General features: G+C 60.4%; 58 protein-coding genes (2 of these 58 only partly in view). 23 read left to right on the top strand and 35 right to left on the bottom strand.

Translation table 11 applies throughout. The features are described from left to right. From E0D86_RS13265 to edd, 7 genes are all read right to left on the bottom strand, one after another. Positions 1–164, bottom strand: the 5' end (the start) of a protein-coding gene (locus E0D86_RS13265) for a carbohydrate ABC transporter permease (protein WP_131650494.1). 682 nt of this gene lie to the left of the window's left edge; 164 of the gene's 846 nt are visible here — the first part of the coding sequence; it begins with the start codon at positions 162–164; its stop codon lies beyond the left edge, outside the window. Further along, positions 157–1,065 carry a carbohydrate ABC transporter permease gene (locus tag E0D86_RS13260; protein ID WP_131650493.1) on the bottom strand — a complete coding sequence of 303 codons (909 nt, stop codon included), beginning with the start codon at positions 1,063–1,065 and terminating at the stop codon, positions 157–159. Before E0D86_RS13260 ends, E0D86_RS13265 begins: the two co-directional genes overlap by 8 nt. Before the next feature lie 140 nt (positions 1,066–1,205). Next, a complete protein-coding gene (locus E0D86_RS13255) occupies positions 1,206–2,456 on the bottom strand; it encodes an ABC transporter substrate-binding protein (protein ID WP_131650492.1) in 1,251 nt (416 codons plus the stop codon). A 168-nt stretch (positions 2,457–2,624) separates the two neighbouring features. Further along, entirely contained in the window at positions 2,625–4,085 is a 1,461-nt protein-coding gene (locus E0D86_RS13250) for an ATP-binding protein (RefSeq protein ID WP_131650491.1), read from the bottom strand. Further along, positions 4,069–4,803 (bottom strand): response regulator, encoded by a 735-nt coding sequence (locus E0D86_RS13245; RefSeq protein ID WP_131650490.1) that lies wholly within the window; start codon positions 4,801–4,803, stop codon positions 4,069–4,071. Before E0D86_RS13245 ends, E0D86_RS13250 begins: the two co-directional genes overlap by 17 nt. Before the next feature lie 36 nt (positions 4,804–4,839). Next, positions 4,840–5,811: a glucokinase gene (locus E0D86_RS13240; protein ID WP_131650489.1), complete on the bottom strand. Its 972-nt coding sequence runs from the start codon at positions 5,809–5,811 to the stop codon at positions 4,840–4,842. Continuing rightward, positions 5,808–7,637, bottom strand: a complete 1,830-nt coding sequence (edd, locus tag E0D86_RS13235; protein WP_131650488.1) for a phosphogluconate dehydratase — start codon at positions 7,635–7,637, stop codon at positions 5,808–5,810. Before edd ends, E0D86_RS13240 begins: the two co-directional genes overlap by 4 nt. 123 nt (positions 7,638–7,760) lie before the next feature. Here edd and gap point away from each other — a divergent pair, with 123 nt between their 5' ends. Then, entirely contained in the window at positions 7,761–8,762 is a 1,002-nt protein-coding gene (gene gap, locus E0D86_RS13230; RefSeq protein WP_131650487.1) for a type I glyceraldehyde-3-phosphate dehydrogenase, read from the top strand. 45 nt (positions 8,763–8,807) lie between these two features. Beyond that, positions 8,808–9,275: a methylglyoxal synthase gene (locus E0D86_RS13225; protein ID WP_131650486.1), complete on the top strand. Its 468-nt coding sequence runs from the start codon at positions 8,808–8,810 to the stop codon at positions 9,273–9,275. A gap of 11 nt (positions 9,276–9,286) precedes the next feature. Here E0D86_RS13225 and scpB read toward each other — a convergent pair whose 3' ends face one another. From scpB to E0D86_RS13195, 6 genes are all read right to left on the bottom strand, one after another. Further along, a complete protein-coding gene (gene scpB, locus E0D86_RS13220) occupies positions 9,287–10,048 on the bottom strand; it encodes an SMC-Scp complex subunit ScpB (RefSeq protein WP_131650485.1) in 762 nt (253 codons plus the stop codon). A gap of 32 nt (positions 10,049–10,080) precedes the next feature. Beyond that, positions 10,081–10,779, bottom strand: coding sequence for a ScpA family protein (locus E0D86_RS13215; protein ID WP_165914245.1), 699 nt, complete (start codon positions 10,777–10,779; stop codon positions 10,081–10,083). A gap of 185 nt (positions 10,780–10,964) precedes the next feature. Continuing rightward, entirely contained in the window at positions 10,965–12,170 is a 1,206-nt protein-coding gene (locus E0D86_RS13210; protein ID WP_131650534.1) for a tryptophan--tRNA ligase, read from the bottom strand. Between the two features lie 43 nt (positions 12,171–12,213). After that, a complete protein-coding gene (locus E0D86_RS13205; protein ID WP_131650483.1) occupies positions 12,214–12,837 on the bottom strand; it encodes an L-threonylcarbamoyladenylate synthase in 624 nt (207 codons plus the stop codon). A gap of 13 nt (positions 12,838–12,850) precedes the next feature. Next, on the bottom strand, positions 12,851–13,717 hold the full coding sequence (locus E0D86_RS13200) for a PHP domain-containing protein (RefSeq protein WP_131650482.1): 867 nt from the start codon (positions 13,715–13,717) through the stop codon (positions 12,851–12,853). A gap of 15 nt (positions 13,718–13,732) precedes the next feature. Next, positions 13,733–13,996: a hypothetical protein gene (locus E0D86_RS13195; RefSeq protein WP_131650481.1), complete on the bottom strand. Its 264-nt coding sequence runs from the start codon at positions 13,994–13,996 to the stop codon at positions 13,733–13,735. Here E0D86_RS13195 and E0D86_RS13190 point away from each other — a divergent pair. The 5 genes from E0D86_RS13190 to E0D86_RS13170 all read left to right on the top strand — a co-directional run bounded on the left by E0D86_RS13190 (position 13,995) and on the right by E0D86_RS13170 (position 17,395). Beyond that, complete coding sequence (locus E0D86_RS13190) at positions 13,995–14,294, top strand: YciI family protein (RefSeq protein WP_131650480.1); 300 nt, start codon at positions 13,995–13,997, stop codon at positions 14,292–14,294. The genes E0D86_RS13195 and E0D86_RS13190 overlap by 2 nt on opposite strands. 65 nt (positions 14,295–14,359) lie before the next feature. Continuing rightward, positions 14,360–14,734, top strand: a complete 375-nt coding sequence (locus E0D86_RS13185) for a hypothetical protein (RefSeq protein ID WP_131650479.1) — start codon at positions 14,360–14,362, stop codon at positions 14,732–14,734. Positions 14,735–14,752: 18 nt separating this feature from the next. Then, complete coding sequence (locus E0D86_RS13180) at positions 14,753–15,430, top strand: response regulator transcription factor (RefSeq protein WP_131650478.1); 678 nt, start codon at positions 14,753–14,755, stop codon at positions 15,428–15,430. Between the two features lie 136 nt (positions 15,431–15,566). Then, entirely contained in the window at positions 15,567–15,971 is a 405-nt protein-coding gene (locus tag E0D86_RS13175) for a Spy/CpxP family protein refolding chaperone (protein ID WP_131650533.1), read from the top strand. Positions 15,972–16,045: 74 nt separating this feature from the next. Then, a complete protein-coding gene (locus E0D86_RS13170) occupies positions 16,046–17,395 on the top strand; it encodes a HAMP domain-containing sensor histidine kinase (RefSeq protein ID WP_131650477.1) in 1,350 nt (449 codons plus the stop codon). A gap of 2 nt (positions 17,396–17,397) precedes the next feature. Here E0D86_RS13170 and E0D86_RS13165 read toward each other — a convergent pair whose 3' ends face one another. Then, positions 17,398–17,964 carry an NAD(P)H nitroreductase gene (locus tag E0D86_RS13165; protein ID WP_131650476.1) on the bottom strand — a complete coding sequence of 189 codons (567 nt, stop codon included), beginning with the start codon at positions 17,962–17,964 and terminating at the stop codon, positions 17,398–17,400. A gap of 130 nt (positions 17,965–18,094) precedes the next feature. Next, entirely contained in the window at positions 18,095–18,466 is a 372-nt protein-coding gene (locus tag E0D86_RS13160; protein ID WP_131650475.1) for a YkgJ family cysteine cluster protein, read from the bottom strand. Positions 18,467–18,654: 188 nt separating this feature from the next. On the opposite strand from E0D86_RS13160, the gene E0D86_RS13155 reads away from it, so the two are divergent. Next, positions 18,655–20,109 (top strand): TrkH family potassium uptake protein, encoded by a 1,455-nt coding sequence (locus E0D86_RS13155; protein ID WP_131650474.1) that lies wholly within the window; start codon positions 18,655–18,657, stop codon positions 20,107–20,109. Positions 20,110–20,115: 6 nt separating this feature from the next. Here E0D86_RS13155 and E0D86_RS13150 read toward each other — a convergent pair whose 3' ends face one another. The 3 genes from E0D86_RS13150 to E0D86_RS13140 all read right to left on the bottom strand — a co-directional run bounded on the left by E0D86_RS13150 (position 20,116) and on the right by E0D86_RS13140 (position 22,638). Then, a complete protein-coding gene (locus E0D86_RS13150) occupies positions 20,116–20,556 on the bottom strand; it encodes a nucleoside deaminase (RefSeq protein ID WP_131650473.1) in 441 nt (146 codons plus the stop codon). 65 nt (positions 20,557–20,621) lie between these two features. Then, complete coding sequence (locus E0D86_RS13145) at positions 20,622–21,548, bottom strand: DUF808 domain-containing protein (RefSeq protein ID WP_131650472.1); 927 nt, start codon at positions 21,546–21,548, stop codon at positions 20,622–20,624. 88 nt (positions 21,549–21,636) lie between these two features. Then, positions 21,637–22,638 carry an AraC family transcriptional regulator gene (locus E0D86_RS13140; protein WP_131650532.1) on the bottom strand — a complete coding sequence of 334 codons (1,002 nt, stop codon included), beginning with the start codon at positions 22,636–22,638 and terminating at the stop codon, positions 21,637–21,639. A gap of 170 nt (positions 22,639–22,808) precedes the next feature. Between E0D86_RS13140 and E0D86_RS13135 the strand changes: the two genes are divergently transcribed. From E0D86_RS13135 to E0D86_RS13120, 4 genes are all read left to right on the top strand, one after another. Further along, positions 22,809–23,126 carry an Mpo1-like protein gene (locus tag E0D86_RS13135; protein WP_131650471.1) on the top strand — a complete coding sequence of 106 codons (318 nt, stop codon included), beginning with the start codon at positions 22,809–22,811 and terminating at the stop codon, positions 23,124–23,126. A gap of 168 nt (positions 23,127–23,294) precedes the next feature. After that, the gene (locus E0D86_RS13130) at positions 23,295–24,680 is read left to right on the top strand and encodes an adenylate/guanylate cyclase domain-containing protein (protein ID WP_131650470.1); all 1,386 of its coding nucleotides are present in this window, start codon (positions 23,295–23,297) and stop codon (positions 24,678–24,680) included. 70 nt (positions 24,681–24,750) lie between these two features. Then, on the top strand, positions 24,751–25,512 hold the full coding sequence (locus E0D86_RS13125) for an AraC family transcriptional regulator (RefSeq protein WP_131650469.1): 762 nt from the start codon (positions 24,751–24,753) through the stop codon (positions 25,510–25,512). Between the two features lie 138 nt (positions 25,513–25,650). Next, positions 25,651–26,544 (top strand): DMT family transporter, encoded by an 894-nt coding sequence (locus E0D86_RS13120; protein ID WP_131650468.1) that lies wholly within the window; start codon positions 25,651–25,653, stop codon positions 26,542–26,544. Positions 26,545–26,562: 18 nt separating this feature from the next. Here the strand turns inward: E0D86_RS13120 and E0D86_RS13115 are convergent, their stop codons facing one another. Then, positions 26,563–26,847 (bottom strand): SelT/SelW/SelH family protein, encoded by a 285-nt coding sequence (locus E0D86_RS13115; protein ID WP_131650467.1) that lies wholly within the window; start codon positions 26,845–26,847, stop codon positions 26,563–26,565. Positions 26,848–26,920: 73 nt separating this feature from the next. Here E0D86_RS13115 and E0D86_RS13110 point away from each other — a divergent pair, with 73 nt between their 5' ends. Beyond that, entirely contained in the window at positions 26,921–29,101 is a 2,181-nt protein-coding gene (locus tag E0D86_RS13110) for a patatin-like phospholipase family protein (protein ID WP_131650466.1), read from the top strand. Positions 29,102–29,123: 22 nt separating this feature from the next. Here E0D86_RS13110 and E0D86_RS13105 read toward each other — a convergent pair whose 3' ends face one another. The 3 genes from E0D86_RS13105 to recQ all read right to left on the bottom strand — a co-directional run bounded on the left by E0D86_RS13105 (position 29,124) and on the right by recQ (position 34,070). Further along, a complete protein-coding gene (locus E0D86_RS13105; RefSeq protein WP_131650465.1) occupies positions 29,124–31,058 on the bottom strand; it encodes a FimV/HubP family polar landmark protein in 1,935 nt (644 codons plus the stop codon). A gap of 297 nt (positions 31,059–31,355) precedes the next feature. After that, complete coding sequence (locus E0D86_RS13100; protein ID WP_131650464.1) at positions 31,356–31,793, bottom strand: MarR family transcriptional regulator; 438 nt, start codon at positions 31,791–31,793, stop codon at positions 31,356–31,358. Positions 31,794–31,946: 153 nt separating this feature from the next. Beyond that, positions 31,947–34,070, bottom strand: coding sequence for a DNA helicase RecQ (recQ, locus tag E0D86_RS13095; RefSeq protein WP_131650531.1), 2,124 nt, complete (start codon positions 34,068–34,070; stop codon positions 31,947–31,949). Positions 34,071–34,307: 237 nt separating this feature from the next. On the opposite strand from recQ, the gene E0D86_RS13090 reads away from it, so the two are divergent. Beyond that, positions 34,308–34,895, top strand: coding sequence for a YecA family protein (locus E0D86_RS13090; RefSeq protein ID WP_131650463.1), 588 nt, complete (start codon positions 34,308–34,310; stop codon positions 34,893–34,895). A 15-nt stretch (positions 34,896–34,910) separates the two neighbouring features. Further along, a complete protein-coding gene (locus E0D86_RS13085) occupies positions 34,911–35,312 on the top strand; it encodes a YbaN family protein (RefSeq protein WP_131650462.1) in 402 nt (133 codons plus the stop codon). Positions 35,313–35,336: 24 nt separating this feature from the next. On the opposite strand, the gene E0D86_RS13080 is transcribed toward E0D86_RS13085, so the two are convergent. Further along, positions 35,337–35,927: a tRNA-uridine aminocarboxypropyltransferase gene (locus tag E0D86_RS13080; protein ID WP_131650461.1), complete on the bottom strand. Its 591-nt coding sequence runs from the start codon at positions 35,925–35,927 to the stop codon at positions 35,337–35,339. 97 nt (positions 35,928–36,024) lie between these two features. On the opposite strand from E0D86_RS13080, the gene E0D86_RS13075 reads away from it, so the two are divergent. Continuing rightward, a complete protein-coding gene (locus E0D86_RS13075; protein WP_131650460.1) occupies positions 36,025–36,699 on the top strand; it encodes a glutathione S-transferase in 675 nt (224 codons plus the stop codon). A gap of 23 nt (positions 36,700–36,722) precedes the next feature. Here E0D86_RS13075 and E0D86_RS21765 read toward each other — a convergent pair whose 3' ends face one another. Together E0D86_RS21765 and aceK are read right to left on the bottom strand one after the other, a co-directional pair. Next, entirely contained in the window at positions 36,723–36,848 is a 126-nt protein-coding gene (locus E0D86_RS21765; protein WP_305955868.1) for a PA1414 family protein, read from the bottom strand. A gap of 177 nt (positions 36,849–37,025) precedes the next feature. Then, positions 37,026–38,750: a bifunctional isocitrate dehydrogenase kinase/phosphatase gene (gene aceK, locus E0D86_RS13070; protein ID WP_131650459.1), complete on the bottom strand. Its 1,725-nt coding sequence runs from the start codon at positions 38,748–38,750 to the stop codon at positions 37,026–37,028. A gap of 158 nt (positions 38,751–38,908) precedes the next feature. Between aceK and E0D86_RS13065 the strand changes: the two genes are divergently transcribed. Next, positions 38,909–39,826 carry a DMT family transporter gene (locus E0D86_RS13065; RefSeq protein ID WP_131650458.1) on the top strand — a complete coding sequence of 306 codons (918 nt, stop codon included), beginning with the start codon at positions 38,909–38,911 and terminating at the stop codon, positions 39,824–39,826. Here E0D86_RS13065 and E0D86_RS13060 read toward each other — a convergent pair. Continuing rightward, the gene (locus tag E0D86_RS13060) at positions 39,823–40,698 is read right to left on the bottom strand and encodes a DMT family transporter (protein ID WP_131650457.1); all 876 of its coding nucleotides are present in this window, start codon (positions 40,696–40,698) and stop codon (positions 39,823–39,825) included. The two genes, E0D86_RS13065 and E0D86_RS13060, sit on opposite strands and share 4 nt — an antisense overlap. 325 nt (positions 40,699–41,023) lie before the next feature. Beyond that, positions 41,024–41,998, bottom strand: a complete 975-nt coding sequence (cysK, locus tag E0D86_RS13055) for a cysteine synthase A (protein ID WP_131650456.1) — start codon at positions 41,996–41,998, stop codon at positions 41,024–41,026. A 459-nt stretch (positions 41,999–42,457) separates the two neighbouring features. Here cysK and E0D86_RS13045 point away from each other — a divergent pair, with 459 nt between their 5' ends. The 4 genes from E0D86_RS13045 to E0D86_RS13030 all read left to right on the top strand — a co-directional run bounded on the left by E0D86_RS13045 (position 42,458) and on the right by E0D86_RS13030 (position 46,200). After that, positions 42,458–43,534: a DUF748 domain-containing protein gene (locus E0D86_RS13045; protein ID WP_131650454.1), complete on the top strand. Its 1,077-nt coding sequence runs from the start codon at positions 42,458–42,460 to the stop codon at positions 43,532–43,534. 141 nt (positions 43,535–43,675) lie between these two features. Next, positions 43,676–44,521, top strand: coding sequence for a MoxR family ATPase (locus E0D86_RS13040; RefSeq protein WP_131650453.1), 846 nt, complete (start codon positions 43,676–43,678; stop codon positions 44,519–44,521). Between the two features lie 51 nt (positions 44,522–44,572). Then, the gene (locus E0D86_RS13035) at positions 44,573–44,971 is read left to right on the top strand and encodes a GFA family protein (protein ID WP_131650452.1); all 399 of its coding nucleotides are present in this window, start codon (positions 44,573–44,575) and stop codon (positions 44,969–44,971) included. A 50-nt stretch (positions 44,972–45,021) separates the two neighbouring features. After that, complete coding sequence (locus E0D86_RS13030; protein ID WP_131650451.1) at positions 45,022–46,200, top strand: VWA domain-containing protein; 1,179 nt, start codon at positions 45,022–45,024, stop codon at positions 46,198–46,200. Between the two features lie 33 nt (positions 46,201–46,233). On the opposite strand, the gene E0D86_RS13025 is transcribed toward E0D86_RS13030, so the two are convergent. Genes E0D86_RS13025 through E0D86_RS13015 form a run of 3 tightly spaced genes read right to left on the bottom strand, consistent with a single transcriptional unit; the run spans position 46,234 to position 48,074 of the window. Next, positions 46,234–46,782, bottom strand: a complete 549-nt coding sequence (locus tag E0D86_RS13025) for a DUF2937 family protein (RefSeq protein WP_131650450.1) — start codon at positions 46,780–46,782, stop codon at positions 46,234–46,236. Next, positions 46,776–47,558 carry a class II glutamine amidotransferase gene (locus E0D86_RS13020; RefSeq protein WP_131650449.1) on the bottom strand — a complete coding sequence of 261 codons (783 nt, stop codon included), beginning with the start codon at positions 47,556–47,558 and terminating at the stop codon, positions 46,776–46,778. The genes E0D86_RS13025 and E0D86_RS13020 overlap by 7 nt, the downstream gene beginning before the upstream one ends. A 51-nt stretch (positions 47,559–47,609) precedes the next feature. Next, on the bottom strand, positions 47,610–48,074 hold the full coding sequence (locus tag E0D86_RS13015; RefSeq protein WP_131650448.1) for an MFS transporter: 465 nt from the start codon (positions 48,072–48,074) through the stop codon (positions 47,610–47,612). Between the two features lie 216 nt (positions 48,075–48,290). Here E0D86_RS13015 and E0D86_RS13010 point away from each other — a divergent pair, with 216 nt between their 5' ends. Then, positions 48,291–48,731 carry a universal stress protein gene (locus E0D86_RS13010; RefSeq protein WP_131650447.1) on the top strand — a complete coding sequence of 147 codons (441 nt, stop codon included), beginning with the start codon at positions 48,291–48,293 and terminating at the stop codon, positions 48,729–48,731. A 34-nt stretch (positions 48,732–48,765) separates the two neighbouring features. Here E0D86_RS13010 and E0D86_RS13005 read toward each other — a convergent pair whose 3' ends face one another. Both E0D86_RS13005 and E0D86_RS13000 read right to left on the bottom strand, forming a co-directional pair. Continuing rightward, positions 48,766–49,458, bottom strand: a complete 693-nt coding sequence (locus E0D86_RS13005) for a hypothetical protein (protein WP_131650446.1) — start codon at positions 49,456–49,458, stop codon at positions 48,766–48,768. An 86-nt stretch (positions 49,459–49,544) separates the two neighbouring features. After that, positions 49,545–51,449 carry an ATP-binding cassette domain-containing protein gene (locus tag E0D86_RS13000; RefSeq protein ID WP_131650445.1) on the bottom strand — a complete coding sequence of 635 codons (1,905 nt, stop codon included), beginning with the start codon at positions 51,447–51,449 and terminating at the stop codon, positions 49,545–49,547. A gap of 283 nt (positions 51,450–51,732) precedes the next feature. On the opposite strand from E0D86_RS13000, the gene E0D86_RS12995 reads away from it, so the two are divergent. Beyond that, positions 51,733–53,661 (top strand): transglycosylase SLT domain-containing protein, encoded by a 1,929-nt coding sequence (locus E0D86_RS12995; protein WP_131650444.1) that lies wholly within the window; start codon positions 51,733–51,735, stop codon positions 53,659–53,661. Positions 53,662–53,741: 80 nt separating this feature from the next. On the opposite strand, the gene E0D86_RS12990 is transcribed toward E0D86_RS12995, so the two are convergent. From E0D86_RS12990 to yegS, 3 genes are all read right to left on the bottom strand, one after another. Next, positions 53,742–54,545: an MOSC domain-containing protein gene (locus E0D86_RS12990; RefSeq protein ID WP_131650443.1), complete on the bottom strand. Its 804-nt coding sequence runs from the start codon at positions 54,543–54,545 to the stop codon at positions 53,742–53,744. Between the two features lie 26 nt (positions 54,546–54,571). Further along, positions 54,572–55,504 carry a chemotaxis protein CheV gene (locus tag E0D86_RS12985; RefSeq protein ID WP_131650442.1) on the bottom strand — a complete coding sequence of 311 codons (933 nt, stop codon included), beginning with the start codon at positions 55,502–55,504 and terminating at the stop codon, positions 54,572–54,574. A 113-nt stretch (positions 55,505–55,617) separates the two neighbouring features. Further along, positions 55,618–56,126, bottom strand: partial view of a lipid kinase YegS gene (yegS, locus tag E0D86_RS12980; protein WP_131650441.1) — the 3' portion only. Its footprint extends 421 nt past the window's final position; only the last 509 of its 930 coding nucleotides appear in the window; its start codon lies off the right edge, out of view; its stop codon occupies positions 55,618–55,620.

Genomic DNA, 56,126 nt, shown 5'->3' with positions numbered 1-56,126 from the left:
GGCCACGACAACAGGTTGCCGGTACGGATGTCATCGGGCGTCTTGAAGCTGGTCAGCAGCATGACCACCAGCGGCACCAGATACATCGCCACAGCCACCAACAGCGTCGCGTAAATCGCCACCCGGCTGAATGTCAGGCGCTTTCGCCCTACGAGGCTAGTCATGGCGCTTGTTCCTCAGTTCCGAATAGAGATAGGGCACGACGATCGCCATCACCGCACCGAGCATGAGAATCGCACTGGCCGCGCCTAGCCCCATCTGCCCGCGGGTGAAGGTATGGGCGTACATGAACATGGCCGGCAGATCCGAGGCGTATCCCGGCCCGCCCGCCGTCATTGCGGCCACCAGATCAAATGCCTTGATCGCAATATGCGCGAGGATCATCAGGGCGCTGAAGAACACCGGCCTCAGACTCGGCAGAATGATTCGCAGATAGATACTCGGCAGGCTCGCCCCGTCGATCTGCGCCGCCCGAACGATGGATTGATCGACACCACGCAAACCGGCAAGAAAGAGCGCCATGACAAAGCCGGAAGCTTGCCAGACTGCGGCGATTACCAGGCAATAGACGACGCGGTCAGGATCTACCAGCCAGTCGAAGCGAAACCCTTCCCAGCCCCAATCGCGCAGCATCTTGTCGATCCCGAGCCCCGGATTGAGCAGCCACTTCCAGGCCGTACCGGTGACGATCATCGACAAGGCCATGGGGTATAGGTAGACGGTGCGAATGAAGCCTTCGCGGCGAATGCGCTGATCCAGCAGCACCGCCAGCAGTACGCCGATGACTAGGCTAATAGTGATGAACAACCCGCCGAACACCAGCAGGTTTTTACTGGCCACCCACCAGCGGTCGTTGTTCCAGAGACGTTCGTATTGCGCCAGCCCAACCCATTTGTAGCTGGGCATGAAACGCGAGTTGGTAAACGAGAGCAGGAACGTCCAGAAGATGTAACCGTAGAACCCGACCAGCACGATCAGCATGCTCGGCGCCAACACCAGTTTGGGCAGCCAGTTTTGCAAGGCATCTAGCGGTGAGGCTTTGGTGAAGACAGCAGTTGAGCTCATGTCTGGCTCCGTGGGGGTACAGGATCCATAAAGCGGCTCCAATCGTTGTTCATGGGCACGACTTGCCCGTCACGACCAGTCGAGGGGCTGGCCGTGAGGTTCGATGCGTCAGGAAAAAAGCCGCCGAAGCGGCCAATACGCTATTGAACTGCCTGAATCGCCGCGGCCAGTTGCTGCGCCGCTTTCTTCGGATCGGCAGACGGATCGTTGAAGAAGTTGGTGACCACGTCGAACACCGCACCCTGCACATAGCTGGAGGCCGCCATGCCGTGCGCCAGACTCGGTACCAGACCCGGACCTTGCGCAGAGTCCTTGAAGTCTTTCATCGACTGCTGGGCGCAGACGTCGAATTCGCTCATGTCCTGGTCCAGACGCACGGGGATTGAGCCCTTGTTCTGGTTGAAGAACTGCTGGAACTCAGGCTCCAGAACCGTCCGTGCCAAATCCTTCTGCGCCTGGCGATCCTCGTCCTTGCTGAGCTTGAACATCGCCAACGAGTCGATGTTGTAGGTAAAGCTGCCCTCGGTACCGGGGAACGGTAGACACTGGTAATCGTCACCAGCGATCTTGTTCGCCGCGCTCCACTCGCTCTTGGCCCAGTCACCCATGATTTGCATGCCGGCCTTGCCGTTCATGACCATCGCGGTGGCGCTGTTCCAGTCGCGGCCCGCGGCGTTGTTGTCGACGTAGCTGCGCAGCTTTTTCAGCGCGGCGAACGCCTCGACCATTTTGTCGCCGGTTAGCACATCACGGTCCAGATCGACGAACGCCTTGCGGAAGTCCTCCGGACCGAGGACCGCCAATGCCAGATCTTCGAAAACGGTGCCGTCCTGCCAAGGCTGGCCGCCATGAGCCAGGGGCATGAAGCCGGCGGCTTTGAGCTTGTCCGCAGCAGCGAAAAACTCATCGAGGCTGTGCGGCGGCTTCGCACCGGCTTTCTCGAAGACGTCGGGGTTGATCCACAGCCAGTTGACCCGGTGTACGTTGACCGGCACCGCCACGTAGTCACCGTCGTACTTCATTGCAGTCGAGACCTGCTTGGGGAGCAGCTCATCCCATTTGGCCTGCTCGGCCACATCGTTCAGATCGGTCAGCAGCCCCAGTTCGCCCCACTCCTGAATATCGGGCCCTTTGATCTGAGCGGCAGCCGGTGCGTTACCGGAGACGGCGCGCGTCTTGAGCACCGTCATGGCGGCCTCACCACCGCCACCGGCGACAGCGAAATCCTTCCAGGTATGGCCTTGCTCTTCGACAAGTCGCTGCAGCGTATCGGCGGCGCGCTTCTCACCTCCAGAAGTCCACCAATGCAAGACTTCGACCTCACCGGCGTGAGCGAAGGGAACGAGAGAAGCGAGGGAAACAGCGGTAACCAGACGATGGATCGTGTTCATTTGTCTTCCTTTTTCTTTTTGTTTTCGGTGCAAGTCTCTGCTTGCGCTGCACCGATTCTAGGCGCGCCAGAGAGAGCGGCAGGTAACGAAGGGATAGCGAATGGTCACCGCTTGGTTACAAAGCGGTTGCCTGTGTAACGACCGCAACAAGCGTTGATTGAAGGCGGCTCACTCAGCATGTCGCGGCAGGCTCAAGGTCACGCGAAGCCCACCCTCGGGGAGATTGCGCAGGCCGATTTCCCCGCCATGGGCGTGTGCGATGTTGCGGGCGATGCCGAGACCGAGGCCATACCCAGGCTGCTTGGCCGCTAGACGAAAATTCGGCTCGAAGACCTGCTGCAACCATGCCTGCGGAACGCCGGGCCCCTCATCGTCGACATGCAGCACAAAGGTCTCGCCGTCATCGTCGATACGCAGGTGCGCTCGCTCGCCATATTTCAGCGCGTTATCCAGCAAGTTGCCGATACAGCGCTTGAGCGCCAGCGGCTTGCCGGCATAGGGCGAGACCGCCTGGCCGTGCACCGTGACTTGGCCGTTGCCAGCGGGTGCGAGGTAGGGTTCGGTGACGCAATCGAGTAGTAGGTTCAGATCCAGCGGCTCGATGTTTTCATGGATGTCGGTGTCCTTGACGCATTGCAATGCGCCCTTGACCAGCAATTCGAGTTCATCGAGATCACGGCTGAACTTGTCTTGCAGAGTTTGGCTCTCCAACAACTCCACTCGCAAACGCAACCGGGTGATCGGCGTGCGCAGGTCATGGGAGATAGCGCTGAACAGCTGGGCGCGCTCGGTCAGGTAACGCCCGATGCGCTCGCGCATACTGTTGAATGCCCGGCTGACCTCTACCACCTCGCTGCCGCCCGCCTCGGGCAGCAGCTCCACTTCGCTGCCCAGCGACATCTCCCGCGCCGCCTGCGCCAGTCGCTTGAGCGGGCGGCTCTGCCAGTGCACAAGAATGCCGATGAACAACAACAGAAAGCTGGTAGTGAGAAAGATGAACCAGAGCTGCTGGTTCGGGATGCCCTCGTCTTCCAGGCTGACGTAGGGCGCCGGCATCAGCGACGCGAGATACAGCCACTCGCCAGGCGCGATTTGAATTTGCGTCACCAGCACGGGTGGATTCAGGGGTTCCAGACTCAGCGCGTAATGCGCCCAGGATCGCGGCAACTCGTCGAGCTTCAGCCCGCCGTTGAAAATCCGCAGATCATTGGGACTGACGAAGTTGACCGACATGTCCGCGTCGTTGCCGAGGCGCTCGCGAAGCACGGCGTCCACCTCCGCCAGCACCGCCTGCTTGCGCTCGGTCGGCGGCAGAATCCGCATGTCCAAAGGTTTGTCATTCAGCGATACGAAGAAGCGCGTACCGCCCATGCTGCGCAACTGATCGAGCACCAGCGGTCGATAGCCCAGCGGCAGCGAGCGGAAATAGCTGACGCTGGCGGACATGGAATGCGCCAGGCTTCGAGCACTGGTCAGCAAGCCTTCCATCTGGCTTGCACGCAGCTGCGACACCCAGATGAAACTCGACAACGCCTGCGCCACCAGCACGACCAGCAGTGTCAGAAAGAGCATCCGGCCGAGCAGCGAGCGCGGCAAGGGCAACCATCGGCGCTTAGCCAAGCGAGTCATGATGCGGCGCAACCTGGGCGGCGAGCAGGTAACCACTACCGCGAACGGTACGGATCAATCGAGGGCACTTGCCGGTGTCGCGCAGCCGTTGGCGCAGGCGACTGACCGCCATGTCGACGATGCGCTCGAGCGGCAGCACTTCACGACCGCGCGTGGCATTGGCAATGGTGTCGCGGTCGAGAATCTGTTGCGGATGATCGAGAAAGAGTTTCAACAATGCGAAATCAGCGCCGGACAGCAACACCTCTTCCCCGTCCTGATGAAACAACCGGTGGCTGACCATATCCAGCCGCCACTCGTCGAATGCGAGCACGTCGCCAGTGCGCTCCTGGCCGAAGTTGACGCGGCGAAGCAGCGCCTTGATTCGTGCCAGCAACTCACGAGGACTGAAAGGCTTGCCCAGGTAATCGTCGGCGCCCAGCTCCAGCCCGATGACCCGATCGGTCTCATCGGAACTGGCGGTCAGCATGATGATCGGCATCTGGGCCAGACGTTGGTGACCCCGAACCCAGCGGCAAAGACTGAAGCCATCTTCATCCGGCAGCATCACGTCGAGAATGACCAGATCGGCCGGATCGTCGGCCATCGCCTCGCGAAACTGCGCGCCATCGGCCACGGTGCGCACATGAAAGCCAGATCGGCTGAGGTAGGTGTCCAACAGTTCGCGAATTTCCTGGTCGTCATCGACCAGCAAAATGGATCGTCCGGCCTGGTTCACTCTGCGTCCCTTCTCTTGTTCTCGTTTCGATGCGGCTCAGCGCTCGCCCGGTGTGTCCCCCAACAATTGCTGCAAGGCAACGCCTGCGCCTTCCAGTCCCGGGTATTCGGCTGTCACCACCCAGACCGGAACGTCGTCAAAGTACCGGCTCATGCAGCCCTTGTCGCGAAAACTTTGGCTAAAGCCGCTGCGCGCGAAGAACTCGACGAAGCGCGGCACGATGCCCCCGGCAATGTAGACACCGCCGCGTGCGCCAGTCGTCAGCACGTTGTCACCGGCGATCCGACCCAGCCAGGCACAAAATTGTTCCAGCACCGCCTCGGCGTATGCATCGCCCGCCAGCGCAGCGGCGGTAACCTCGGCGGGTGTAGTCAGACGAGGCGCCTCACCATCGAGCGCGCAACTGGCTCGATAGAGCTCCAACAACCCGCCCCCGCTGAGGATCGCCTCGGCATTCACATGACCGAGCTTTTCATGCAGGTGCGCCCACAATGCGGCCTCACGGGTCGTGCCGATCGGCAGGCAGACGTGCCCGCCTTCCCCCGGCAGCGCTCGCCAGTCTCCATCTGCCAATGGCAACAATGTGGCGACTCCGAGCCCGGTGCCGGGTCCGATGACCAGGCGTGCACGGCCCGCCTCGGACTGCCCGGGGCACACCTCGATCAGTTCGCCATCGCGCAGGCGGGTCATGCCCAGCGCCATGGCCGTGAAATCGTTAATTAGCAGCAGATCGCTCAGCCCAAGATCTTCGCAAAAAGCCTTGCGGCTCAGACGCCAGTGATTGTTCGTGAATGCGAACTCATCGCCAGAAACCGGCCCGGCACAGGCCAAGCAAACCGCCTGAAGCGCCTCGACACTCTGACCGACACCGTGCAGGTAAGCACGAATGGCGTCTTCCGGACGCGGATACTCAACGGTCGGCAGCACCCGCACCGACTCGACTCGCTGGTCGCGCCAGAGTGCGAAGCGGGCATTGGTGCCGCCAATATCGCCTACCAGTGCCGTCACTTGAGCACCTCCAGCCCTTCGGTAAACGCACTCGCGCCTTTCTCAGCCGGACTGAAGGCCGCCCGCATGAAACCGAACAGTTCGCGACCACAGCCGATCCCCAGATCACTGGGCGCCGTCACAGGCTCACGGCTATCGAACTCAACCTGATCAACCAGTACGCGCAACTCGCCCGTCTCGCCGTCGACCCGGATGACATCACCGTCACGCAAGCGGCACAGCGGTCCGCCATCGAGCGCCTCGGGGCTGACGTGAATGGCTGCCGGCACCTTGCCCGACGCGCCAGACATGCGACCGTCGGTAACCAACGCCACCTTGTGGCCGCGATCCTGCAAGACACCGAGGAACGGCGTCAGCTTGTGCAGCTCCGGCATGCCGTTGGCCTTGGGTCCTTGGAAGCGCACCACGGCAACGAAATCTTTTTCTAGCTCGCCGTTCATGAACGCCTGGGCCAGTTCGCTCTGGTCGCTGAACACTCGAGCCGGCGCCTCAACCACGCGGTGCTCCGGTGCGACCGCCGATATCTTGGTCACGCTACGGCCGAGGTTGCCCTCCAGCACACGCAGGCCGCCTTCGGGAGAGAAGGCACGTTCAACCGGGCGCAAGATCGCTTCGTCGAGGCTGTTAGCCGGACCTTCCTTCCAAACCAGCGCATCGCCTTCAAGGAAAGGTTCCTGGGTGTAGCGCTTCAACCCCTGACCCACGACCGTGTAAACGTCCTCATGCAGCAAGCCGGCGTCGAGTAACGTGCGAACCATGAACGGCACGCCGCCGCATGCATGGAAATGGTTCACATCGGCCTGCCCATTGGGATAGACCTTCGCCAAGGTCGGCGTCACCGCTGAAATGTCAGCCATGTCTTGCCAGGTCAGCTGAATGCCGGCGGCTTGGGCAAATGCGGGAATATGCAGCGTGTGGTTGGTTGAACCACCGGTGGCATTGAGTGCCACCACCGAATTGATGATCGCCTTCTCGTCGACGATCTTGCACAGCGGCAGGTAGTTGCCGGACTGCGGCGTCAGGCGAGTCACCTGGCGCGCCGCCTCGCGGGTGAGCTCGTCACGCAGCGGCGTGTAGGGATTGACGAAGGACGAGCCCGGCAAGTGCAGGCCCATGATTTCCATCACCACCTGATTGGTGTTCGCCGTGCCGTAGAAGGTGCAGGTGCCGGGGCTGTGATAGGAAAGCATTTCCGACTCTAGCAGCTCCTCGCGGCTGGCCTTGCCTTCGGCGTAACGCTGACGAACCTCGGCCTTCTGCTTGTTGGGAATGCCCGATGGCATCGGCCCGCCAGGCACGAATACCGCCGGCAGATGACCGAAGCGCAAGGCGCCGATCATCAGGCCCGGGATGATCTTGTCGCAAATACCCAGGTAGAGCGCCGCATCGAACATGTTGTGTGACAGCGCGATGGCAGTGGCCATAGCGATCACTTCACGACTGGCCAAGCTCAGCTCCATCCCCGCCTCGCCCTGTGTGACGCCGTCGCACATGGCCGGCACGCCGCCGGCGAATTGTCCGACCGAACCAACGTCACGCAGCGCCTGCTTGATGATTTCGGGGAAGTGCTCGTACGGCTGGTGCGCCGACAACATGTCGTTGTAGGACGAGACGATAGCCACGTTGGCCTCGTTCATCAGGCGCAGCTTCTGCTTGTCTCCAGCGGACGCGCAACCGGCCACGCCATGGGCAAAGTTAGCGCACTGGAGCCGGCCACGCTGAGGCCCATCGCTCGCCGCGCCGGCCATCTGGGCAAGGTAGCGCTGCCGGGTTAGCCGGCTGCGCTCGATCAAACGTTCGGTAACCTCTTGAATCCGCGGGTGCATGCCATCACTCCTGCATATTAATCTTTGGTTTTATCAACAAAACAACGTGGATACGGGCTTGATTTCTATTCTGACAGGAATAATCTTGTCATTCCCACAACAAATTCCCATCAGGACCCATTTATGACTATTCGCATCGCCATCAACGGCTTCGGTCGTATCGGACGCAATGTTCTTCGCGCTCTTTACAGCTCGAGCTACCGCGAACATATGCAGGTCGTGGCGATCAATGACCTCGGCAGCTCGGCGATGAATGCCCACCTTTTGCAGTACGACAGCGTTCACGGCCATTTCGACGCAAAAATCGAGGTCGGCGAAGATCGTCTAGTGGTCAATGGCGATCCGATTGCCGTGTCCGCGATCCGTAACCCGGCCGAGCTTCCCTGGCGCCAGCACAGGGTCGATGTGGTGTTCGAGTGTACCGGTCTCTTCACCTCTCGCGAAAAGGCAAGCGCTCACCTCGAAGCCGGCGCCGCCAAGGTCATCATTTCCGCTCCGGCCTCCGGCGCCGATGCCACCATCGTCTATGGCGTCAACGATGACATTCTGCGTCAGTCGCACCAGATCATTTCCAACGCGTCGTGCACCACCAACTGCCTGGCTCCGGTCGCCCAAGTGCTGTCACGAGAACTGGGCATCGAGCATGGCCTGATGACCACCATCCATGCCTATACCAACGACCAGAATCTGTCCGACGTTTACCACAGCGACCCCTACCGTGCGCGGTCGGCTACGCAGTCGATGATTCCAACCAAGACCGGCGCCGCCGAAGCCGTTGGCCTGGTGCTGCCGGAACTGGCAGGCAAGCTGACCGGCATGGCCGTACGTGTGCCGGTGATCAATGTCTCGCTGGTGGACCTGACCCTGGAGCTCAGCCGCGAAACCAGCGTGGACGAGGTCAACGCACTGATGCTGGACGCCAGTCAGCGCTCGCCAATACTGGCCTGTAATTCGCTGCCGCTGGTTTCCTGCGACTTCAACCACAACCCGATGTCCTCCATCTTCGACACCAACCACACCAAGGTTAGCGGACGCCTGCTGAAAGTGATGGCCTGGTACGACAACGAATGGGGATTCTCCAACCGGATGCTGGACACCTGCCGCGCGCTCTACGAAGCAGCATGATCAGCGACCAGATCTCAGCATCGACTCGGTAGACCAGAGAAGAAAATGAATCGCATCGATTTCGTCACCGCGACACTGCCCGCCCGCAAGCGCATTGCGCTGGTCGCGCACGACCACTGCAAGGAGCGCTTGCTGGACTGGGCGAAGCGGCAGAAAGAGCAACTGGCGAAGCACGAGTTGCTCGCGACCGGCACCACCGGACTGCTGCTCGGGCAGCGCCTGGGCCTGCCGGTGGAGTGCATGATCAGCGGTCCGCTAGGCGGTGACCAGCAGATCGGCGCGCGCATTGCTGAACGACGAATCGATGTACTGGTGTTCTTCTGGGATCCCTTCGAGCCGCAGCCGCATGACCCGGACGTCAAAGCGCTGCTGCGGGTCGCCGCGGTGTGGAACATTCCGCTGGCGGCCAACGAGAGCAGTGCCGACTATCTGCTCTCCAGCCCGCTGCTCTATCAGGCCCACAGCCTGAGTATTCCGGACTACAGCAGCTACCTGGCAGGGCGCCAGTTATAGGCTCATCAAGCCTACAGATTGTCGTCTGGAATGCGCTGATCTTCATCGACCTCGGCAGCGTCGCGCAGGTCGTCGAAGTCCGTCTTTAGGCCAGTCTCCATGCTGTCGAGCTCTGCCAGCAGGCTGCGGAAGCTGGTCTGCTCGCGCGGCGCTTCAGCTTGCAGTTCCAGGTCGGCGCGCGCCTGGAACGCATCAGGCACGGGCGCTTCTTCGACATCGACCGGCAGCGGGGCGGGTTCCATTTCGCGCAGCACCGCTAACGGCGGCAGCTCATCGAGGCTCTTCAGATTGAAGTGGTCGAGAAACTGCCTGGTAGTAGCGAACATCGCCGGCCGCCCCGGCACGTCGCGATGACCAACCACGCGCACCCATTCGCGCTCCAGCAGCGTCTTCACGATCTGGCTGTTGACCGCGACGCCACGAACGTCTTCGATCTCGCCACGCGTGATTGGCTGGCGGTAGGCGATCAACACCAGCGTTTCCAGCAGCGCGCGCGAATAGCGCTGCGGCCGCTCTTCCCAGAGCCGACCCACCCAGGGTGAAAAGCGCTCGCGGACCTGAAGGCGATAGCCACTGGCGACTTCCTTGAGCTCGAACGCACGGTCCTTGCAGGATTTCTCCAGCACGCCCAGCGCCTTGCGCAGCAATGATGGCGACGGGCGTTCGGCTTCATCGAACAGCTCGGACATCCGCTCGATGGACATCGGCTTGCCGGAAGCCAGCAGGAAAGCTTCGAGCAGCGAAGCGAGATCCTTGGGATCGGAAAGATTCAACCTGAATTACCTCGACTCATCCGTGCGCGACATTATTCGACCCGAGCCCGAACGTGAATGGGTGCGAAGGGTTCATTCTGCACCAACTCAACCAGCGACTCCTTGACCAGCTCAAGCACGGCCATGAACGTCACCACCACGCCGAGCCGGCCCTCGTCCAGTGTGAACAACGCGACGAAAGGCACGAATGCCCCGCCCTTGAGGCGCTCCAGTACATCGCTCATGCGCTCGCGAGTCGACAGCGTCTCGCGCGTTACCTGATGGCTTTCGAACATATCGGCACGACGCAGCACCTCGGCCATGGAAATCAGCAGTTCCTCCAGACTAACCTCGGGCAACAGTTTGCGCGCCCGTGCGTCCGGCGCATCCAGCCGTGGCACGTGCAGCTCGCGGCCAACTCGCGGTAGCTCGTCGAGATCCTCCGAAGCAGACTTGAAGCGCTCGTACTCCTGCAAGCGACGTATCAGCTCGGCACGCGGATCGAGCTCGTCCTCCTCGACCTCGGCCGAACGCGGCAGCAGCATGCGCGACTTGATCTCGGCCAGCATCGCCGCCATCACCAGATATTCAGCCGCCAGTTCCAGGCGCACGGCCTTCATCAGCTCGACGTAGCCCATGTACTGGCGGGTAATTTCCGCCACCGGGATATCAAGGATGTCGATGTTCTGCTTGCGTATCAGGTAAAGCAGCAAATCCAGCGGCCCTTCGAACGCCTCGAGAAAAACCTCCAGCGCATCCGGCGGAATGTAGAGGTCCTGCGGCAGATCGTTGAAAGCCTCGCCGTAGACAAGCGCCAGCCGCAGCTGCTCGCCGGGCGGATCGATCGCAACCTCGGCCTGGGGGTCCTGCATGCTCTCTCCATGAAATGTACGGACATCGGAAGCGGCGCAGCTTATGCCGGCCGTCCTGTTGTGCTCTAGCGGTAATTCAGACCCATTGCCTGACGCACGACCACCAAGGTTTCGCGGGCTTCATCGCGGGCCTGCTCGGCGCCCTCGGCAAGGATGCTTCGCACCAGATCCGGATTCTGCTCGTAGTCCTGAGCCCGCTCCTGCAGCGGCGCCAGCTCGAGTTTGATCGCTTCTATCAGCGGTGCCTTGCACTCCAGGCAGCCAATACCCGCACTGCGGCAGCCCTGTTCGGCCCACTGACAGACATCCTCCGCCGAATGCGAAAGATGCATCGACCACACCGGACAACGCGTCGGCTCACCGGGATCGTGACGATGTACCCGTGCCGGGTCGGTAGGCATGCGCTTGATCTTTTCTTCGATCTCGGCAGGCGTGTCACGCAGGAAGATGGAATTACTGGCCGATTTGGCCATCTTGCCGCCGTCCAGGCCCGACAGCTTGGGGGAATCGCTCAATAACGCCTGGGGCTCGGGCAACAACAGTCGGCCGCTCCCCTCCAGATATCCAAACAGACGCTCCTGGTCACCGATGGTGATGGTCTGCTGGTCTTTGAGCAGCGCACGGGCGGTGTTCAGTGCCTCGAGATCGCCCTGCTCCTGATAACTCCTGCGCAGGCTGGCGTAGAGTTTGGAACTCTTTTTGCCGAGTTTGCGGATCGCCGCTTCGGCCTTTACCTCGAAATCCTCTTCGCTGCCGTAAAGGTGATTGAAGCGCCGCGCGACCTCGCGTGCGAATTCGATATGCGGCAGCTGGTCAGCCCCCACCGGCACGACTCCGGCGCGGTACGCAAGAATGTCTGCAGCCTGGAGCAGCGGGTAACCGAGGAAGCCGTACGTATCGATATCCTTTTGCTGCGAATCGGGCTGCTGCTCCTTGTAGGAGGGTATGCGCTCCAGCCAAGGCAACGGACAGATCATCGACAAGAGCAGATGCAACTCGGCGTGCTCGACTACTTGGGACTGAATGAACATGGTCGCCGAGCTTGGACTGACGCCCGCCGCCAGCCAATCGATCGCCATCTCCTGCACATTGCGCGCGATATCGCTACCCGCCGCGTGGTCGGTGGTCAGGGCATGCCAGTCGACGATGCAGAAGAAACACTGATACTCATGCTGCATCCTTACCCAATTCTTCAGCACGCCGTGGTAATGACCGAGATGAAGACGGCCGCTGGGCCGCATACCGGACACCACACGTCGCTGCGATTCCATGGAACTCAAAAGGGTTTCCTTCGTAAATTTCGAAAAAAGCGGGTCAGACGATAAAGGGTGCGGGATCGCCGCAACCGACACGCAGCACTTCTGGATCGCCATCTACCAGACTGATCACCGTTGAAGCTTCGATGCCACCGTAACCGCCGTCGATGATCAGGTCTACCTGATGCTCCAGCGCATCACGCATTTCATAAGGATCACTCATCGGCTCGGTCTCCCCAGGCAGAATGAGACTGACGCTCATCAGTGGCTCACCCAGTTCAGCGAGCAGCGCCTGAGCGATCGGCTGCGCGGGGACCCGCAGCCCAATAGTGCGACGCTTGGGGTGCAGCAGCATACGCGGCACCTCACGCGTCGCGCTGAGAATGATGGTGTAGGGTCCGGGAAGATGCGTCTTCAAGAGGCGGAAAGCCGACGTGTCCACCTTGGCGAACAACCCGAGCTGGGAAAGATCGCGACAGACCAGCGTGAAATTGTGCTTGTCATCCAGCTGTCGCAAGCGGCGAATTCGCTCGATCCCGGCCTTGTTGCCCATCGAACAGCCGATGGCGTAGGACGAGTCGGTGGGATAGATCACCACCCCGCCGCCGCGAATGATTTCCACGGCCTGCTTGATCAGCCGGACTTGAGGGTTTTCGGGATGTATCTGAAAGAACTGGCTCATGAATACTCCGTGCTCAGCTGGCAACAGATTCGCCTGGCCCATGATCGAAATGCCTCCAAAGCGGTTGCAGATCTTCCGGCAAAGTTCGATACAGCCCCAGCTCCGACCAGTCGCCGGGCGCATGGAAATCACTGCCGATGCTGGCCATCAAGCCGAATTCACGAGCCAGTATCGACAACCCACCAACCTGCTCGAGCGGCTGCATGCCGTTGACGACTTCCAGCGCATGGCCACCAGCTTGGGCGAACTCGCTCACCAGACGTCGACGCTTGCTACGAGTGAAGTCGTATTGCCAGGGATGCGCCAGACTGATCCAGGCTCCGGCGTCACGCAGCGTCATTACGGTTTGCTCGAGGCTCGGCCAGTGCTGTTTGACGTCGCCGAGCTTGCCAGACCCCAGCCACTTGCGGAACGCTTCGGCGCGGTCACGTACATGGCCCGCGCGTACCAGGTATTCAGCGAAATGAGGACGCGCCGGGGCGTTATCGCTATCGCCCAGTTCCTGCTGGACGGCGCGTGCGCCTTCCATCGCTCCCGGCATACCTTTCGCTTCCAGGCGCTGGGCGATGAGTTCCGCGCGCTGCCAACGACCGCTATGCAATTGCGCAATGGCCTGCTGCAACGCGACCGCGTCCCGGCGAAAGGCGTAGCCGAGCACGTGAATGGTCGCACCGCTCCACAGACACGAAAGCTCGATGCCATTGACCAGCCGAACGCCCAGCGAATCGGCCATGGCCCGAGCAGCATCGAGGCCTTCCAATGTGTCGTGGTCGGTCAGCGCGAGCAGCTCGATACCGCGTGCATGTGCCCGCTCCACCAGCGCAGCAGGCGCCAGCGCGCCATCTGACGCGGTACTGTGGCAATGCAGATCAACAATCATTCGGGACCTTTTCTCTTAGGGCTTGGCGGCTCTTTGGTTCTGACCGCCATGGTCGGTGCTCGTGCCGTTATCGAGTTTGGCAAAAGCTTGCGCCGCGTCCAGGAAATGACCTGCGGACAGCGTTTCGCCAAAAGCGCGGTTTGTTATTATGCCGGTCACTTGCCGCTTCTGGCTCGCTCCGAGAAACAAATCGTCGAGGTCATGCCCCGGGCCTTGCCTGCGCTGCAGGTGGTCTATCCGGTCCGCCACTTCCCGAACCTGAACAATAGGAGTCAACATGCTTTACGCCATCATCGCTACCGATGTACCCGGCTCGCTGGAAAATCGTCTGGCTTCGCGCCCGGCTCACTTGGCGCGTCTCGAACAGCTGAAAGCCGAAGGTCGTATGGTCCTGGCCGGCCCGCATCCTGCAATCGACAGCAATGACCCAGGCGCTGCCGGCTTCAGCGGAAGCCTGGTGGTCGCCGAATTCGAATCTCTGCAAGCCGCCCAAGAATGGGCCGCCGCCGATCCGTATAAGGCCGCCGGCGTCTATGGCGACGTAGTGGTCAAGCCTTTCAAGCAAGTATTTCCCTGAGCCAATCGGTCGCAATATCCGTCAGCCGCAGGATTTCCGCGGCCCGTTGAAGAAAAGGAGTTCCGATGCGCCAAGGTTTGCCGTCCCTGCTGCTGGCCCTGAGTTTCGCCATATCGTATGTGCATGCCGATGAAGGTTCGCCCGATCCAACCGCCGCAAGGCAAGCCGGACTGGAGCAACGCCTGTCCGATAACGAACTTCAACGCAACGAACCGAGCAATGGCCCGGGCATAACCGATGCCGAACGGGCACAACTGGCGCAACTGCGCCGAGAAAACCAGCAACTGCGCCTGCAACTGCAGCACGGGCAGCCACAGCAGAAACGCTGGCTGAACGACCAGCAACAATGGTTCGCCGTTGGCGGAGGCGTCGGCGTGCTGGGCTTCCTGCTTGGCGTCCTGACCACCCGGGGGCGTCGCCGTCGGCAATGGCTCAATTGAAGTGGATACGAACGAAGCATGAGCGAACTGCTGCTGATAGATGACGACGAGGAGCTCTGCGAGCTGCTCGTGAGTTGGCTGGCCCAAGAGGGATTCGTCGCCCGCGCCTGCCATGATGGCCAAAGCGCCCGTGCCGCGCTGGCCGAACACCCGCCCGCAGCGGTGGTGCTCGATGTGATGCTGCCCGACGGCAGCGGCCTTGAATTGCTCAAGCAATTGCGCAGTGAACACCGCGATCTGCCGGTGCTGATGCTCTCGGGCCGCGGCGAGCCGCTGGATCGCATCCTTGGGCTGGAACTGGGCGCCGACGACTATCTGGCCAAACCATGCGATCCGCGCGAACTCACCGCCCGGCTACGCGCCGTGCTGCGCCGCACTCAGCCGGCGAGCGCGCCGACCCAGCTGGAACTGGGCGACCTTTGTTACAGCCCCGCCCGAGGCATCGCCAATGTCGGCGAGCATGAAGTGACGCTGACACTGTCCGAGGGTCGGATCCTCGAAGCGCTGCTCAGCCAACCCGGCGAGCCTCTGGACAAGCAAGCGCTGGCGCAACTTGCCCTTGGCCGCAAACTGACCCTGTACGACCGCAGCCTCGACATGCACGTCAGCAATCTGCGTCGCAAACTCGGCCCTCACCCTGACGGACGTCCACGGATCGTCGCGTTGCGCAGCCGCGGTTACCTTTACGCTTCCTGATTGGCTTTACCGAGCCTTTACCCTGGCCTGACCGCTCTTGACCTTGCGCGCCCTAGACTGAGCTCATCCGGTCGAAGCCCGAACGAGCACAAGCGCTCAGCGGAGATCGGTTCCCTTACCCAGGAGAGACCTCATGATGCGCAAGACTCTGATTGCCGTGCTTTTCGCCTCCACCCTGCCCACCATTGCCCTGGCGATGCCCGACGGCAACCATCGCCACCACGGCGGCAAGCACGCCCCCTTCGAACAGCTGGACCTAACCAAGGAGCAGAAGCGGGAAATGCGCGAGCTGATGGGTCAACAGATGAAGAGCCATCGCGAGATCACCCAGCGCTACCTCGACAAACTGCCTGAAGCCGAGCGCAAAGCCATGCAGGACGAACTGAAGACCAGCAAAGAGAACACGCACAAGCAAATCCGCAGCCTGCTCAAGCCAGAGCAGCAGAAACAGTTCGATGAAATGCACGAGAAGATGGAAGCCAAGCGTGCCGAACGCGCCGAGTTCAAGCAGTGGAAAGCCGAGCGCGAAAAGAATAGCTGACCCTTAGCTGAAACCAACCCGCCCGGCTCGCGCGTTATTAGCCGCCAGCCGGGCTTCGTCGTGGAGATTGACCGGTGCGATCACTGTTCTGGCGCATCCTTGCAACATTCTGGCTGGCCATCGCGCTGGTAGCGGGCCTCGCCATGCTGCTGGGCCATGCGCTGAATCAGGACACCTGGATCGTCAATCGGCATCCGGGCGTGCAGGGACTGGCGGAGCTATGGACGAAGGTCTACGAACGTCAGGGAGCCCTTCCCGCTCAATTTTTCCTTGAGCGCCATCGGCAACGCTTTCATATCGATGTGCAGGTACTGGCCGAGAACGGCCAGCCGGTCATTCGTGGGACCTTTCCGGCCCGTGCCGCGGCGTTCGAAGCCCGTCAGGAAAACCGCTCGGGACGCCTGCCCTGGCGGCGGCTGACAGCCGACTACACCAGCCCGCTCAGTGGCGAAACTTATCTATTCATCTACCGCATTCCCAACTCGGAACTACAGGCCTGGCACCGTGGCAGTCTGTTCTGGCCGTTGAGCGCGATAGCCATCGCGCTGGTCGTGCTGACCGGCTTCAGCCTGCTGCTCACGCTGTCCATCACCCGTCCACTCGATCGCCTGCGCAGCGCCGTGCATGATCTCGGGCAGACCGCTTACCAACAGAACTCGCTGGCCCGCCTGGCCACACGGCGCGATGAACTTGGCGTACTGGCCAAGGACTTCAACCGCATGGGCGCTCGGCTGCAGAGCCTGATCGGCAGCCAGCGACAGCTGCTGCGTGACGTCTCCCATGAATTGCGTTCGCCGCTCGCACGCCTGCGCATCGCCCTGGCGCTCGCTGAACGGGCAACCCCGGCGGAACGTGAAGTCATCTGGCCGCGGCTGGCCAAGGAATGCGATCGGCTGGAAGCGCTGATCAGCGAAATTCTCGAACTGGCACGATTGGACGCCGAACCGGGCGCGGCGTCAGCCATCGATCTGCCGTTGATATTCGAACAGCTGGAAGAAAACGCACGCATCGTGTCGCCAGCCCAGCGCATCGAAACCTGCCTGGAAACCGAAATCGTGCCGCACGGCTGGCCGAACATGCTTGAACGTGCGCTGGACAATCTGCTGCGCAATGCGCTGCGCTTCAATCCAGAGGGTTCACCGATCGAATTACGCGCCCGAACCGAAGGCGACTGCCTGATGCTGAGCGTTCGCGATCATGGCCCAGGCGTGGATGAGGCCCATCTGGCGCGCTTGAGCGAACCGTTCTTCCGTGCTCCGGGACAGACCACCGCCGGCCACGGGCTGGGCTTGGCAATTGCCCGCCGCGCCGCCGAACGGCATGGTGGCGAGCTACTGCTGGACAATCACCCCGAGGGCGGTTTCATCGCCAGCCTGAAGCTACCGCTGAACTCGCCCGGCCCGAAGCTGCCGCGTCCTGATTGAGGCTATTTCGCCCCGCTCCATTGGCTGACGAAGTCTCGCGGATCCAGCTCGGGCGGCGTTCGTGTACTGCCGTCCGGCGTTCCCAGATAAATGAAACCAAGCACCTGTTCATCGGCGGCCAGCCCCAGTTCTCGGGACACATGCCGATCATAGGAGAACTCGCCCGTACGCCAGACGGCCCCCAACCCCTGTGCGTGCGCCGCCAGCAACATACCGTGCGCCGCGCAGCCGACCGCAAGCACCTGTTCGGTGTCGGGCACCTTCGGATGAGGCAAAATTCGGGCAACGACCACCACTACCATCGGCGCCCGGAGCGGCATCTTGCGCGCCTTACGTAACGCCTCGTCGGCGGCGTCCGGCTGGCGCAAGCCAAGCGCCTCGGCGTACAGCTCACCCAGGCGCTCGCGCGCCTCTCCTTGAATGGTCAGGAAACGCCACGGGCGAAGCTGGCCATGATCCGGGGCACGTAGCGCGGCACGGAAAAGCAGATCCAGCTGGGCATCGGTCGGCGCCGGATCGACGAGTCGCGTAACGGAAACACGGTTGAGCAGCAGGTCGAGAGCATCCATTGATCATCTCCAAAAAAGAGTCGGACATTCTAGAGGCTGTTTCCGTTTCGCTGCGAGCCGCGTTGTCGTATTGCCGTGACGGTGTGGAAACAGCCGAATGTACGATCGTTCGGCTGTGATCGCGTTAGCGTCAGGCCACGCGATCGGGCGACAGATGTGGCTCCAGCGGCGGCGTCAGCGGAGGCAGGCCATGGGCTGCCCGTGCCGCGTCGCAAAGGGCGTTGTGCTGACCATCAGCCCAGGACGCCTCGAATTCGCGGCAGGTGCTCGAGCGTTGCTCATACATCGTGCAGCGCACCCCACAACCGACATCGCCCAGCAACCCGACGCACCGCGCGGGCCTGGATTCAGTGCCGCGCATCGCAACGAGAAACGGGCTGACCTGCACGGTCGCCCCATCGGGAACGGTACCGCCGGACGAAGTGCACTCGCCCCAGAAGAAAGACACACGAAAATGCGCGCAGCAGGCGCCACACGTAAGGCAGGGATTGTCGATTGACATGGAAGGTGAACACCCAGAAACCGGGAAAGGGCCGGCGCCCGGGCAGCTATTCTATTCATCGCAACGGACTTGGGAAGAGCCTCAGAGGGCGCGCCGAGAAAGATTTATCAGCTGGCCGATAGTCGGTTTACTGGCGACGTAAGCCGCGTAGAATGGCGGGTCTGTTTTCGAGCCGAGCAGCATCACACATGGCCCTGCCGACCCTGCGCATCATCGGTTTCATTCTCGGCATTTTCCTGATCACACTTGCAATCAGCATGGTCGTTCCGATGATCACGCTGTTGGCGTTCGATCGTACCGATGATCTCCAGGCGTTTCTCTGGGCCAGTCTCATCACCTTTGGCTCCGGCATTGGGCTGATCGCCCCCGGACGCCCCACAACGGCTCAGATGCGCCCGCGCGACATGTACTTTCTCACCACGGTCAGCTGGCTGGTGGTCTGCTGTTTCGCCGCGCTGCCAATGATGCTGATCCAGCACATGAGCTATACCGACGCGTTCTTCGAAACGATGTCAGGCATTACTACCACAGGCTCGACCGTGATCTCGGGGCTCGACTCGGCCTCACCCGGCCTGTTGATGTGGCGCTCCATGTTGCAGTGGCTTGGAGGCATTGGCTTCATCGGCATGGCGGTGGCCATTCTGCCGTTGCTGCGAATCGGTGGCATGAGGCTGTTCCAGACCGAATCCTCCGACTGGTCGTCGCAAAAGGCGATGCCGCGCTCGCACGTCATGGTCAAGTGGATTCTGATCGTCTATCTCGCGCTCACCTTGCTTTGCGGCATCGCCTATTGGCTAAGCGGGATGACACCGTTCGAAGCCATCAACCATTCGATGACCACCATCGCCACCGGCGGCTATTCCACGTCCGATAGCTCCATGGCCAAGTTCACGCCCGCAGCGCACTGGGTAGCCGTGCTCTTCATGATATTAGGGGGGCTACCCTTCATCCTGATGGTCTCGACCATACGCGGAAACCGCTACGCCTTGGTTCGGGACCAACAAGTGCAAGGCTTCGTCGGCATTTTGCTGATCATGTGCCTGGCTTTCGCGATCTGGCTGACGCTCAATTCCCACTACCCGTTCTTCGAGGCACTTCGCATCGTCTCGCTGAACGTGGTTTCGGTAGTCACGACCACCGGATTCGCGCTAGGCGATTACACGCTATGGGGCGACTTCGCGGTGCTGGCGTTCTTCTATCTGACCTTCATCGGCGGCTGCTCGGGATCGACTTCCGGTGGCCTGAAGATCTTCAGATTCCAGGTTGCCTACTCCTTGCTACGCGCCAACCTAGCGCAGCTCGTGCACCCTCGCGCCGTCATCCGGCAGCAATACAACAGGCACACCCTGGACGAGGAAATCGTCCGATCGATCCTGACGTTCTCGTTCTTCTTCACCATCACCATCGGCGCTCTAGCTCTGGCACTCGCCCTGCTCGGCCTGGACATGTTGACGGCGCTCACCGCGGCGGCAACCGCCGTCTGTAACGTAGGGCCAGGTCTGGGACCTATCATCGGTCCGGCCGGCAACTTCTCGACCTTACCGGACGCCGCCAAGTGGCTGCTGTCGGCCGGAATGCTGCTCGGTCGTCTGGAAATCATCACCGTGCTGGTCATGTTGACTCCATCGTTCTGGCGCCACTAAGACACATCACGTCTCGCCGATGTCCTCGTTCCACAGCTCAGGACTGGTGGCGATGAAGTTGCGCATCATCTCGACGCAGCTTTCGTCCTGCAACACCTGGACCTCGACGCCGCGACCGCGCAACAGCAACTCCTCCCCGATGAAGGTCTGGTTCTCGCCGATGATGACTTTCGGGATTCCGTACAGCAGGATCGCCCCGCTACACATCGAGCAAGGCGAAAGCGTGGTGTAGAGGATCGATTCAGCATAGACGCTCGCCGCTTGTCGTCCAGCGTTCTCGAATGCATCCATCTCGCCGTGCAATACGGCACTGCCCTGCTGAACGCGGCGGTTATGGCCGCGCCCTATGATTTGTCCTTTATGGACGATCACCGAACCGATGGGAATGCCGCCCTCGGCCAGACCCTTTCTCGCTTCGTCGATTGCCGCTTGCATGAACGCGTCCATTCATGTGCTCCTGTGCTTGAAGACTTCACCTGGCGCAAGCTCGCACCAGTCACTTGATCTACGGGTCAGGCCGCGTCGCCCTTCCCCTTGAACAGTCGGCCGCCGAACGTCACCGCAACGAATACCAGCCCGCCGACCAGGATGCCGAAGGCCGCATCCAACAACGTCGGCAGCAGTCCGGCCAGTACCGAACCGATATAGGGCAACGCTACAGTGTGCTCGGCGCTGTTCTCGATGAAATGATGGATCGCCTTGATGCCATGAGTGAGGATGCCGCCACCGACCATGAACATGGCTGCAGTACCAATCACCGACAACGATTTCATCAACCACGGCGCCATCGTCAGGATGCCCCGACCGATTGCCTGTGCGACACCGGTTCTTTTGCTCAGCGCCAGCCCGGCATCGTCCAGCTTCACGATGCCGGCCACCAGCCCGTACACGCCGACGGTCATGATGGCCGCAATGCCTATGAGTACAGCCACCTGCTCGGTGAAGGTCGCGGCTGCCACCGTACCCAGGGTAATGGCGATGATTTCGGCCGAGAGGATGAAGTCGGTGCGCACCGCACCGCTGATTTTTTCCCGCTCGAAGGCGACCATGTCGACACTCGGGTTGGCCAACGCCTCGATCTGCTGCGCATGATGATTGTCGTCCCGATGCAGAAAGCGGTGCGCAAGCTTCTCGAAGCCTTCGTAACAGAGGAACGCGCCTCCCAGCATCAGCAGAGGCGTTATCGCCCAGGGGATGAATGCACTGATCAACAGCGCAGCCGGTACGAGGATGAGCTTGTTGCGCATCGACCCCTTGGCCACCGCCCATACGACCGGCAACTCGCGGTCGGCTTTGACGCCGGTGACCTGCTGAGCATTGAGCGCAAGGTCGTCGCCAAGCACACCGGCGGTTTTCTTCGCGGCGACTTTCGTCATGACGGAAACGTCATCCAGAACCGACGCGATATCGTCTATGAGAGCAAGCAGGCTACTGGCCAATGTTCAGGCATCCTTTGGAGTCATGCGGCGTTTGCAGGTCTGAAAATTAAGGCCATCGCCTCGCCGCACAAGTTCCAGTACGACGAGGTTAACGCTGCGCCCGGTATTCACCCGGCGTCATGGCGAACCAGCGCTTGAACGCCCGAAAGAAGTTGCTTGGATCGGCGAATCCCAGCAGATAGGCAATCTCCAGTAGAGCCAGATCCGGCTGCGCGAGGTATTGCTCAGCCAGTACCCGTCGTGTGTCGTCCAGCAACTGTTGGAAGCTCGTGCCTTCGTCACCCAAGCGCCGCTGCAAGGTGCGCTCGGACAGATGCAACAACTGCGCGACGGCCTCACGTCGAGGTTCGCCCTGAGGCAACAGGCGGCACAGAACCTGGCGTACCTGATGAGTTACCCGACTGTCAGTGAATCGCGCCAGGTATTCGCCGGCGAAACGGTCATGCAATTGCGCGAGTTCGGCATTGGCTGTCGGCAACGCAATGTCCAGGTCCTCGTGGCGCATCAGCAGCCCATAACAGCCGGCGTCGAAGCGCAACGGCGCATGAAAGACGTCGCGATAGGGCTCGATGGCCTGAGGCGGCGGCCCCTGACAATACACTTCCACGGGTATCAACGGCTTGCCTGTAAGCCAACGACAGAACGCAAGCATGCTCGCCAGCGAACCTTCGGCACTTTGCCGTGCCGGCGGCAATTGGTCGCCGTGAATCGCCAGCGTCAGCATGTGGCCCCTTTCGGTCGGGAAGAAGCGCAGATCTGCGCCTTCGGCAATGATCCGCTGATAGCGCACCAGACGCAGGATACTTTCCTTTAGGGTGCTACTGGACATCAGCGCGTAGCCGACCACGTGCATCGCGCCGGGGCGCATTACCTTCGCCAGATTGAGGCCGATCGCCGAATTGCCCGTCACCTCGACCGCGCGCTGCCAGAGTCGGGTCATACCGTCCTGGGCGAAGCGGGCATCCGCATCGCTCAGAGCCGCATAGTCCAGGTCCAGCTCAGCGAATAGCGCGCGGCAATCGACGCCATCCAGTTCCAGAGCCTGGACGATACTAAGAGCCCAGTTTGATGAAGTGGTACGTTCCGTGATCAAGCGACTGTCCCGACCTGGCCTGCAATGAAATTTGCTATGCGAACGATGCCGGGCGATTTCAACCGCCGACTCGCGGCACACAAGGGTACTAAACTGGCACTCATAGCCAGTGGCCGAGAAGCTACAGCGATCTACACTGCGACGACCACAATGACAGGAGGTGCGGCATGAGCACGCAAACCGCCGAACGCTTTACCCGCTTTGCCGATTTTTATCCGTTCTACCTAGCCGAACACAACAACCGAACTTGCCGACGCCTGCACTATGTGGGCAGCCTGTTGGTGCTGGCGATTCTTGCCTACGCGTTGCTCAGTCAGCAATGGCTATGGCTGCTGGCAATGCCGGTGGCCGGTTACGGGTTCGCCTGGATCGGGCATTTCATATTCGAGAAAAACCGGCCGGCGACGTTTCAGTACCCGCTCTACAGCTTTCTTGGCGACTGGGTGATGCTCAAGGATATGCTCACCGGCAAAATTCGATTCTGATTACGGCGACCGGCTCAGACCCGATCACAACTGCCGCCCGTCACGGATTGGACAGGCTGTTTGGCGCAATGGTGGCGACTTGGTTATGATCGCCGGGCCAGCGCCGTCGATGCGCTAGCTCAATAGCGCCTGCTAGAGCGCCGGCATCTTTCAAGGACAGCAACCATAATGTCAACCGTGACCGGTGAACGGCGTAACGGCCTCGCGACTCGCCCATTGCGTGAGTATTACGCCCGGGTTCTAGCCTATCTGGCTTGCGCTGCTACCCTCGCCGCCGGTGTCTATACCCAGCAGTTTGCAGTCGGTCTGTTGTGGATGGTGCCCTTCACCCTCCTCTATCCACACTTCGCTTACCACCTGAGCTATCGGTTCAAACGCCAATACCCCGAGCAAACGTCGCAGACCCTTCTGTGCCTCGACGCGTTGAATGCGGGCGCAGGAATTGTGCTGCTAGGCGCTCTGGTGCCGAGCCTGATGATCCTGCTGACGCTGGGTTTCAGCGCGCTGGTGATTGGCAGCCTGCGCCATTTTCTGATGACTCTTCTGATGGTCGCCATCGGTTTCGGATTGACGAGCCTGCTGATACCTCTGCGCTTCGGTGGCACGCCTACCATTCTGGTAGCGACGGTCAGCATTCTGTTCACCACGCTGTACGTGTGCATCACGGCTTATTACGTGCACCAGCAAGGGGTCCGCCTGGCGCAAGCGCGCAGGGAGATCGAAGCCGAACAGGCCAAGGCTGCGCGCCTGGCCCGCAGTCTGGCCAAGTACCTGTCGCCTCAGGTGTGGGAGTCGATCTTCTCCGGCAAGCGCAGCGTACGGTTGGAAACGCAGCGCAAGAAGCTCACCGTCTTTTTCTCGGATATCAAGGGATTCACCGAGCTTTCCGAAGAACTGGAGGCTGAAGCCCTCACCGACCTGCTCAACAACTACCTCAACGAGATGTCGAAGATCACACTCAAGTACGGCGGCACCATCGACAAGTTCGTCGGTGACTGCGTAATGGTGTTCTTCGGCGATCCCACCAGCCAGGGTGCAAAGAAAGATGCGGTCGCCGCCGTATCAATGGCCATCGCCATGCGCAAGCATATGAAAGTGCTACGCCAGCAGTGGCGCGCTCAAGGCATTACCAAGCCGCTGGAAATCCGCATGGGCATCAACACCGGTTATTGCACGGTGGGCAACTTCGGCGCCGACACCCGCATGGACTACACCATCATCGGGCGCGAAGTGAACCTGGCCAGCCGATTGGAGAGTTCGGCCGAAGCCGGAGAAATTCTGATCTCTCACGAGATCTATTCGCTGGTCAAAGACGTAATCATGTGTCGTGACAACGGGCAGATCGCCGTCAAGGGTTTCTCGCGTCCCGTGCAGATCTATCAGGTAGTGGATTTCCGCCGCGATCTCGGTGCGACCAACAGCTTCGTCGAACATGAATTGCCGGGCTTTTCCATGTACCTGGACACCAATGGCGTCCAGAACTTCGATAAGGAACGTGTGATTCAGGCCCTCAACCAGGCCGCCGACAAGCTGCGCGACAAGATCATCATGTAGCATCGACGGTGCCGGTGGTTGCGGTCGAGACCGCGGGGCCGCCCTTCACTGGATACAGTCGAGGCTATCGATGTCACCTATCCTTTCCCTGCGCCACTACAACAGCGACCAGATCGTCCATAGCCATCAGCACACCCAGCTGGTGTTCGGCCTGCGTGGACAGCTGGATTTCGAAATCAACGGGCGCGGGAGCCGTATCCAACCGCAACGGCTGGCCGTGGTGCCGAGTGATGTCCGCCATGCCTGCGGCAGCGCGGCTGGTAGCCATTGCCTGATACTCGACGTTCCTGGCGACGGCTGGTTGCAGCAGCGGCTTGGACATCACTCCGAGCCCGGACGGCGATTGCTGGAACAGTCCGCCGCGCTGCATCTGAGCCCGGCGCAAAGCCAGCTGGTCAGCTGGTTGGCGGCCAGTCCGATCAATGACCCGATCATCGCGGAGCAAGGCGCCGCGCTTCTGTTGGCCAGCCTCGCCAGCGGTTGCGAGCCAGTCGTTCAGCACGGCCCGCTACCCCTCGCAGCGCTCTACGCCCATATCGATCGCCATTTAGCGTACCCCCTGGAGGTACGAGATCTTGCGCGTCTGTCTGGTCTTTCCGTCCCACGCTTTCATGCGCGCTTCGTCAGCGAGACGGGCGTGACACCCATGGAGTTCGTCCGATTCCGCCGCTTGGAGCGGGGCCGAGAACTGCTAGTCAGCACTCGGCTGACAGTAGGCGAAATTGCCGCCCGGGTCGGATATGCCTCGCAGAGCGCCTTCACCGCCGCACTCAGCCGCGCGTTCGGAACTACCCCGAAGGCATTACGCCGCGAGTCGCTCGACAATTTCTGATAGTGACGCGACAGACCGTTCGCTCGCCCCGGCCTTACCATGCCGACGCATACAGATTCCGACAGCGCCAGCATCACGAGGCCTCATGAAAGACCGCCATTTTTATTCAGCCAGACCTTCTTGCCCGAGCAGCTATCCATGACGCATCGCAACGCCCTGCTGGCCATTCACTTCGGCGCGCTGATGTTTGGCCTCTCCGGCGTCTTCGGCAAGCTGGCCGAAAGTCAGCCGCTGGTGATCACCTTTGGCCGGGCGATGTTCGCCGTCATCGCCTTATCAATCGCAGCCTGTGTATTGCGTCCCGGCGGTAATCGACCGAGCTTGCGTCAAGCGGGCGGTCTGTTGCTGGGCGGCTTGCTGCTGGGTGGGCACTGGCTCACCTTCTTCATAGCGGTGAAGATCGCTGGAGTCGGCATCGCCACGCTGGGCTTCGCCAGCTTTCCGGCGTTTACAGTGTTGCTGGAGGGCGTGCTGTTTCGCGAGCGAACACGACCGATAGAGTTCGCCATGGTGGGCCTGGTTTGCCTGGGGCTATTGCTGGTCACACCGGATTTCGATCTCGCCAGCGAAAGCACCGTCGGGCTGCTCTACGGCGTGCTTTCAGGCTTGATGTTCGCGCTGCTCTCGCTGCTCAACCGCGCTGTCACCCGTGGCATCGATCCTGTACAGGCCGCGCTCTGGCAGAACGGAACCATCCTGCTCTGCCTGCTGCCCTTCTCCTGGACTTCGCTGCCGACCGTCCCGGCGCTGGATTGGCTATGGCTGGCGCTACTTGGCGTATTCTGCACGGGGCTGGCGCACAGCCTGTTCGTGGCAAGTCTCAAAGTGCTGAAAGCACGGACCACCGCTGTGATTTTTGCCCTCGAACCGGTCTACGGAATCGCTTTCGCGTGGTGGTTGTTCAATGAGCAACCGACGCTGCGCATGCTGGTCGGCGGCACGCTAATCATCCTCGCTACGGTCATTTCCTGCCGCCTGAAAGCGCCGGCCGCGCCGCCCGCGGAAGTATGCGTAGCGCCTCGTCGACTCTGACCTGGTGCCGCTCGGCGCTTATCCACGGTCGTTATGCCCTAAATCCCGCTGCGGATCGATACGGTCGCGCACCCGTTGCTTCAATACCTTGGCCTCAGGGAAGCCGCCGTCGAGCTTGCGCTCCCATATCTGTACGCCGTCACAGCTGATATGAAAGGTGCCTCCGGTGGCTGGCACCAGCGAAACCTTGCCCAGATCGTCGGCGAAGGTGGACAAGAGCTCCTGTGCCAGCCAGGCCGCACGCAGCAACCACTGGCATTGCGTGCAATAGGTTATGACGATTTCAGGCTTTGTCGCGGACATGAGAAGCGCTCGGTGGCAGATGAGGACGCCTATAATAACGGCCCTTTCGCAGACCTCCCGTTTCGGTGTTGCCATGTCCCGCCTCCTGCTTCTGCTGATCCTCTTGATACCGCTAAGCGGATTCGCCGATACCCAACCTAAAACCGGCTTAGTGCTTTCCGGCGGCGCGGCACGCGGGTTGGCGCATATCGGCGTTCTGAAAGCCTTGGAAGAGCACGGCGTGCGCATCGACGCGATTGCCGGCACCAGCATGGGGGCGGTCATCGGCGGGCTTTATGCGGCGGGTTACAGCGTTGAAGAGCTTGAGAAACTGGCACTCAGTCTCGACTGGCAACAAGTGCTTTCGGACGATCCGCCCCGCCAGGATGTGCCCTTCCGGCGCAAGCAGGACGACCGCGATTTTCTGGTCAAGCGCAAACTGAGTTTCCGCGATGATGGCAGCCTCGGGTTGCCGCTCGGCGTCATCCAGGGCCAGAACCTCGCCCTGCTGCTCGAGCGTCTCCTGGTACACACCAGCGACACCCGAGACTTCGACCGTTTGCCGATCCCCTTTCGCGCCGTGGCAACCGATATCGCTAACGACAAGAAAGTCATCTTCCGCAGCGGCCATCTACCCCAGGCGATTCGCGCCAGCATGTCGATCCCGGCGGTGTTCGCTCCGGTCGAGATCGAAGGTCGGTTGCTCGTCGATGGCGGCATGGTCGACAACATCCCGATGGATGTCGCCCGCGACATGGGCGTGGATCGGCTGATCGTCGTCGATATCGGCTCACCGCTGCAGTCTCGCGAAGAGTTACTTACCGTTGTCGATGTGCTCAACCAATCGATCACCATGATGACGCGGCGCAACTCGGAAGCGCAGCTCGCAACGCTGCGCTCGGAAGACCTGTTGGTGCAACCCATGCTGGCGGGCTTCGGGTCCACCGATTTCGGTCGCGCGCGGCAGTTGATCGATGCCGGCTACCGCGCCGCCAGCGCGCTGGACGGCCGCCTGGCCGGCATGCGCAGCGAAAGCGGCGGCAATCTCGCGCTGAGCCTCGCACGCTCGGCCGAACCGCGCACGCCGCTGATCACAGCGGTGCGGATCGAGAACGACTCTAAAGTCGGCGACGCGGTGATACGTCGGCACATCCGTCAACAGGTCGGCAAGCGGCTGGACCTGCAAGATCTGCAGAAGGACATGGGCACGCTGTACGGACTGGATTACTTCGAGCAGGTCGAATACCGCGTGGTCCATGGCAATCCAGGCAACACCCTGGTCATCAGCGCTCGCGAAAAGCGTTCCGGCACCGATTATCTGCGTTTGGGCATCAACCTCTCGGACGATTTTCGCGGCGACAGCGCCTTCAACATCGGAGCCAGCTATCGCAAGAACGGCATCAACGAACTGGGGGCCGAATGGCTGACACGTTTGCAGCTTGGGGATCGCCAGGAACTGTTCAGCGAGTTCTATCAGCCGCTCGATGCGGGTTCGCGCTGGTTCGTCGCGCCCAACCTGTTTGCCGAGACGCAGAACGTCGAATCGATCATGGACAACGACCCTATCGCCGAATACCGCCTGCAGCGCTATGGCTATGGTCTCAACCTGGGTCGACAAATTGCCAATAACGGCGAAATTCGCTTTGGCGTTGGCCAGGCATGGGGCGAGGCGGATGTTCGCGTTGGCGACCAGCAGCTGCCGGACTTCACCTTCGAGGAAGGCTACTACCAGCTGCAATATTCCTTCGACACGGTGGACAACGTCGACTTTCCTCGTGAAGGCGAAGACATCGGGCTGACATTGCGCCAGTACGACCGCAGCCTCGGCTCCGACGATCGCTACCGGCAGTGGGAATTCAACCTCGACAAAGCCGTCAGCTTCGGCCTCGACACCCTGGTATTTGGGGGTCGCTACGGGCGCACGCTCGATGATGCGGAGATCGTTACATCGAGCTTCTTGCTCGGCGGCGCGCGGCAGCTTTCGGGGTTCCGCCAGGATGCCCTGTCCGGCCAGAACATCAGCCTGGCACGCATGATCTATTTTCGGCGCATGACGCCGCGCTCGTTTCTGCCGCTAGATTTTCCGCTGTACCTGGGCGCGTCGCTGGAGCGCGGCCGCGCTTGGAACAACGACAACGAGTTCGACAGCGGCTATATCAACGCCGGCAGCGTCTTCATCGGTTACGAAACCCCACTCGGCCCGCTGAACTTCAGTTACGGCCTGAACGATGAATCCGAGCGCGCGCTTTACATGAATCTGGGACGCAGTTTCTGATCACCGCGTCCTCCGAACTCGATCAGCCGATTTGCGCGAGCAACTCACTGACCTGGCGCCGCTGGTGTTCGTCGCCGTCAGTCGCCAGGTTTTCGAGGATGATGCAGGCACTTTCTATATCGCCCTGCTTGATATAGGCAACGGCTTGATTGAGGCGAACGAGATGCTCCGGATTCGCCATCAGCGCATGCATTTCCTCAGCTGACGGCGTTGAGGCGAGGTTGCCGACGTCATCGACGAGCGACGGCAGCTTGCTGAGCGCAACAGTCTCGTCGAAGGCATCCAGCCAGGACTGCGAATCAATGGAAAGCACCTGATTCGCCTCGATCGCCTGATTTTGCTCAGCAGGTACGGACGCCAGATCATCCAACGGCGCTACCGATGTCTCGTTCAACACAAAAGCGATGTCCAGAGCCGGTGGCGACGGCACCGGCTCAACCGAGGACAAAGCAGGATGCTGCGCCAGTAGCTGCTGCAGTTGAGCCTGGCTGCCGCCGGCCTGAAGGTAGCTCGCGGCGGCAGAGCCATACTCTTCCACATCACCGAGTTCCGCTAGAAGTCCCAGGTGACGCAGGCGAAGATCCAGCTGTTCGGGTGCTCGTTCGATTCCGCGCAACAGCACATCGAGCGCCTCATCGCGGCGGCCATAGGTGAGGTAAATATTCGCCGCTTCGAGCACTTCGGTTTCGCTGACGGAGGCGTGTGCTGGCTGAAGCGGCATCTCCGCCGCAGCTGCGGACACTTCAGGGGGCACAGCCGCTGGAGCAACCACCACGGACGCGGCTTGCGGCAACAGGGCCTGTAGCTTGTTGCGACGTGCGAACCAGAGACCACCAAGCAGCAGCGACGCCAGCACCGCACCACCCGGCAGCGCCCAGTCCTGCAACCTGAACGACGCTGCAGGCTCGGCTGCGGCCTGTTCGGCAGTAATGGGCTCAGCGACGGTCTGAGGCGCAACGTCCGCTACCGGCTCCGCCCGCTCAGTCTGCAACAAGGCAGCAGCCTGGGCACTCTCCTGATCGGCCAGTCGAGCGCTGACCGCCTCGAGCTGAAGCCGCATATCGTTCAGCATTTGCTTGAGCTGCAGGTTTTCCGCGTGCCCGGCTGCCAGCTCGTCGAGCAACTGCTGGCGCAAAAACGCGTCGTTATCGTCGGGCAGCACCCGATCGGTACCTTGAGATTCGAACGTCGATGGATTCTGAGCGACGGCTTCCACCGCCAGCTCCGCCTCGGCAGGCGCGATATCCGCAGCCGCAACCATCTCGGCCGTATCTGGCAGCAACAAGAACGCACCGGTGCTAAGACGCGCAGGATCACCGCCGGCAAAGGCCTCCGGATTCAGCGCCAGGACGTCGCGCATGAACTGCGACTGGGCGTCCTGCGCATCGCCGACGTACTTGCCCGCAATCATCCAAAGACTCTCGCCGCTTGACACCCGGTGACGCTTGCCCTGCGACGCTCCCGGCAGTTCAGCGGGGAGCACGGAATGCGCCGGTTCGGCGTGCACCGGCGAAGCCACGGCTTGCGGGACGACGACTGCCACGCTGCTGGCAGCCTCCAGCGTACTGGGCATCGGATCGAGCAGAACCGTGTATTCGCGCAGCATCCGACTTTTGGCGCGAGTGATCTCCACCAGAAAATTGAGGTAAGGCTCACGAACGGGTTGGCTGGATGCGACGCGAATACGGCTACGGTTTCCGTCGATCACTGGCGTAAAGCTCAGGTCCTGCAAGAACGCCAGGCGCTCGACCCCTACGCGGGCGAAATCGCTGCTGGAGGCCAGCACGACACGGATATCCTCAGCCGACAACTCGCCCACGTCGAGCAGATCGATCTCTGCGCTCAGTGGCTGGTTCAGTGCGGAATGCAGCCTGATATCGCCCATTCCAAGCGCTGATGCCATGCCGGAATAGATCAATAAGGCAGTGAATAACAAGACACGACGGTCTAGCGTCATAACATCTCCGGCAATGACTCAGCGCACAAGGGACGCTGGCCTACTGTTCGATCGTTGAACTGTGAAGCGGTTATCGACGGAAACGGGAAAAATTGAGGCAGTTCGTCAGCTAACGTGCTAAGGCATTGTGCCATCATTAGCAAATGCTAGCCTAGCGCCAAGACAAACGGCGCCCTACCCTTGTGCCAAGAAATGGTCGGAATGAGTGTTAAACCAACGCAGCGGCCACCGACGCGAATGGCACCGGGACCGGCAATCCGCTGAGATTAGCGGGAAGGGAGTGTGTCGAGAGAGTCGTTAACGCTTGACCGTAACCAGGTTGGCGAGGATGCGCTCGTGCACCTGCTGGCATTTGCGCAGGTCCTCTTCATCGATGCCGTTGAAGAGCTCCTCCCGCACCTGAGTAGAAATCGCCTCGATCTTCTGAATCAACGGGTGTGCGGGAGCCCCAAGTGTAATGAGTTTTGCCCGACGATCGTCCGGCGCTGGTTTGCGGTGCACCAGCCCCTGCGCCTCCAGACTGTCCAGCAGTCTGGCCAGTGTCGGTCCCTCGACCGCAACGCTCTGCGCAAGCTCGCGCTGGGTAGGGTCATGATCAAACCGGGCCAAATGCAACAAAACCAGCCATCGGGCCTGAGACAGGCCAAGATCCGCTAAACGCCGATCCAGCTCGGCGCGCCAGCCACGCGAAAGTTGCGCCAGCTGCATGGCGAAGCGGTGTTGGTCAGGGTACATGGAGCGCATTCCTGCAAAAACTAATTATTAGCGAGCTAACCACAGCATCGGAATGCTGGCAAGGCTACCATCGGTGCAAGAACGTAACGCTGCATTACAGCCCCCTGCCGAGACCGCAGGACAATAGCGGTTACAGGCGCGCTCCAGCCGCGATCAAAGCTCGAATTCAGCCTGCAGTGAAGCCCGGACACAGAACAGCACGGCTTCCGGCACCCGCCCTGCAAAGTGCTCGGCCACGGCGGCAACGGGAGGCAACTCGCCTTCACCATCGAGAAAAGCTTCTTGGATCTCGCCTAACAAGTCCTCCGGAATATCCAGCGCCTGTTCCAGACTGAGCTGTTGCTGGCCTATCGCTTCGGACAACATGGCGTAAACGTTCTTTTCACTGCATTCGAGTTGTCGCGCGATCTGTGCCGGCGTCATGCCGGCTCGGGCCAGCGTGATGAGCTCATGACGGATATCGGCGGCTGACCTGACGGTATTCGCCGTGCCTTGCAGGACCTCCAGAAACGCCTGGCCATAACGTTCGAGCTTGCGCGCGCCGACACCGCTGATACGCGCCATATCCGCAAGAGACGCAGGCTGGCTACGGAGCATTTCCAGCAGCGTCGCGTCCGGAAATATCACATAAGGGGGCACGCCATGTTCCTCGGCCAGCTTGCGGCGCAAGGCGCGCAACGCCTCCCAGTTTTCTCGCTCTTCGCTGCGCACCAGCTGACTCGCCGCGCTGGCGGAGGGCTTCGATGCCTTGACAGCCAGCTCGCGTCGCAGCTCCAGCGTCACCTCCCCGCGCAACAGGGCGCGACAGCTATCACTGAGCCGCAGCCCGCCAAAACCGTCCAGATCGACGTCGGCCAGCCCTCGCGCGACCAACTGGCGGAACAGCGAGCGCCATTCGCCTTCCGATAACGCCTTGCCAACGCCAAACACCGATAGCTGTTGATGACCGAGGCTGCGAACTTTTTCGTTATCGCGCCCCAGCAGAATGTCGACCAGGTGCCCAACACCGTAACGCTGACCGCTGCGATAAATGGCCGACAACGCCTGGCGTGCAGGTTCGGTAGCATTCCAAGTCTGCACGCCATCCATGCAGTTGTCGCAATGCCCACAGGGCTCGGGCATTTGCTCATCGAAATACGCCAGCAGGACCTGACGGCGGCAGCGGGTCTCCTCGCACAGCGAGAGCATGGCGTCGAGCTTGTGTTGCTCGATGCGCTTGTGGCGCTCGTCGCCTTCGGAGTTGTTGAGCATCTGCTTGAGGAAGATGACGTCTTGCAAGCCGTACGCCATCCAGGCATCGGCGGGCAAACCATCACGACCTGCGCGGCCCGTTTCCTGGTAGTAGGCTTCCAGAGACTTCGGTAAGTCCAGATGCGCGACGAAACGCACGTTAGGTTTGTCGATGCCCATGCCAAAGGCGATGGTCGCGACCATGATCAAACCTTCCTCGTTGAGGAAGCGCTTCTGATGGAAGGCCCGCAGATCATTCGGTAGCCCCGCGTGGTAGGGCAATGCGGGGAAGCCCTGTTCGGTAAGGAAGGCGGCAGTATCGTCAACCTTCTTGCGGGACATGCAGTAAATGATGCCGGCATCGCCGCGGCGCTCGGCCAGGAAAGCCATCAATTGCTTGCGTGGCTGCTCCTTGGGCACGATGCGATAGAAGATATTCGGGCGATCGAAACTGGAGAGGAAGCGCTCGGCATTCTCCAGATGCAGCCGCCGAACGATTTCCTCACGCGTACGCTTGTCCGCCGTGGCGGTCAGCGCAATCCGTGGGACGCTGGGGAAAAACTCGGCGAGTTGGCCAAGTTGCAGATACTCGGGACGGAAATCATGGCCCCACTGCGAGACGCAATGGGCCTCGTCGATGGCAAACAAGCCAATCTGCAAGCGCTGCAGAAACGCCAGCATGCGTGGCTGCACCAGCCGCTCGGGGGCAAGGTAGAGCATCTTGATTTCGTTGCGTCGCAGGCGCTCGGCGATGTCCCGTTGCTGCTCGGGACTTTGGGTGGAGTTGAGCGCCACGGCCGCGACACCCAGTTCCTCGAGCGTAGCGACTTGATCATCCATCAAGGCAATCAGCGGCGACACCACCACCGCCAGGCCGTCACGAAGCAGCGCCGGGACCTGATAGCAGAGCGACTTGCCACCACCGGTCGGCATCAGCACCAGCGCATCCTCGCCGCTGGACACACGCTGGATGATCGCACCCTGGTTACCACGAAACGCGTCGTAGCCGAAAACATCTTTGAGAATGCGCTGTGCCTGATCGAGCATGCCGGTCTCCGAAACAAGACGCGCGAGTATACGCGACACGGACGCAGCCTTCAGGCCGAACACCACCACGACGCGATAGTCGGACGGCAATACGGTTAGCGGAACTCCAACGTGGTTTTCATATCTCTCGAAGACGATGGGCAAAGCTGACGCAGCACCGCAGCGAACAGCGCGCGGTAGCCGGAGGCCCACGGCTCGTCTAGAATCACCGCTGTTCTCTTTCCAAGGTAGTCATCGATGTCATTCGCCGAGCAACTCGCCCGCCTGCAAGTGTTTCTGGATGCAGATGATCTGCACGAAGAGGCACTGGATTACATCGCCGCGCACGGCTACCTGACCGCCCTGTGCATCTGCTCGGAGCAGGTGCCGGAGCGTGAATGGATCGACGCGCTGTTCTCCGAACCGCCCAAGTACGCCGACGACACCGAGCGCGACGCCATCGAAGCGACGCTAATTCAGCTCAAGGCGCATATCGCCCGGCAACTGGCTAGCGATGAAGACATGGATCTGCCTTGCGAGCTGGACCTGGGCGACGAGCCGGACGAGTCCGACCTGCGCGGCTGGTGCATCGGCTTCATGGAAGGCGTGTTCATGCGCGAGTCGGTATGGTTCGAAGAGTCAGAGGAAGAAGTCAGCGAGCTGCTCCTGCCGATCATGGTTGGCTCCGGCCTTTTCGATGAGCAGCCCGAGTTCAGCGATATCGCCGCAGACCGCGATCTGGTCGACGAGATGGCCGCTCAGATTCCCGAAATCCTTACTGCGCTGTATCTGATCTGCCACGCCCCCGAAGAAAAGCCGGCGCTACTCAAGCCGCGCCGGCATTGACACGCGGATAGCCTCTTGGCCCACCGCGATATCCCGACGTATCGCAACCCGGTAGCGCGCTACGCGCTGCTGGTGGTGGGCTGGATATGCGTTGGTCTGGGCGTCATCGGCATCTTCCTGCCGGTTCTGCCTACTACTCCTTTCCTGCTACTCGCCGCTGCCTGCTTCGTACGCAGCTCGCAACGTTTCTACGTTTGGCTGGTGATGCATCCAAGGCTCGGCCCGTGGTTTCGGGATTATCTGGAAGGCAACGGCATCCCGCTCAAGGGCAAGGTCTATGCGATCACCACCATGTGGCTCAGCATCGGCGTGTCCTGTTGGCTGGTACCGCTGTTCTGGGCTCGGATCGGCATGCTGATCAGTGCGACCCTGGTAACGCTTTACATCCTTCAACTGAAAACTCGTCCGCCGCGCTAAGGCGCCACGCCTTTATTGGCCGCCTCAACGGTGACAGCCATGATTGCGCTGAAAAACTTCTGCGCCCATAGCATCGATCTGAGTTTCGATCAGCGCCTCGAACGGCCTCAGCAACGCATCGAACCGCCCTGCGCCTTCCAGAGCATTCAAGGCGACCACGATTGCTTCTAGCGTGGACAAAGCACCAGGCATCGGAGCCTTGCGTAGTCGATAACGTGACGTCAGCCCCTCGGGAAGCGCTACGCGTGGCAGTCTGGCGAGCGCTGGGTTGAGATGCAGCAATTTGCGGGCCTTGCGCCAGGTGCCATCCGGAACGACGAGCCGCAACGGGAGATCCTCAGCAGCCAATTGTGCGAGCGACACGGCGTCGTCCCCCGGGAACAGCAGATAGCTTTCGCGACTATCGCTCACTGGCAGATCGTCGAACCGCTCCCCCACTCGCAGTTCGGCGCTAGTCAGCCCCAACGCCGCGAGGCGTGCCGTATTCAAGGCATGTCCGGTTTCGCTGGGGTGCTGCAGGATCAGCACCTCGGTCTCGCTGACGAGCGAGGGGATCAGGGCGCAGAGGCATTGCTTCAATGGACGTTGGCAACGCGGACAGCGCGGACGAGGCATGGCTTCTCCTTCAGAGGCGGGAAGTCTGCCATATCGTATGGAGGTGTAAAGGTGGACTAAGCTAGTCGCCGTCACTGGACCGGACGAGGCAGCGCAGATGCTCACATTGCACCACTTGGACAATTCCCGCTCGCAACGCGTGCTCTGGCTTCTGGAAGAGCTCCAGCTTCCTTACGAAATCAAGCGCTATGCTCGAAACCCACAGACGATGCTGGCCCCGGCTGAGCTGAAGCAGGTGCACCCTCTCGGCAAGTCGCCGGTCATTACCGATGGCGAGCTGACACTGGCCGAGTCGGCCGCAATTCTGGAATACCTGATCGATCGATACGGCGAAGGTCGCCTGGTTCCAGCAGCGGATTCGCCAGATTACCGTCGTTTTCGCTACTGGATGCACTACGCCGAAGGCTCGGCGATGCCGCCGCTACTACTCAAGCTTGTGTTCGATCGAATCTCCACTGGGCCTATGCCGTTTTTTTTCATCCGCCCGGTGGCACGAGCCATTGCTAAAGGTGCCCATAAAGCATTCATCGGCCCGCAGTTGAAGCTTCATCTGGACTATATGGAAAGCGAGCTAAGCAAAAGCCCATGGTTCGCGGGAGAGGAATTCAGTGTCGCGGATATCCAGATGAGCTTTCCTCTGGAAGCCGCGCGAACTCGCGCCGGGCTGGATGCCAGTTACCCGAGGCTGAGCGCTTTTCTAAAAAGGATACATGACCGCCCCGCTTACCAGCGGGCCGTAGAACGGGGAGGTCCAGTCATGCCCGGGCGCTGAAAGGCAACCCGGAGCAAATTGAATCAGCGCTTTGGCGCCTTCGACGTGCACCGCTGGGAGCGAACCGGTATCGGTTGCAGGCGAGGCGGCTCAATGAAGCCAAGCGCCACTGCCAGATTCCAGCACACACGATTGAGCCATGCTTTCATGGTCGAACCCTCCTGCTTCGTTACGGGTCTTGGTGGAGCCGTGGGGCTTCGTTGTCAGCATAACCCATGAAGTGCACCGCCGCCTGCGACAGATGTTGCAGATCATTCCGCCGCGGTGATTCGTCCGGCTCTATAAAATGCGACCTGCCGCGTCTGCAAGCGTTCACCTCGCGGCTCTTACTGAACGGCTCGTTCCTTGCGTCTGTATGGAAAAACATCAATGACCTTGCCGTCGCTTATCGCGCGTTGCAAACCCTTCCAATAATCGGCGTCATACAGCTCGCCATGCAATTTGGCGAACAATCGACGCTGCTTAATATCAGCGAAGAGAAAACGCGGAAACTCCTCGGGAAACACATCGTTCGGCCCCACCGAATACCAAGGCTCGGATGCCATTTCATCTTCTGGATAGCGGGGCTCGGGGATATAGCGAAAATTCACCTCGGTGAGAAAGCAGATCTCGTCATAGTCGTAGAACACCACCCGACCATGACGGGTCACGCCGAAGTTCTTCAGCAACATGTCACCTGGGAATATGTTGGCTGCAGCGAGTTGCTTGATGGCCAGTCCGTAGTCTTCCAGCGCCTCCTGCACCTGCTGCTCGCTGGCGCTGTCGACGTATATGTTCAGGGGCGTCATTCGCCGCTCCGTCCAGCAGTGACGCACTAGCACGGTATCGCCTTGGACCTCGACCGTGGAAGGTGCGACTTCCAGTAGCTCTGCCAAGCATTCCGGGTCGAATTTCGATTTTGGAAAACGAAAGTCGGCGAACTCTTGGGTATCCGCCATACGCCCTACCCGGTCGACATTTTTCACCAGCCGATACTTTTCAATGACCGTGGCGCGGCTGACATTCTTCGTGTGCGAAAACCGATCCTTGATGATCTTGAATACGGTATTGAAACCCGGCAGCGTGAATACGCTCATCACCATACCGCGCACCCCAGGCGCCATGATGAAACGGTCGTCCGTAACGGCCAGATGGTTGATCAGCGCACGATAGAACTCCGACTTCCCGTGCTTGTAAAAGCCGATCGACGTATAGAGTTCCGCGATGTGCTTGCCCGGCATGATGCGTTTGAGAAAACCGATGAACTCCGCCGGAATCGGCACCTCGACCATGAAATACGAGCGCGTGAATGAAAAGATGATCGAGACTTCCGCCTCGTCGGTGATCAGCGCATCTGCGACTATGCCGGCCCCCTCGGGATGCAGCAGCGGGATGACCAGCGGCCATTGCTCGTCGCGCGTGAAAACCCGTCCGACCAAGTAGGCGCCCTTGTTGCGATACAGCGCCGAGGAAAAGACTTCAACTGCGAGATCGGGATCCTTGCATACCCAGTCCGGCAACGACTCTTGCAGTTGTGCCTCGAGCCGCCGCAGATCGCCATCGAGATCGTCATAGGGCACAGCGAAAGAAAAATCGTTGAGGATCTGCGCCAACACTCCATGTAGATCGCCGGCCGGGCGATAGCGACGAGTCTGGGCCATCCGCTCCTGGGCCCGATTTGTCGGCCGGGTCGAATGGATGAACATGGTGTTGTCGCTGATGCAATCGTGGCTGAACAGCATGCAGAAGATCGAGTTGTACCAGGTTTCGGACAACTCATCGTCGAAGCGCGGGTTAATCAATTCGATGTACGCGCTCTTGACCTGGGGCCATCGCTGCACATCAAGCAGTACGCCTTCGGCGAACCTAGACCGTAAGTCCTTCGCGGTTTCGCCGACCTTCTGCTCGTAAAGAGCGATGCGTGCCGCCGAGGCACGCTGAGCGTCCTGCCATTGGGCCTGTTCGAAGCGAGCCCGAGCGCCGGTCGTGATCAATCGGAAGTGCTCACGGTAATCATCGAAGCCCAGCAGAATCTGCCTAGCAATCTCGGCGTCAGGCGATGTTCGCACCATGTCGGTTATCCGGCAGCGACAAAAGCCGAGCTTAGCCAGTGGCCGATGGCAATGAAAGCGCTGCAACGAGATCGGAAAAGTTTGAAAGCGTGTTTCGAGTTGCGAGATGAGCAAGTCTCACCAACACTTTTGACGTCCCATCACCGGAGCCATTCTCCATGCGCCCCTTAGATTTTCTGCGTCTGCTCAGTCTCGCTGCAATCTGGGGTGCCAGCTTCCTGTTCATGCGCATCATCGCGCCGGAACTCGGAACCTTTCCCACCGCGTTTTTCCGCGTGTTGTTCGCCTGTATCGGCTTGCTGGGAATACTGGCGATGATGCGGATTCGCTGGGACTTTCGCGGCAAACTGAAACTGTGCCTAGTTCTGGGGATGATCAATTCGGGGATTCCTTTCGCATTCTATGCGCTGGCCGCGCAGCTTCTGCCGACTGGCTACTCAGCTATATTCAATGCCACCACACCGATGATGGGCGTGATCATCGGCGCCTTGTTTTTCGCCGAAGAGCTGACAACGACGAAGGTGATCGGCGTGCTCTGCGGTCTGAGCGGCGTAGCGCTATTGACGCGTACCGGCCCCGTGGCGTTCGACACGAGTCTGCTGATCGGCGCGCTTGCATGTCTGGGCGCAACCGCCTGCTACGGTTTCGGCGGTTTCCTGACACGCCGCTGGATCAATCAGCACGGCGGATTGAACAGCGAGCTGGTGGCCTTTGGTAGTCAGATGGGCGCGGCACTATGTCTTTTGCCGCTGTTCCTGATCTCGCTGCTGATGGCTCCGCCGGTATCCTGGGGCGGCGGCACGGTCTGGCTCAGCCTGATCGGGCTCGGCGTCGTCTGCACCGCCTTCGCCTATATTCTTTATTTCCGGCTGCTAGCTGACATTGGCCCGGTCCGCACGCTGACGGTGACCTTCATCATTCCGCCCTTTGGCGTACTCTGGGGTGCCCTACTGCTCAACGAACCGCTGTCCTGGGCTTACCTCTATGGTGGTGCGCTGATTGCGGTAGCGCTCTGGCTGGTGCTGAAACAGGCGCCAACCACAACCGTGGCGGCGCCAGAAACCCAGCGCAACTAACGCTGATCGGACGAACGCCGAAACACCATAACGAGCCCGAGCACGATCAACAGCATGCCGATAAGACTGAGCATCGGCAGTACGTTATCGAACACCAGATAATCCATCAGCGCAGTAACGGCCGGCACCAGATAGAACAGGCTGGTCACGTTGACTAAGTTCCCGCGTGCGATCAATCGATACAGCAGCAAAGTCGCCGCCACGGATATCAGCAGCCCCATCCACAATACCGGTATCCAGAAACCCAGCGCCGGTGTGATCTCGAAAGGCTGAAAAGGCACGAACAGCGAACAGAGCAGTAGCCCGGCGAAATATTGCAAGGGCATGGCGCGAAGCGGATCGCCGTATGCGCGCTTTTGCATCATCGAGCCCAGCGTGATGCTCAGCAGCGCCAGCAGAGCGCAAGCCACGCCCATCCAAGACAGCCCACCTACGCCGAGGCTCTGATAAACCACCAGTACAAGACCGCCAAGCCCGAGCAACAAACCGAGCAGTCGCATCGTCCGCAGTCCCTTGCGTTCCAGCAGCACCGCCGTGAGGATCGGCTGCACACCTAACAGTGTCGCCATGACACCCGGCGTCACCTGCAGATCCAGCGCCAGCAAATAGAAGATCTGGTAGGAGCCCAGCAGCACTACGCCAGTCGCTAACGCAAACCAGCGCGCCCTTTTACTCTCAGGCAACGATAGCGAAGCCAGCCGCATCACGACCACCAATGCAACGAATGCGATCACGAAACGAACCAGCAGAAAGGCAAAAGGCGATGCGTACGCCAAGCCCCATTTTGAAACGATTGCACCGCTGCTCCAGAGCAGCACGAAAAGTACCGTAGTCGCATACGCGACCAGGTTGTTGGGTGATAACGAAATCATCCTGCCACCTTTGGGAAAGGCAATACGAGACTGCGCCAGCGAATGGCAAACGCAGTGACGGGGATGCCGGCGAACCGGCGTAGCTCAGGCCAGCGCGGAAGGTGGCGGTGGCGGAGCCAGTGGCAAGCCCGGTGGCGGGCTCGCAGGTAGGCAGGACAGGATGATCGGCATGAACGTAGGCACTGCAGAACCGCCCGTAAGGAACGGGCTTCCGCAATAAGCGCTGGTGCCGCAGGCTACGTTGTTCATACCGATCTCGAAACGAGGAAAAAAGACTATAGCTGCGCTGCGCCAAATCCGCCAAGACAGGCCGGCGCAGCGAAATTCACTGTTGCAGTTCCTGCTCACCGAATATATCGGCGAACAACATGGTGGACAGGTAGCGCTCACCGGAGTCCGGCATGATGACAACGATATTCTTGCCCTGCATTTCCGGCTTCTCGGCCAGACGCACCGCCGCAGCCATCGCCGCGCCGCAGGATATGCCGCAGAGGATGCCCTCTTCACGCATCAAACGCAGCGCCATTGCCTTGGCCTCGTCGTCGCCGACCTGCTCGACATGATCGACAACCGATAGGTCGAGATTTTTCGGCACGAAGCCAGCACCGATGCCCTGAATCTTGTGCGGGCTGGGTTTGACTTCCTCGCCAGCGAGCGTCTGGCTAATCACCGGCGAGCTGATAGGCTCGACCGCCACGCTGAGGATCTTCTTGCCCTTGGTGTTCTTGATGTAGCGCGAAACCCCTGTGATGGTGCCGCCGGTTCCGACGCCGGAAACCAGAACGTCGATGTTGCCTTCGGTGTCATTCCAGATTTCCGGACCAGTGGTCTTTTCATGGATTTCCGGATTCGATGGGTTCTCGAATTGCTGTGGCAGGAAGTATTGCTCGGGATTCGATGCGGCGATCTCCATGGCCTTCTCGATGGCCCCCTTCATGCCCTTCGCCGGTTCGGTGAGCACCAGCTCCGCACCGAGCGCCTTCAGTACCTTGCGACGCTCCAGGCTCATCGATGCCGGCATGGTCAGAACCAACTTGTAGCCACGCGCCGCCGCGACGAATGCCAGGCCAATGCCGGTGTTACCGGAAGTCGGTTCGACGATCGTCATGCCTGATTTGAGGCGACCCGTTTTCTCGGCATCCCAGATCATGGCAGCGCCGATCCGGCATTTGACCGAATGAGCGGGGTTACGGCCTTCGAGCTTGGCCATGATGGTGACGCCCTTGGGGCCCAGGCGGTTGACCATGACCAATGGGGTATTTCCGATAGTCTGCGCGTTGTCAGCAAAGATGCGGCTCATGACAGTGTCCCTGCGAGTGAAAAACCAGACTCATGAGCCTAAGCTCAGTCTCATGGCTCGTCCAGCCGAACTCAGCGATACATGCAAAGGTCCACCCACTAGGGTCTGTTGACGTTTCGTTCGCAGCCGCGCCGGAGCCTGTTTTTGTACGAGGCAAGGCACGAGGAGCGAAGCTTGGTCGTTCCAAAAGAGCGGCGAGAAACGCCGCATCGCGCAAAAACAGGCCCTGCCCGAAGGGTTGCGCGGCAAAGGTCGCCATGCGGCGTTGCGGGACTTCGCAAGGGAGCACCATTACCTGCGTCCCGCGCGATCCACATGGATGTGGTGAATGCAGCAAGCCCGCCGGGAGCGGGCGCTGCCTTGCCTGGCGGCATTTGGCGCAGCAACGCGGCTCGCGACGAAACGCCAACAGACCCTAATAAGCAGTTCCATGATGAACCCGACCGAATCAGGCCTGTCATGAAAAAACGCTACCGCTTTCCTGTGTGGATACTCCTGTCGCTCGTTCTGCTATTGCTGGTCGTTCACCTCGCGTTGCCTCACCTAGTGCTCAATTATCTGAACGGCAAGCTGGCTGATATGGGCGAGTACCAAGGGCATATAGAGGATGTCGATCTGGCCTGGTGGCGTGGCGCTTATCGTGCCGACGGGCTCTTCATCGAAAAGAAGAACGAGCAGGTTCAGGCGCCGCTGTTCACCGCAGATTCGATCGATATAGGGGTGAGCTGGCGTGCGCTCTGGAAAGACCGAGCCCTGGTCGGCGAGGTGGTGTTGGAGCAACCGCAACTGAACTTCGTCGACGGCGAAGCGACCGACGACTCGCAGACCGGTGAAGGCGTCGACTGGCGTGACCAGCTCGAAGCGCTGATGCCGTTCACACTGAACGAGCTACGCGTCGTGGACGGTCAGCTGTCGTTTCGGAATTTCGAGGTCGATCCGCAGGTGCATGTTTATGCCAGCGCGATCAATGCGAGCCTGTACAACCTGACCAATACGGGCGACCGCGAGCAAGGTCGAGTCGCCACGTTCGAAGGCACGGCCAAGCTGTTCAATCAGGCCCCGATGGAAGCTACCGCGCATTTCGATCCCTATACCGACTTCGAAGATTTCGACATCGACCTGCGAATGACTGGCCTGGAGTTAACCAAGCTGAATGATTTCAGCAACGCCTACGGAAATTTCGATTTCGCCGCCGGCACCGGGGATCTGGTCATGGAAATCGAGGCCAACGACAGTCAGCTGGACGGCTACATCAAGCCGCTGCTACACAATGTTGAAGTCTTCGACTTCGAGCAGGACGTGGAGAATGAAGACAAGGGCTTCTTTCGCGGCATCTGGGAAGCCGTGGTCGGTGGCGGTGAGGAAGTGCTGCAGAACCAACGCAAGGACCAGTTCGCGACGCGAGTCGAGCTGTCCGGTAGCACCAAGAACACCGACGTAAGCCCGTTTCAGGCGTTTGTCGCGATCCTGCGCAACGCCTTTGTCGAAGCCTTCTCGGCTCGCTTCGAACGCTCACTCAGCGAAGAGGACGAGTAAAAACCGAACAGTAGACGAAGCGGTGCCCATTCAGTGACTGAATGATCCACTCGCGTTCACAGTGAAGCGTCCATCACTTATAGTCCGCCGTCTAATCAAACATGAAGTGCCTGCGTGCCAGGCCTGATCAAGGAAATCCCGATGAAGTTTGAAGGCACCCAGTCCTACGTCGCCACCGACGACCTGAAACTTGCCGTCAATGCCGCTATCACGCTGGAGCGCCCTCTTCTGGTCAAGGGCGAGCCGGGCACCGGTAAAACCATGCTCGCAGAGCAATTGGCCGAATCCTTCGGCGCGAAACTGATCACCTGGCACATCAAGTCCACCACCAAGGCGCATCAGGGACTGTACGAATACGATGCGGTGAGCCGCCTGCGCGATTCGCAGCTGGACTCCGACCGGGTGCACGATGTGCGCAACTACATCAAGAGGGGCAAGTTGTGGGAAGCCTTCGAGTCCGAGCAGCGCGTGATCCTGTTGATCGACGAGATCGACAAAGCCGATATCGAATTCCCCAACGACCTGCTCCAAGAACTCGACAAGATGGAGTTCTACGTCTACGAGACCAACGAAACCATCAAGGCCAAGCAGCGGCCGATCATCATCATCACCTCGAACAACGAGAAAGAACTGCCGGACGCCTTCCTGCGTCGCTGCTTCTTCCACTACATCGCATTCCCGGATCGGGAAACTCTGCAGAAGATCGTCGACGTGCACTACCCGAACATTAAGAAGGACTTGGTGGCCGAAGCCCTCGATGTGTTCTTCGATGTCCGCAAGGTGCCGGGCTTGAAGAAGAAGCCGTCCACCAGCGAACTGGTCGACTGGCTGAAGTTGCTGATGGCCGACAACATTGGCGAAGCCGTGCTGCGCGAACGCGATCCTACCCGCGCGATTCCGCCGCTGGCGGGCGCCCTGGTGAAAAACGAACAGGACGTGCAATTGCTTGAACGTCTGGCGTTCATGAGTCGTCGCGCCAGTCGCTGAACGGCGACGGCTCCAGGCGGAGCCGCCGCGTCACATTACTGGAGAAGAGCCATGCAAACGCATACCGGTAGTTGCCTCTGCGGCGTCGTGCGGTACCGCATCGACGCACCGATCAACGAGCTGACCCACTGCCACTGCAAGATGTGTCGCAAGGCACACGGCGCTGCATTCGCGACCTACGCGAGCGTACCGCTGGAAGCCTTTCACTTCATGTCCGGCAAGGACCAGTTGGGCGTTTACCACTCTTCCGAGCATGTGACGCGGACGTTCTGCATACGCTGCGGCTCCAACCTGCAATTCGTCGACAATCGCGAGCACGAGCTCGGCGTCGCGGCCGGCACGCTCGATTCACCGCTGCCGGTTCCGCCGCAGGAACATATCTACGTCGGCTCCAAGGCTGACTGGTACGCGATCCGTGACGGACTCGCGGAACACGACGAAGAGCGCTGATCCATCACAACGCAAAGGTGCCGCCACGACGGCACTTCCCGAGGATTGCCATGCTGCTTGGCCTGTTCAATGAAATGCGTGCAGCAAAGGTGCCGGTATCGGTACGTGAGCTGCTCGATCTGATCAACGCGTTGAAACACAACGTGATTTTTGCCGACATGGACGAGTTCTACTATTTGTCGAGGGCCATTCTGGTCAAGGATGAGCGCCACTTCGACAAGTTCGACCGTGCCTTCGGTGCGTACTTCAATGGGCTGGAAAATCTTGATCGGCACATCGAAGCGCTGATTCCCGAGGAATGGCTGCGCAAGGAGTTCGAGCGGTCGTTGAGTGACGAGGAGCGCGCCAAGATCGAATCGCTCGGCGGGCTGGACAAGCTGATCGAGGAATTCAAGAAGCGCCTGGAGGAGCAGAAGGAAAAACACTCCGGCGGCAACAAGTGGATTGGCACCGGTGGCACCAGCCCCTTTGGTTCGGGTGGCTACAACCCCGAGGGCATTCGCATCGGTGATGCTGGCAAGCGCCAAGGCAAAGCGGTAAAAGTCTGGGACCAGCGCGAGTACAAAAACCTCGACGATCAGGTCGAGCTGGGTACACGCAACATCAAGGTCGCTCTACGCCGTCTGCGCAAGTTCGCCCGTCAGGGCGCGCAGGACGAGCTGGATCTGGACGGCACTATCGATCACACCGCCCGCGATGGCGGCTTGCTGAATATCCAGATGCGCCCTGAGCGACGCAACGCGGTGAAACTGCTGATCCTGTTCGACATCGGCGGCTCGATGGATGCCCACGTGAAGGTCTGCGAAGAACTGTTCTCGGCCTGCAAAACCGAGTTCAAGCATCTTGAGTATTTCTATTTTCACAACTTCATCTACGAATCGGTCTGGAAGAACAACTTCCGCCGCACCTCCGAGCGCACCTCGACCCTCGATCTGCTGCACAAATACGGTGCCGATTACAAAGTCGTGTTCGTCGGCGACGCCGCCATGGCTCCCTATGAAGTCACCCAGCCAGGCGGCAGCGTCGAGCATTGGAACGAGGAAGCCGGCTACGTCTGGATGCAGCGCTTTATGGAAAAGTACAAGAAGCTCATCTGGATCAACCCCTATCCAAAGGACACCTGGGGTTATACATCCTCCACCGGCATCATCCGAGACCTGGTCGAAGACCGGATGTATCCGCTGACGTTGAGCGGACTGGAAGAAGGAATGAAGTTTCTCTCTAAATAAGCCGAGGGATCACCGCTGGGACGCAGGCCAGGGCTATGCAGTACCGCCTGGACGTCCCGAGCGGGAGGCGCGACGCCTTGTTCCTGAGCGTCGCTGCGGAAACAGCAGCCGGCGCAGCAACACAAAAACGCTTTCGGCAAGCCACGCCAGCAACAACGCACAACAAATGCCCCACGCGATTGCCTCGGGCGCCAGCAAAACCTGGAAGCGGTAAATGCTCCAGACCTGGCGCCTCAGATCCTGATCAGTACCTATCAACACGTGCCAGGCCCGTGCATACCAGGGTCCTTGCATGATTCGCCACTCGCGATCGAGTAGCTGAGCACGCCCTACCAACGTAGCGACGCTGCGTGCATCGCTCTGGATGACCGGATCTTCGCTGGCGCGATAGTGCTCGACCAGCGCGTTCAAGTTGCCTTCGAAAAAGCGCCCCGCCGTTTCCTTAAAACCTTGCAGGCCCTGCTGGGCCTCGAGTCGACGAGCCTCGACGTGATTCCCGTATGCCTGGATGAAACCCGGCACCTGAATGCCCACAAGCAGGCCCAAGGCGAACAGGGTGAGCCGCAGATAACTTCTCAGCATGACTCCACCCGTCCCCGCGCGACGCATTCGCCCAGCCGCCAGAGTGTCCACTCCCCTGGCTGGTGGACATCCCATAGCTCGTTATCGGTCAGCGGCTCAGTTGCCAGCACAGTGACCACGTCGTCTGGCGTGGTCTCGGCGGTGAAATCCACGGTCAGGTCAGCATCTTTCAACTGTGCCGGGCCGAACGGCGCGCGACGGGTGATTTGCGCCAGTTTGGTCGTACAGAAGCTGAATAACCATTCCCCGTTGCTGAGCAGGCAATTGAATACGCCCTTGGCACGATAATCGGCGCAGGCTTCGAGCAGGCGAGGCAGCAAATCTTCAGCCGCGACGCGCTCGGAAAAATCGGTGCGTATTCGGTTGAGCAGGTCGCAGAACGCCGCTTCGCTATCGGTATCACCGACCGGCTGGTAGAAACCACGTTCCGGATTGAAATCGGCAAGTTGGCCGTTATGAGCGAAGCACCAATGCTGTCCCCAGAGTTCGCGGACAAAGGGGTGGGTATTGACCAGAGCCACCTTGCCGACATTGGCGTGGCGGATATGGCCGATCACTACCTCGCTTTTGATCAGGTAGTGCTGAAGCATCTTCGCCACTTCCGACTCGCAGCTGGCCACCGGGTCCTGAAACAGGCGCAAACCGCGGCCTTCATAGAATGCGATGCCCCAACCGTCCTTATGCGGCCCGGTTCGACCGCCGCGCTGCATCAGCCCGGTAAAGCTGAAATGGATGTCGGTCGGTACGTTGGCGCTCATGCCGAGCAGTTCACACATGGGGCTATCTCCCGAGAGGTCCTGCTGCGTCTGGTACGGCTAGGGACCAGCTCAGAGTCTGGGCTCGGTCCGTGACTGGTAACGGTTCGCGGGCCGGTAATCCTCATCCTCCTCGAGGCGCTCGCGCAGGGTGCGAGGATCCTCCTGCTCGGCTGCCGACTCGGAACGGCGCAGTCGTAAGCGACGCTCAATCGGCCAGCGCACGGCGACGAACACCGCATACAACACGAATGCAATCAGCCCGTAGAGCGCCAGATCGGCGACGGCACGCCAGGCGTTGGTCCCCACTTTGAATAAAAGATCCATAGCGGTAATGGCGACGGCCGGTGCGAACAGCTCTCTGGCGGGATCGACGATGGTCGGTGTCAGCAATAACACAGCGACGATCAATCTCAGCGGCTCACGCAGCCAGCGCCACATGGAGCGCGTGATACGGAACCACACCAGCAGGCATCCAAGCGCAGCAATCCCATAGGCTGCCCAGGCGAGCAAATATTCGTTGGCGAATAGAAACATGAAGATCTCTTGTGTAGACCATGTGCGCGCACCAGCGCTTGACGCCGCGCATGATAACAGCCGAGAGCCCATCGGCTGGCATCAAGCGATGCAATGACATGCTGGTCATCATGCATGCAACGCCGTATAAACGCTGCAAAACAAAAAATGCCCTAGGCCATTCAATAGCGTGCCAAGCAGCCATACTTGTCACATGGAAACAGCAGGAGAGCCATCATGACCTACCAGCATATTCTGGTCGCCACTGACTTGAACGAAGAATGCCATCCAGTCGTAGCGCGCGCTCAGGCGTTGGCGACAGCCAGCGGTGCGAAACTGGCGCTCGTCCATGTCATCGAACCCATGGCCATGGCGTTCGGCGGCGATGTTCCGATGGATTTGTCGATGCTCCAGCAACAGCAATTCGATCAAGCCCGGGACCGCTTGACCGGTTTCGCCGACCGGTATCCCGGCCTGACCGCAGAACAACGTCACCTGGCCTATGGTCAGCCCCGCCAGGAAATTCACCGTCTGGCCAAAGAACAAGGCTGCGACCTGGTGGTGGTCGGTAGCCACGGTCGTCATGGTCTGGCGCTATTGCTCGGCTCAACCGCCAACGACATCCTTCATGGAGCACCTTGTGACGTGCTTGCGGTACGGTTGAAGAAGACTGACTAATCCTCTCGACACCGACGCCTGAGCCGTTGTCGGCTCAGGCCAGATCGGCACTCTCGCCAGCGCTCATCACCATCGGCCTGATCTTTTTCAGCTGGGTTTCCAGCGAATAGGTCAGGCTGGACGCCATCGAGAAGAAGGTCAGAAAGGCCTTCAGATTCGAATCGCCGTGGCAGGTGTCGTGGATGCGTTGCCAGAACGCCTGGTTGACCAGCTGCAGCTGCTGAAATGACCGCACCAGACCACGCAGCTCCCAGTCGGCATGCCGCCCTTCGCGCAGATTGAAATACTGGCGTGCCAGGTACAGCGAAACCGCGCGCAGCACGAATTCCTGATTGCTGGCGAACGGCAGATGCTGATGTGCCATCGGCTTGAGCTTGCCCAGCACCGGGCAGGCGCTGGTGGCCATGATCACGCCTAGCAGCGACCGCAGCCCCTCCTCCAGCCCTACCAGCTTGTTGTATTCGCGCTCTGGCGTGCGTACCCGCACCTGGGCTTTCTTGACTGCCGGCAAGCCCTGGAAATCTTCGATGACGCGATGCAGATCCACCGCGGCAGGGCAATGGCTGTAGTTGTCCCGGCTCAACGGGCAGTTGTTGCACTGCTGATGCTCCAAGCGCGTCCATTTGGGCGCCTGCATCGCTGCCTCGTGATCGTATGCGCGGTCCAGCTCGATCCGGTAGCTGAACTCATGCTCCTCATCGAGGACGATGCGGTAATCAATTGCCATCTATGCTCCGTCCGTTGCTGACAGATGTCGTTATGTCTTGAATGGCAGTCCAGGTCTCGCCATATGCATCGCGGTCACGCTGCCAGTCATTCTTCCAGCTCGGCCCAACGCTCTAGCAACTCGTCGAGCTCCTTCTGCTGCGCCTCAAGGCGGGCTATCGTTTCGCCAGTACGCTCTGAAGTCTGCTGATAGAACGTTGGCTGCGCAATTTCCGCTTGCAACGCAGCGATAGTTTTCTCGACTGCGTCTATCTTTCCGGGCAGTGCCTCCAGTTCGCGCTGCACCTTGTAGCTGAGCTTCCTCTTTGCCGGAGCGGGCTCGGCGGCGGGCGCCGCCGCGGGCTTGCTCGGAGGCGCTTCGGCTTTCACCTCTTTCGTCTCGGCCACACCGAGCAGCCTGGGCGAGCCGCCCTGACGCAGCCAGTCCTGATAGCCGCCGACATATTCGCGAACGCCCCCATTACCTTCGAATACCAGCGTGCTGGTGACCACGTTGTCGAGGAACGCCCGGTCGTGGCTGACCATCAGCACCGTGCCCTGGAAGCCGAGCAGCACTTCCTCCAGAAGCTCGAGGGTTTCGACGTCCAGGTCGTTGGTCGGCTCGTCGAGTACCAGAAGGTTGGCCGGCTTGCTGAACAGCTTGGCTAGCAATAGACGTGCCCGCTCTCCGCCGGACAATGCCTTTACTGGCGTGCGGGCGCGCTGCGGGCTGAACAGGAAGTCTCCGAGATAGCTCAGCACATGGCGGCTCTGGCCATCGATAGTGATGAAGTCCCGCCCCTCGGCCACGTTGTCGATAACTGTTTTTTCCAACTCAAGCTGGTGACGCAACTGGTCGAAATACGCCACTTCCAGACGCGTTCCAGCTTCGACCGTGCCGCTGGTGGGTTGCAGATCGCCGAGCAACAACTTGAGCAACGTGGTCTTGCCAGTTCCGTTCGCGCCGAGCAGGCCGATGCGGTCGCCGCGCTGCAGCACCATCGAGAAATCATGAATCAGTGGCTCGCCGCCCGGATGGGCGAAGCTTGCGTGTTCGACGACGATGACCTGCTTGCCAGATTTTTCCGCCGCGTCGATCTGAATGTTGGCCTTGCCCTGATGTTCACGGCGCTCACTGCGCTCGGCACGTAATGCCTTGAGCGCTCGCACACGACCCTCGTTGCGGGTGCGACGCGCCTTGATGCCCTGGCGGATCCAGACTTCTTCCTGAGCGAGCTTCTTGTCGAACAGCGCGTTGGCAGTCTCTTCTGCTGCTAGTTGCTGCTCCTTGTGCACCAGGAAGCTGGCGTAGTCGCCGTTCCAGTCGATCATGTGGCCCCGATCCAACTCCAGGATGCGGGTCGCCAGATTCTGCAAGAACGCACGGTCGTGGGTAATGAACAGCACGGCACCGTTGAAGCCGGTCAAGGCTTCTTCCAGCCAGGCGATAGCGCCAATGTCCAGGTGGTTGGTCGGCTCATCCAGCAATAGCAGATCGGGCTCGGACACCAGCGCCTGAGCCAGCAGAACGCGCCGACGCCAGCCGCCCGACAGCTCGGCCAGGGTTTTGTCGGCTGGCAGTTGCAGACGGCTCAGGGTACTGTCGACCAGCTGCTGCAGGCGCCAGCCGTCCTTCGCTTCGAGCTCCTGCTGAACGTGCATCAGCTTGTCCAGATCGGCTTCGTTCTGGATGTTCTGGCTGAGATGGTGATAGTCGGCCAGCAGCTGACCCACACCCGATAGCCCTTCGGCCACCACATCGAACACGGTGCGCTCGTCAGCGAGCGGAAGTTCCTGAGGCAATTCGCCAATCTTCAGACCCGGCGCGCGCCAGATCTCGCCATCGTCCGGCAACTGGCCGCCCTTGACCAGGCTCAACATGCTGGATTTGCCGGTCCCGTTACGGCCGATGATGCAAACCCGCTCACCCCGCGCAATCTGCCAGGACACTCCATCGAGCAATGGATTGTTGCCATAGGCGAGGGACACATCGGTCAACTTGAGCAGGGTCATGACTACCTCCGGGAAACAGGGCGCGCATTCTAGCAGAAGGCGCCTGTCACACCGATGCCGCCGAGCATCGAGCCCGCTTATCGAACACAGCGCCTGTACCGACACTCAACGCGACCTACAGTTACGTTGGAAATAGCGATTCAGGGCCGCTTCGCTGGGACGTACATACGTTCGTCGGAACCTTCTGCTTTGTTTGTTTCAAGAGCTTAATCCGCGTTTAACTGCCCGACTGGCCGAGCTAAGCTAGCCCCAGTTTTCTCCTGCCCCCGTCTTCGGAAGTCTCATGCGCGGTCGACTCTCCAGTATCTGTTTCTGCCTTCTGTTTACTGCTGCAATCGTCGAAACCTCTCAAGCCGCCAGCCTCCAGCAGCAACGTCAGTACTACGACGAAGCCAAGCGGGCATTGGCCAAGGGCGACAGCGGCCCATATCGACGTCACGCCAGCGCGCTTCGAGACTATCCGCTCGAGCCTTACCTGGCCTATGACGAACTGACTGCACGGCTCAAGACCGCCAGCAACGACGAGGTGGAAAAGTTTCTCGCAGAGCATGGCGACCTGCCGCAGGCCAGCTGGATGAAACTGCGCTGGCTGCGGTTGCTGGCGGCCCGTGGCGATTGGCGGCCCTTCGTTGCGCATTACGATCCGGCGATGAATTTCGCCGAACTGGACTGCCTTTTCGGTCAGTACCAACTGTCCAGCGGCCAGACGAAGCAGGGCTACGAGACGGCCGAACGACTCTGGCTGGTGGGCAAGTCGCAACACAACGCTTGCGACGCGCTGTTCGATCGCTGGCGCGACGCCGGCCAGCTCAGCGAAGACTTGGTCTGGCAGCGCACCAAGCTGGCGGTCGAGAGCGGTAACTACGGCTTGGCCAACTTTCTGGTGAAAAGCCTGCCGACGATGAAGAGCCAAGGCGAGCTGCTGGTCGAGGTCGCGCAGAAGCCGCAGATGCTGGGCCAGACTGATCGCTTCATGTCGCCGACCCCGGCCATGGGCGATATCGTCTCGATCGGCCTGCGTCGGCTGGCGCGAAAGAACCCGGAAAAAGCCCTCGGGCTGCTCGACAGCTACGCCAGACGCCTTTCGTTTTCGACTGATGAAAAGGTGGCGATCGCACGCCAGATCGGGCTGACCTTGGCCAAGCGCTTCGATGCTCGTGCCCTGACGGTGATGGCTGAATACGACCCTGAGTTGCGTGACGATACCGTCAGCGAATGGCGGGCCCGGCTGCTGTTACGGCTGGGGCGCTGGGATGATGCCCATGCGCTGATCCAGCGCTTCACTGGAGAACTCGCCAGCAGCAACCGCTGGCGTTACTGGAACGCGCGCAGCCTGGAACTGGCACAACCCAACGACAAACAGGCCATCCCGCTCTACCAGCCGGTCGCCAGCGAGCGCGATTTCTACGGTTTCCTCTCAGCCGACCGCATCCAGGCGCCCTACAAGCTCAACCATCAGCCGCTCGCGCTCGATCCGAAGCTGATGCAGAAGGTCCGCAATACCGCGGGCATTCGCCGTGCCATGGAATTCCATGCCCGTGGCGAAATAGTCAACGGACGCCGCGAGTGGTATCACGTCAGCCGCCTGTTCAGCCGCGATGAACTGGTCGCTCAGGCACGCTTGGCCTACGACATGGAGTGGTATTTCCCAGCCATCCGCACCATCAGCCAGGCGAAGTACTGGGACGATCTGGACATCCGCTTTCCCATGGCCTATCGCAGCAGCCTGGTGAACGCGGCGAAGGCACGAGAGATTCATCCAAGCTGGGTATTCGCTATCACGCGTCAGGAAAGCGCGTTCATGGCCGACGCGCGCTCGCATGTCGGTGCCACGGGGCTGATGCAGCTGATGCCGGCCACCGCGAAGGAAACCGCCAGACGCTTCGATATCCCGCTGTCATCGCACCAGCAGGTGCTCAACCCCAACACCAACATCCAGTTGGGAGCGGCCTATCTCAGCCAGATCTATGGCCAGTTCAAGGGCAACCGGGTGCTGGCATCCGCTGCCTACAACGCCGGCCCCGGCCGGGTCCGCCAGTGGCTGCGGGATGCAGAACACCTGCCGTTCGACGTCTGGGTGGAAAATATTCCGTTCGATGAAACTCGCCAGTACGTGCAGAACGTACTCACCTATTCGGTGATTTACGGCCAGAAGCTCAACGCACCGCAGCCGCTGGTCGAGTGGCACGAGCGCTACTTCGAAAGTCAGTGACGTTGGCGGCGCCATGGTTTGGCGCCGCTTCGTCAGTGAAGGATGCTTTAGATACTCGCTGGTCGCGAGCGGCAACGGGGCTATTCCAGTACTTCTACCGACATACCCACCTGCAGCACACCCGTACCCTCGGCGATCAGATTCTGGCCGAAAAACACGCCGCCCTCGCCCTTGCGGTAACCAAGCAATGTGGCCAAGGGCTCGCGTGTCGGACTGTGCTCGGCACTGAGCGGATCGATGGTGGGGATGATGCAGCGTGAGCAAGGTTTGACCACGCGAAACTGCATGCCGCCGATGCGGATTCGGCGCCAACCATCCTCGGCATAAGGTGCCGCATCGGCGATGACCAGATTCGGCCGAAACCGCGTTATTTCGAGGGGCTGCCCCACACGGGCCGAAAGGTCGTCGAGTGATCGCTGACCGATCAGCAGAAACGGAAACCCATCGGTGAACGCCGTCCGCTCGCCGGGCTGGGCGTAACCTTGGTCGATCTGGATGCCTTGCTCGGCGGGCAGATACACCAACCTGCACGAACGACCGAGCAGGCGCGTCAGCCATGCCGCAGCGGCGTCACCAGCATCAGGCGCGCGTAAGCTTTCGCGCCAGATCAGCACACCTCGCACAGCGCTGTCCGAAGCGGGAACCGCCACCAGTAGATCATCCATGCCGGCGGCGCTCAGGAGCAGCGCCATTTCGCCCTGCCATCGCGCCTTGAGCAACGCCATCCGCGGCAGTACGCGCTGCGTCAGGAATTTCCCGGTTGCGGCATCGACGACCATCCAGCGCCGATCGCCGATCAGGCCGAGCGCGTCGCAGCCTCCCTCTTCAAGCGATTCAGCCGAGCCGGACTTGAGTGGAAAGCGATACAACGCGCAAAGATGCATTTTGGTGCCTCGATCAGATGAGCGGATCAGCGAGGCTCGTCAAGCAACAGACGCTCGCGGATAACGTCCACCAGTTTCTCCGGCTGGAACTTGGAAAGAAAGTTGTCGCACCCGACTTTCTGCACCATCGCCAGGTTGAAGCTGCCTGAAAGCGAGGTATGCAGTACCACATGCAGACCGCGCAGGCGCGGGTCATTACGGATTTCGGTGGTGAGCCGGTAGCCGTCCATTTCCGGCATTTCCGCATCGGTAAACACCATCAGCAGACGATCGGTGAGCACTTCCCCGGCATCGGCCCAGGCTTTGAGCTTGTTCAAGCCCTTCATGCCGTCGCTGGCGGCATGTACGGTGATGCCAAGCTGAGTCAGCGTCTCACGCAGCTGTGCCAGCGCCACGGTCGAATCGTCGACACAGAGCACTTCACGACCCCTGGCGCGTTCGAGCAGCGGATCGGCCAAGCGCTCCGGTGAAATGCTGGTGTTGTAGGGGACAATTTCAGCGAGCACCTTTTCCACATCGATGACTTCGACCAGTCGGTCGTCAACCTTGGTGATAGCCGTCAGGTAATGCTGACGCCCCGCCGTGGTAGGTGGCGGCAATACTTCTTCCCAGTTGAGGTTGAGAATGCGCTCCACGCCGCCGACCAAAAACGCCTGAATCGAGCGGTTGTACTCGGTCACGATGATGGTGCTGCGCTCATCCGGTACCAATGGACGCAGACCTATGGCACGCGACAGATCGATCACAGGCAACGTCTGTCCGCGCAAGTTAACGACACCGCATACGGAACCGTGGCGATGCGGCATGAGCGTCATCTTCGGTAGCTGTACGACCTCCTGCACCTTGAACACGTTGATAGCGAATTGCTGGCGGCCGGAAAGCCGAAACATGAGAATTTCCAGACGATTCTGCCCCACCAGACGGGTGCGTTGATCGACTGACTCGAGAATGCCGGCCATTGCGGGCTCCTTGCTTGATAAGGGTTAGGAGGCTATCGGCCGCAAGTTTCCGCGCTTTATCTGTATTTGTCGCCATCCCGACGGTTAGTCAGTGCCTTGCCAGTACGGTGCTATCAGGTGGCCTCGTTATCGTTTCGGAGCAACGGCTCCTCACGCAGCAGCGGACTATCCGCTGGAAGATGCAGACGCAGCGCCCGACGCTTGACCGTGAAGCGCATACGCTCGGCCGTGAAAGGCTCGCCGTCGAGATTGATGGCTATCTCCTTCGGTGCCTCAACTTCGAGCCACGGCACACGGGCGGTTACCGAAACGGTGTCGATCCCCAGCAGTCCACCGCTCAGCAGCGTGCCTAGGGTACCCACCGTATCGGCGGGCGCCGGAACGATACAAATATCCAGCAAGCCGTCATCAATGGACGCTTGCGGACAGAGCTGTTGCCCTCCGCCGGACTGACGCCCGTTACCGATGCCTAGCGCGAGGAAGTCGCCTTCCCACGCAAAGTCGGGCCCAACGAAGCGCCCCCACGCAGCGTGCAGCTCGTTGAAGCGCGATAGGCCGGTCAGTAGATAGGCGCCGCCGCCCAGCACCCTTTTAAGCTCTTCCGAGGTGCTGGCGGTCACCT

The organism is Pseudomonas sp. IC_126 (assembly GCF_004331835.1).
Taxonomy (GTDB): domain Bacteria; phylum Pseudomonadota; class Gammaproteobacteria; order Pseudomonadales; family Pseudomonadaceae; genus Stutzerimonas.
The sequence above is the reverse complement of the archived record's forward strand: the minus strand, read 5'-3'. Positions and strand labels throughout refer to the sequence as shown.

Excerpts from the sequence above, each read along its gene's own strand:
- E0D86_RS13260 (WP_131650493.1), bottom strand. The coding sequence starts at position 1,065 with ATGAGCTCAACTGCTGTCTTCACCAAAGCCTCACCGCTAGATGCCTTG.
- E0D86_RS13255 (WP_131650492.1), bottom strand. The coding sequence starts at position 2,456 with ATGAACACGATCCATCGTCTGGTTACCGCTGTTTCCCTCGCTTCTCTC.
- E0D86_RS13250 (WP_131650491.1), bottom strand. The coding sequence starts at position 4,085 with ATGACTCGCTTGGCTAAGCGCCGATGGTTGCCCTTGCCGCGCTCGCTG.
- edd (WP_131650488.1), bottom strand. The coding sequence starts at position 7,637 with ATGCACCCGCGGATTCAAGAGGTTACCGAACGTTTGATCGAGCGCAGC.
- gap (WP_131650487.1), top strand. The coding sequence starts at position 7,761 with ATGACTATTCGCATCGCCATCAACGGCTTCGGTCGTATCGGACGCAAT.
- E0D86_RS13225 (WP_131650486.1), top strand. The coding sequence starts at position 8,808 with ATGAATCGCATCGATTTCGTCACCGCGACACTGCCCGCCCGCAAGCGC.
- E0D86_RS13210 (WP_131650534.1), bottom strand. The coding sequence starts at position 12,170 with ATGGAATCGCAGCGACGTGTGGTGTCCGGTATGCGGCCCAGCGGCCGT.
- E0D86_RS13205 (WP_131650483.1), bottom strand. The coding sequence starts at position 12,837 with ATGAGCCAGTTCTTTCAGATACATCCCGAAAACCCTCAAGTCCGGCTG.
- E0D86_RS13200 (WP_131650482.1), bottom strand. The coding sequence starts at position 13,717 with ATGATTGTTGATCTGCATTGCCACAGTACCGCGTCAGATGGCGCGCTG.
- E0D86_RS13190 (WP_131650480.1), top strand. The coding sequence starts at position 13,995 with ATGCTTTACGCCATCATCGCTACCGATGTACCCGGCTCGCTGGAAAAT.
- E0D86_RS13195 (WP_131650481.1), bottom strand. The coding sequence starts at position 13,996 with ATGTTGACTCCTATTGTTCAGGTTCGGGAAGTGGCGGACCGGATAGAC.
- E0D86_RS13185 (WP_131650479.1), top strand. The coding sequence starts at position 14,360 with ATGCGCCAAGGTTTGCCGTCCCTGCTGCTGGCCCTGAGTTTCGCCATA.
- E0D86_RS13180 (WP_131650478.1), top strand. The coding sequence starts at position 14,753 with ATGAGCGAACTGCTGCTGATAGATGACGACGAGGAGCTCTGCGAGCTG.
- E0D86_RS13175 (WP_131650533.1), top strand. The coding sequence starts at position 15,567 with ATGCGCAAGACTCTGATTGCCGTGCTTTTCGCCTCCACCCTGCCCACC.
- E0D86_RS13165 (WP_131650476.1), bottom strand. The coding sequence starts at position 17,964 with ATGGATGCTCTCGACCTGCTGCTCAACCGTGTTTCCGTTACGCGACTC.
- E0D86_RS13160 (WP_131650475.1), bottom strand. The coding sequence starts at position 18,466 with ATGTCAATCGACAATCCCTGCCTTACGTGTGGCGCCTGCTGCGCGCAT.
- E0D86_RS13155 (WP_131650474.1), top strand. The coding sequence starts at position 18,655 with ATGGCCCTGCCGACCCTGCGCATCATCGGTTTCATTCTCGGCATTTTC.
- E0D86_RS13150 (WP_131650473.1), bottom strand. The coding sequence starts at position 20,556 with ATGGACGCGTTCATGCAAGCGGCAATCGACGAAGCGAGAAAGGGTCTG.
- E0D86_RS13135 (WP_131650471.1), top strand. The coding sequence starts at position 22,809 with ATGAGCACGCAAACCGCCGAACGCTTTACCCGCTTTGCCGATTTTTAT.
- E0D86_RS13130 (WP_131650470.1), top strand. The coding sequence starts at position 23,295 with ATGTCAACCGTGACCGGTGAACGGCGTAACGGCCTCGCGACTCGCCCA.
- E0D86_RS13125 (WP_131650469.1), top strand. The coding sequence starts at position 24,751 with ATGTCACCTATCCTTTCCCTGCGCCACTACAACAGCGACCAGATCGTC.
- E0D86_RS13120 (WP_131650468.1), top strand. The coding sequence starts at position 25,651 with ATGACGCATCGCAACGCCCTGCTGGCCATTCACTTCGGCGCGCTGATG.
- E0D86_RS13115 (WP_131650467.1), bottom strand. The coding sequence starts at position 26,847 with ATGTCCGCGACAAAGCCTGAAATCGTCATAACCTATTGCACGCAATGC.
- E0D86_RS13110 (WP_131650466.1), top strand. The coding sequence starts at position 26,921 with ATGTCCCGCCTCCTGCTTCTGCTGATCCTCTTGATACCGCTAAGCGGA.
- E0D86_RS13105 (WP_131650465.1), bottom strand. The coding sequence starts at position 31,058 with ATGACGCTAGACCGTCGTGTCTTGTTATTCACTGCCTTATTGATCTAT.
- E0D86_RS13100 (WP_131650464.1), bottom strand. The coding sequence starts at position 31,793 with ATGTACCCTGACCAACACCGCTTCGCCATGCAGCTGGCGCAACTTTCG.
- recQ (WP_131650531.1), bottom strand. The coding sequence starts at position 34,070 with ATGCTCGATCAGGCACAGCGCATTCTCAAAGATGTTTTCGGCTACGAC.
- E0D86_RS13090 (WP_131650463.1), top strand. The coding sequence starts at position 34,308 with ATGTCATTCGCCGAGCAACTCGCCCGCCTGCAAGTGTTTCTGGATGCA.
- E0D86_RS13080 (WP_131650461.1), bottom strand. The coding sequence starts at position 35,927 with ATGCCTCGTCCGCGCTGTCCGCGTTGCCAACGTCCATTGAAGCAATGC.
- E0D86_RS13075 (WP_131650460.1), top strand. The coding sequence starts at position 36,025 with ATGCTCACATTGCACCACTTGGACAATTCCCGCTCGCAACGCGTGCTC.
- E0D86_RS21765 (WP_305955868.1), bottom strand. The coding sequence starts at position 36,848 with ATGAAAGCATGGCTCAATCGTGTGTGCTGGAATCTGGCAGTGGCGCTT.
- aceK (WP_131650459.1), bottom strand. The coding sequence starts at position 38,750 with ATGGTGCGAACATCGCCTGACGCCGAGATTGCTAGGCAGATTCTGCTG.
- E0D86_RS13065 (WP_131650458.1), top strand. The coding sequence starts at position 38,909 with ATGCGCCCCTTAGATTTTCTGCGTCTGCTCAGTCTCGCTGCAATCTGG.
- E0D86_RS13060 (WP_131650457.1), bottom strand. The coding sequence starts at position 40,698 with ATGATTTCGTTATCACCCAACAACCTGGTCGCGTATGCGACTACGGTA.
- cysK (WP_131650456.1), bottom strand. The coding sequence starts at position 41,998 with ATGAGCCGCATCTTTGCTGACAACGCGCAGACTATCGGAAATACCCCA.
- E0D86_RS13045 (WP_131650454.1), top strand. The coding sequence starts at position 42,458 with ATGAAAAAACGCTACCGCTTTCCTGTGTGGATACTCCTGTCGCTCGTT.
- E0D86_RS13040 (WP_131650453.1), top strand. The coding sequence starts at position 43,676 with ATGAAGTTTGAAGGCACCCAGTCCTACGTCGCCACCGACGACCTGAAA.
- E0D86_RS13035 (WP_131650452.1), top strand. The coding sequence starts at position 44,573 with ATGCAAACGCATACCGGTAGTTGCCTCTGCGGCGTCGTGCGGTACCGC.
- E0D86_RS13030 (WP_131650451.1), top strand. The coding sequence starts at position 45,022 with ATGCTGCTTGGCCTGTTCAATGAAATGCGTGCAGCAAAGGTGCCGGTA.
- E0D86_RS13025 (WP_131650450.1), bottom strand. The coding sequence starts at position 46,782 with ATGCTGAGAAGTTATCTGCGGCTCACCCTGTTCGCCTTGGGCCTGCTT.
- E0D86_RS13020 (WP_131650449.1), bottom strand. The coding sequence starts at position 47,558 with ATGTGTGAACTGCTCGGCATGAGCGCCAACGTACCGACCGACATCCAT.
- E0D86_RS13015 (WP_131650448.1), bottom strand. The coding sequence starts at position 48,074 with ATGTTTCTATTCGCCAACGAATATTTGCTCGCCTGGGCAGCCTATGGG.
- E0D86_RS13010 (WP_131650447.1), top strand. The coding sequence starts at position 48,291 with ATGACCTACCAGCATATTCTGGTCGCCACTGACTTGAACGAAGAATGC.
- E0D86_RS13005 (WP_131650446.1), bottom strand. The coding sequence starts at position 49,458 with ATGGCAATTGATTACCGCATCGTCCTCGATGAGGAGCATGAGTTCAGC.
- E0D86_RS13000 (WP_131650445.1), bottom strand. The coding sequence starts at position 51,449 with ATGACCCTGCTCAAGTTGACCGATGTGTCCCTCGCCTATGGCAACAAT.
- E0D86_RS12995 (WP_131650444.1), top strand. The coding sequence starts at position 51,733 with ATGCGCGGTCGACTCTCCAGTATCTGTTTCTGCCTTCTGTTTACTGCT.
- E0D86_RS12990 (WP_131650443.1), bottom strand. The coding sequence starts at position 54,545 with ATGCATCTTTGCGCGTTGTATCGCTTTCCACTCAAGTCCGGCTCGGCT.
- E0D86_RS12985 (WP_131650442.1), bottom strand. The coding sequence starts at position 55,504 with ATGGCCGGCATTCTCGAGTCAGTCGATCAACGCACCCGTCTGGTGGGG.